Below are 57,671 nucleotides of genomic sequence, written 5' to 3'. Positions count from 1 at the left end.
CGCCCGCGCGGCGTGGTGCGCAGCGTCGATCCGATCCCGTCCCTCAGCGGCGGCGTGCTGCGCTTCAGCAACGTCGAGCAGGAAACGCCGATCCAGGAAATCTGGGCCTACGCCGTGAGCGAGGGCAGCGAGCCGGACGGCACGGTCAAGCAGACCTACACGATCGACAGCCAGGCGCTGCCTGACTACACCAATCTGGATGCCCTGCGCCGCTACATCGACGGTCGCTACCCCGAGGCCGAACGCAGCACGGTGATGGCGCTGCCCAAGGGGGCCGGCTCACGCCGCCGCGATGCCGGTACCCTGCCCGCGCAGCCGCGCCCGATCGTGCACGTGCTCATTCCTTCCGGGGTAGGCGATGCGCCGCCCGACCAGCCGCTGATCCGCAGCTGGGCCTACAGCTGGGAGAACATGCACGACGGCCTGGACGGCGTTGCCATCGATCTTCCCGCGCTGGATCTGGCGGCCACGCATGAAGGCCTGATTCCGCTCAACATCCGCATCAAGGACCCGATCTGGCCGGCGCGCGACATGATCGACGTGTCGGTCTCGGTGCAGCCGGGACAGAAGCGCACCCTGTGGCTGGACCTGCGCGACCGCATCCTCACCCCTGACAGCCTGTGGTTGAGCATCGCCTCGGCCGCCCCCGGCTTCGATGCCCGGGCGCTCGATGGCGCGCAGATCCGGCTGGTGTTCAAGCCGCGCGCCGAAGCGCTGAAGGAGCACGTGGCCGACCGCTTCAACCAGGTGCGCGACAACTGGGGATTCCTGGTGGAGGAGCACACCACCTCCAAGCGACAGCGCCTGTATGCGCGCGTCTACGCCGATCTGAGCGACCTGCTGCGGGTCGATCCGGACCACGCACTGGGGCGGCAGTACTGGAACTACATCAGCTACAACAGCCAGGGCCGGCCGCCCTACTCCGCACCGGCGGTGCCCGCCGGTGTGCCGGCCTGGGCCTTCCATCAGGTGCAGGACCTCGCACAGGTGCGTCGCTTCGTCGACTGGTGGATCGACCATCGCCAGGTGCCCTACGGCGACTTCGGCGGCGGCATCTCCGATGATTCCGATCTCACCCAGCAGTGGCCGGGCCTGGCGCTGATGGGCGTGCAGCCGGACCGCCTCAATGCCTCGCTCACCGCCCTGTCCGATGCGGTGTATCGCAATGGCATGTTCAGCAACGGCCTGAGCACCATCGAAACCGATGAGCTGCATGCCTACGAAGAGGGCATCAACACCAACAGCGCGATGCTGTACCTCAACTGGGGTGATCCGCTGACGCTGGAACGGCTGATGGAGACGGTCAAGGCATTCGACGAGCGGATCATCCTGCCCAATCCGCAGGGACACCTGCTGTTCTCCAGCAACTGGTTCGGCGGCAACAGGATCTACCGCGAACCGAACTGGCAATGGCAGAAGCCTTATTCGTTCCCGGTGCTGCACCCCGCGTTCCTGCTGGGCCAGTACAACGCCGATCCGACCGGGCGCCGGCTGGTGACCGGCCTGGCCGACAGCTACCTCGCCCATGCCGGCACGGACGCGAAAGGACGCTTCACCCTGCCCAACGAGATCCACTGGGCCACCGGCGCCACCCGCGGCGGTGAACTCAACGACGGTTCCGGCGGCGGCGACACGCTGCATACCTTCTGGGCCGCCTGGCGCTGGACCGGCGATGCGAAGTACCTGCAGGCGCTGGACTATCGCGTGGCACGCGGGGGACCGGGCGCGCTGGCCAATCTCGGCGAGAACATCGTCGAGGTGCTGGGACGTCAGCAGGACTGGTATCCGCAGCTGACTGCCGAAGCCGACGCCGGAAAGACCGGTTTCGCCAGCCTGATGGCCTGGCAGGCCAGTGGTGACCTGAAGTACATCGATGCACTGCATGCCGAAGGACTGCAGGCAAAGGTGCTGCGGGCCTACATGAACACCGAGGGCCACTGGTGGTCCGATCGCGTGGAAGCACCCAGCGAGTTCCTGCAGCGCGCCCGGCTGGGGGGCATCGCGCTCAAGCGCAACCAGAGCTGGCCCGGGCATACGGTCAGCTGGCGCTTCGATCGCGACGGTGCCGCCGAACAGGTTGCACTGCTGGTGCATGCGCCCTCGCGCGAGCGCTTCACCATCACCAGCCACAATCTGGGTAACCGCACCATCAGTGCCGACATGACCGGCTGGAACGTTGCCAGCGGCACGTGGCGCATCCGTGCCGGCGTGGATGCCGATGGAGATGGACGCATCGATGGCACGCCGACGGAGCGCACGGTGCGGCTGGAAACCAGCCGCGCGGTGCCGATGCAGTTCCGTCCCGGGCGCACGGAACTGTTCGAGTTCGAGCGCGTCGTCGCCGGCAGCCCGGTGGAAACACGCGCCGACCTGGGCGTCGGCCGCGGTGATGTGCAGGTGGACGGCCAGCGTGTGCGGGTGACCGTGCACAGCCTGGGCCACGTGGCCACCGGCGCGGGCGTGGCGATCCTGGAAGACACCACGGGCCGTGAGATCGCGCGTGCCGATGTGCCCGCGATGGCGGCACCCGATGACCTGGAACCGAAGACCACCCACGTGACACTGATGATCCCCGCCGGTCATCAGGGTGGCCTGCGCGTGCGCGTCGCCCTCGCTGACGGTGGCGAGGAAGTGACCCTGCTCAACAACGTCGTGGACGTGCAGCGTTGAACGGCGCGGCCGGCGCGGCCTATGCCGCGTCGGTCTCCATCCGCTTCACCCGTCGCTGGTACCAGTCATCGCCCAGCGGCTCGAACACCGCGCTGCGCTCCATCACGCCCTGGTAGACGTGCAGCGACACGGCCACATCGGCATCGCTGGCATTGCGCAGCGTGTGGTATTCGTGAGGGGGAATCAGGCTGCCGGCGCTGCCGCGCTGGCCATACAGCGTAGGCTGCGCAGCAAAGCGGTGGCGAGTGCCCTTCCGCTCCAGCAGCGCATACGGCGTGACCAGCAGTTCGCCCTGCCAGACGCCTTCCACGCACCACATCGCATCGTGATCGTGCAGCGGCGTACCCTGCCCCGGGCCCCAGCACATGGCGATGACGCTGTACCCCAGGGTCCGGCTGCGGTGCAGTTCACGACGTGCGTAGTGACCACGCACCGGTCGCCGTACACACGGCGGCAGCTGTATCGAAGGATCGGTGATGGCATCACGCAGCACGCGCTGCAGGCCCTCGGTGATCGCGTGCGGATCCGCCAGCGCTACCGCACCATCAATGGCGGCAAGCAGGCGCTCCCGGCCGGCGAACGGCAGTGGCGTGAACGTGTCTCCCATGACCCGACTCTAGCCGAGCGGAGTTAACAGAATGTTTGTGCTGCGGTGTCATCACTGCGTGCCGCGCTGCACGAAAGGCACTTTTCCGTAGAGCGCGCGCTCGCCTGCGCGCGGATCGTCAACCGCGCGACTGGTGCGATCGAACAGCATTGTCCGCCGTTGCGGCAGCGTATAAGGGGCCCATTGCGACAATCCGGCGTGATTGGGGTCGCCGCTGCGGGCGAAGGCGATCAAGGCCTCGCTCATGGTCGCCGCGAGCGCACGCGCATCATCGCCCCCCCCGGTGCGCGCGCCCGGCAGCCCTGCGTTGTCGAAGACCAGCGGGATGTCCAGCGTATGGAAAGCACGCAGGCGCCCCTCCTCCACCGGCGACCCCCAATCCAGCTGGTACGCCCAGGTCGGTGCTGCGCCCGCGGGCTGGCGCGCCCGCGCTTCCAGTTCCTCCACCGCTCCGCGCCAGCTGCGGCCAGCCGTGGTTGCAGCAAAAAACACTTCGGACGGCGTGTAGTGCGGATACAGGCGGCGATACTCGGCGATCACGGTCTCCGGCCGCAGATCGACGAACTGCTGTCGTTCGAGCTGTGCCGGCAGTGTTTCCCAGGTCAGGGCGAAGTTGGCGGGATCGTTGCCGAGGAACGCGCGGGTCTCGTCGCGGGTGTTGCCGATCACCATCGGAATCGCCGCCGACTGCTGCGGCGCCTGTGGCCAGAACGGATGCACCGGCAGCACCACATCGTCCAGCACCGGGCCGAAGTACAGCGACGTGCTTTCCACGCGCGAGGGATCACGCGCACGGGTGGCTTCCAGCAGCACGTCGACCGGCAGGTCCAGCAGTGCCTGCACGTCTCGTGCAGCGACGGCCTGCATCGCGATCGCAGCCCGCTGCGCGGCCGCGCGCGGTCCGGCAGCGGTGACCTGCTGGCCACTCATCGTCCACGCGCGCTGGAACAGCCCTCGGGCCGCAGGCATCGCCATCAGCGTGGCGATCTTGGCGCCCCCGCCGGACTGCCCGAACACCGTGATGTTCGCCGCGTCGCCACCGAAGACCGCCGCGTGCTGCCGCACCCACTGCAGCGCCTGTACCAGGTCGAGCTGGCCGACGTTGCCCGAGGCGGCGTAGCGCGGATCGCCCAACGCCCCCAGGTAGAGATAGCCGAACGTGTTGAGGCGATGATTGAGGGTGACCACCACCACATCGCCGCGGCGACACAGCGCAGCGCCGTCGTACAGCGGATCACTGCCGGACCCGTTGTTGAATCCACCGCCGTGCACGTACACCAGCACCGGCCTGCGTCCGCCGTCGCCGAGCGCGGGTGTCCACACATTGAGGAACAGGCAGTCCTCGCTGCCGGGCCCTTCACTGCCGCCCTGCGGTGCGGCCGGACCGTACTCCAGTGCATCGGCGATGCCGCGCCAGGCAGCTTCATGCCGCGGCGGCTGGAAGCGGTGGCGAGCGGTATCGGCACCATAGCGAAGCCCACGGAACACCAGTACCCCGTGCTCGCGCTGGCCACGCACACGTCCGCCACGGACCCGGGCCAATGGCAGGCGGTCGTCGCGGACACCCGGCACGCTGGCCAGCGTTGGCAATGCGGTGAAGGCAGCCGTAGCGGACGCGGTGGCCAGCGCCCAGCGGGCGCTGTCGCGCAGGAACCGCCGACGCTGCAGGTCGGCCGGCGCATCGTTCATCGCGCGTCCTCCGCAGGGCCCAGCCAGCGTTGCGCGAGCAGCGGCCAGAGTGCCAGCGTCGACCGCGCGGGGATGTCCATGCCAAAGCCGTGGCCGCCATGGGCGAAGACGTGCAGTTCGTGCTCGACACCCGCACCCGCCAGTGCCTGCGCCATGAGTTCACTGTTGTGCACCGACACCACGGCGTCGTCGGCGGCGTGGACCAGCAGCGTCGGCGGCATGTCGCCACGTACGCGCTGCTGCATCGAATAGTCTGCCTGCAGCGAGGTCCCCGGATGCTCACCCAGCAGGCGGGCGCGCGAGCCGCTGTGCGCATGCGCGCCCATGTCGATCACCGGGTAGACCAGCACGGCACGGCTCGGGCGGGCGCTCAGCCGGTCGAGGTCATCCCGTGCGGGATGGACGGCGATGTCGAAGCCGGTGGCCAGCCGCGCCGCGACGTGGCCGCCCGCCGAGAAGCCCATCACCGCCACGTCGTTCGCGTCCAGCCCGCGCCGTCGCGCCTGGTCGCGCACCACCCGCAGCGCGCGCTGCGCGTCGGCGAGCGCGGCCTGGCGGTCGCGCCCCGGCTGCGGCAGGCGGTAGCGCAGGACGAACAGGGTGTAGCCGGCGCCGTCCACCCAGAACGGAACCAGCGCGCTGCCCTCCTTGTCGATCACCACCCGCTGGTAGCCGCCGCCGGGGATCACCAGCAGGGCCCGGCCGTTCGGCCGGGCGGGTGTGTACACCTGCAGAGAGGGCGCGTCGATCTGGTCGGCGTAGCGGTCCGGGCGTGCAGGGTCCGCACTGCGCTCGACCACCCGCGTCGGACGTGCGGGGCCGGGTTCGCCCGGCACTGCGCCTGCCGGCCACAACGGCAGCTGCTCGCCGGGCAACGCCTGGGCCACACGCTCGCCTTCGCGCAACGACGTGTCGACCGCGCAGGCGGGCGCCGCCGGCAGCAGCAGGGACAGGCACAGCAACACGATGGGCAGACGCATGACTGACGGGGCTCCAACAGGACAGGACAGGGCGCTGGCGGCGTCGGCAAAGACGGCGTGATGCGCTGCCGCTTGCGTGATGACACCGGTTTACCATATACACGTCCTGCAGACGCTGTCGATAGGCAGCGCAACAACGCCAGAGGGAGACGTTCTTGAGCAACGAACACGGCACACATGGGCACACGCCGCCGGCCGATGCGGCCGCGATTGCCCAGGCCTTCACCACCGCACGCCTTGCGGGCCAGGCACTGGAGGCGTTCCCGGGCGACATCCCGGCGGACCTGGTCGCGGCCTACCAGGTCCAGGACCTGGCCATCGCCCGCTGGAACCAGCCGGTGGTCGGCTGGAAGGTCGGCTACATCGCTGCCGAACGCCGCGATGCGTCCGGGGACGAACGGCTGCTGGGCCCGATCTTCAAGCCTCAGCTCAAAAATGCTACCGGTGGAACAACGGATGTTCCGGTGTTCGTCGGCGGTTTCGCCGCGATCGAGGCCGAGTACGTGCTGGAACTGCTGGAGGATGCCCCCGCCGACCAGCTGCACTGGTCGCCGGAACAGGCTGAAGCGTTGCCGGCCCGCCTGTACCTGGGTGTCGAAGTTGCCAGCAGCCCGCTGGCAACGATCAACGAGCTGGGCCCGCGCGTGGTGGTATCCGACTTCGGCAACAACAACGGCCTCGTGCTGGGGCCGGAGATCGGCAACTGGACGTCCCTCGATGAGTCGGCGTTGCGCGCCGAGACCCTGATCGAGGGTGAAGTGGTCGGGGTCGGCGGCGCGAGCCGCCTGCCCGGTGGCCTGCGCGCAGCGTACGCGTTCGCGTTGTCCCGTTCCGCGCTTCGCGGCCGGCCCCTGCGGCGTGGCGACCTGATCGCCACCGGCAATGCGACCGGCATCCACGACATCCAGGCAGGACAAACGGCGCTGGTGCGCTTCGCCGGCTTCGGCGAGATTGCCTGCAGGGCCGTGCCGGCCGGGTAAGCCGCGGCACGATCCAGTGAACACGCGCGGGAGGGCGCAGATGATCACACGACGACATTTCCTGGCCGGTGGCGCCACTGCACTTGCCACTCCCCTGCTCGCCGCCTGTGGCCGCGGGCCGGGCCCTGACGCAGCCGGCGGCCAACTGCTGACGGCGACCGATGTGCACGTGGCCGATTACCCCACCGTGACGGCGGTGAAGTGGATCGGCGAGACCCTGCAGCGTGAGACCCAGGGACGCCTGCGTCTGCGCCAGTACCACTCGGGCCAGCTCGGCCGCGAATCCGAAGCGATCGACATGGCCCGCTTCGGCGCCATCGACATCACCCGTGTCTATGCGGGCGCGCTGAACAACGCGTTTCCGCTGACCCAGGCGCTGTGCCTGCCCTACGTGTTCGAATCGGTGGCGCACCAGCGGGCAGCGCTTGATGGCGGCGTGGCCGATGCCGTGCTGCGCGGCTTCGAACGCCGCGACCTGGTCGGCCTGGCCATCTACGATTCCGGTGCGCGCTGCTTCTACAACACCCGGCATCCGATCACGCAGCCCGGTGACCTGCACGGACTGAAGCTGCGCGTCGCATCATCGGACATCTTCATCCAGCTGATGCGGCTGCTCGGCGCCAACCCGACGCCGATGTCGCTGGGCGATACGTTCTCCGGCATGGAGACGCACATGATCGACGGTGCCGAGAACAACATGCGCAGCTTCCACTCCAGCCGTCACTTCGAGGCTGCGCACTACTGGTCGCAGAGCGATCACTCCTATGCACCGGACGTGCTGCTGATGTCACGCGCCAGTTTCGAGCGGCTGCAGCCGGATGACCGCCAGCTGCTGCTGGAGACCGCACGTGCGTCGGTGAAGGTGATGCGCGACCAGTGGGATGCCTCCGAGGATGCGGCACGACGCGCGGTGCTGGCGTACGGCGTGAAGGCCAACGAGGTCGACATGCCGGCGTTCCGCGCCGCCGCGCAGCCCCTGCTGCAGCAGTACCTGCAGCACGCGGAAATCGCCGCGCTGGTCGATCGCATCCGCGGTGCAGCCTGAGGACACAGCCATGACCGAAACGACGACATTTTCCCCACCCGGCCCCGGGCAGCGCCTGCTGGACCGCATCGCCGACATTGCCATCTACACCGCCGTGGCGGCCCTGCTGGGGCTGGTGGTGGTGCAGGGCTGGCAGGTCTTCGCGCGCTATGTGATCAACGATTCCCCGAGCTGGACCGAGCCGGTGACCCTGCTGCTGCTCAGCACCGCGATGAGCCTGGGCGCGGCCTGTGGCGTGCACACCAACCGCCACTTCGGCTTCTTCCTGCTGCATGCCTACATGGCGCCGGCGCTGCGCCGCGCTGTGGACGTGCTGGTGCAGCTGGTAGTGGCCGTGCTGGGCGCGTTCATTGCAGTGTGGTCGGCCGAGCTTCTTCTCGACGGCCTGGACATCAAGACCGCCGGTGCCGAGCTTCCGCAGAGCATCAACTACCTGCCGCTGGCGCTGGGCGGCGTGCTGATGGTGGTGTTCGCGCTGAACCGTGCGTGGAAGGCCACGCAGTCCACGCCGGCAGACGCTGCCGCCGATGACGCTGAAGGAGATCGTTGATCCATGGGTATCGCCATTCTGTTCTCGGTGTTCGCAGTGTTCCTGCTGCTGGGCGTGCCGGTGGCCTACGCGCTGGCTGCGGCCGCCCTTGCCACCCTGCTCTACCTGGACATCCCGTCCATCGTTCTGGTCCAGCAGATTTCGGCAGGTACCGGGTCTGCATCGCTGATCGCCATTCCACTGTTCATCTTCGCTGGCGAGATCATGATGCGCGGCGGCATCTCCGAGCGCCTGATCGCGCTGGCGTCCTCGCTGGTGGGGCGCCTGCGTGGCGGCCTGGGCCAGGTTTCGATCCTGTCCTCGCTGTTCTTCGGCGGCGTCTCCGGCTCGGCCATCGCGGATGTCTCGGCGGTGGGTGGCACGATGATTCCGCAGATGGTCAAGCGCGGCTATGACCGCGATTTCGCCGTCAATGTCAGCATCACCGCCGCCCTGGTCGCGCTGCTGGTTCCGCCCTCGCACAACCTGATCCTGTTCTCGGCCGCAGCCGGTGGCGGCCTCTCGATCGCCGATCTGTTCGCGGCCGGCATCGTTCCGGCACTTCTGATGACGCTGGCATTGATGATCACCGGCTACGTCGTCGCGCGCCGCCGCGGCTATGGCGTGGAGGTGTTCCCGGGCTGGCGCGCGGTGCTGCTGCGGATGATCTCCGCCCTGCCCGGCCTCGGTCTGGTCGCGCTGATCTTCGTCGGCATCCGCGCTGGCATCTTCACCGCGGTGGAAAGCGCGGCGATCGCCGTGGTGTACGCACTGCTGGTGACCACGGTGCTGTACCGGCAACTGCGCTGGCGCGAGTTCTTCGCCACGGTCGTCCACGCCGCACGCAGCACCGGCGTGATCCTGTTCGTGATCGCCACCGCTGCGGTATTCGGCTGGCTGCTGGCCTACCTGCAGGTGCCGGCGGCGGCGGTGGATTTCCTGCAGTCCTTCGCGCACAGCCAGTTCATGGTGCTGCTGATGATCGTGGTGATGCTGTTGCTGCTGGGAACCTTCATGGACCTGGCACCGATGATCCTGATCTGCACGCCGATCTTCCTGCCGGTGGCGCGCGCGTACGGCATCGATCCGATCCACTTCGGGCTGGTGCTGGTGCTGACCGGCGGCCTGGGCCTGGTGACACCGCCGGTGGGCTCGGTGCTGTTCATCGGTACCGCCATCGGCAAGATCAGCGTGGGCCAGAGCATGCGTACCATCTGGCCGTTCTGGTTCGCTGCGCTGGGCGTGCTGCTGGTGGTCACCTTCTTCCCTGCCCTGTCGCTGTGGCTGCCGGCCACGCTGCGCAGCTGAGCCGGAGACCACTGCCATGCACCGTCCGCTTCGCCGCATCCCTGCCGTGGCCCTGACCAGCCTGCTTCTGGCCGCGCTTCCGGCGCTGGCCTCCGGCCCGGCCTCACCGACCTGGGCACGTGGGCTGGAGAACCAGCGCCAGGCCGATCTCGGCGACGGCACCTACCTGAACCCGGTGCTGGCCGGCGACCGCCCCGATCCGTCGGTACTGAAGGACGGACAGGACTACTACCTGACCCTGTCCTCCTTCGACGCCTATCCCGGCCTGCCGATCTGGCATTCGCGGGACCTGGTCAACTGGCAGCCGCTGGGTCATGCCATCACCCGCAACGTGGGTGCGATCTGGGCACCGGACATCGTCAAGCACCAGGGTCGCTACTTCATCTACTTCCCGGCCCGGACCGGCGAACACCGCAGCAACTTCGTGGTGTGGGCCGATGACATCCGCGGGCCGTGGAGCGATCCGATCGACATCGGCCTGGGCGGCTACATCGACCCCGGCCATGCGGTGGGCGAGGACGGCAAGCGCTACCTGTTCCTCAGCGGAGGCGACTATGTGCAGCTGGCCGATGACGGGCTGAGCGTGGTCGGCACACCGAAGCATGTCTACGACGGCTGGCGCTATCCGCAGAGCTGGGATGTGGAAGCCTATGCGCAGGAAGGACCGAAGATCCACTTCCGCGAGGGCTGGTACTACATGACCACCGCCGTGGGAGGCACCGCCGGCCCACCCACCGGGCACATGGTGATCACTGCGCGCTCGCGTTCCATCCATGGGCCCTGGCAGAACGCACCGAACAATCCGATCACGCGCACGCAGTCGGCGGCCGAGCCGTGGTGGTCACGCGGCCATGCGACGGTGGTCGAAGGCACCGACGGTCGCTGGTGGATGATGTACCACGGGTATGAGAACGGCTTCTGGACCCTGGGCCGGCAGACCCTGCTGGACCCGATCGAGTGGACCGACGATGGCTGGTTCGTGGCCAGGGGCGGTGACCTCGGCCAACCGCTGCGCAAGCCTTCCGGAAGCGCCCTGGCACCGCACGGCATGGCGCTTTCGGATGATTTCCGCGGCGGCAGGCTCGGGCCACAGTGGGCGTTCTTCAACCCGGGCAGTGACGAGTACCGGCGCCTGCGCTTCAGCGGCGATGGGCTGGTGATGCAGGGCAAGGGCAGTGCGCCGCGCGATGCGTCTCCGCTGACCACCATCGCCGGCGATCCGGCCTACCAGTTCGAGGTGGAGCTGGAGGTAGCGCCGGGCGCAGTCGGGGGCGCGCTGCTGTTCTACAGCGACCGTCTTTATGTGGGCGTGGGCAGCAACGGCGAGCAGTTCATCATGCACCGTTACGGCGAGGAACGCCCTGCCCGGCTTGCGCCCAGCGAGCGCGGCGGGCGGCTCTGGCTGCGCGTCACCAACAACCGCCATATCGTCACCTTCCATACCAGCAGCGACGGCCGGACCTGGCAGAAGTACCCGGTTCAGATGGAAACCTCGGGTTACCATCACAATGTGGCTGGTAAGTTTCTCGCCCTGAAGCCGGCGCTGTACGCTGCCGGTGACGGTGCGGTGACCTTCCGCAGCTTCCGCTACCGCGCGCTGGACTGAGTGCGCGGCCGGAAATCCCCCGACTTACCTGGTCCATTACATGTCAGTGCGCAACAAGAACGATGCCGCCACGCCGGCATTGGCCAAAGGCAAGGCAGCCACGATCAACGACATCGCGCGACTGTCCGGAGTGTCCAAGAAAACGGTTTCAAGGATCATCAACAACTCACCGCTGGTGCGCAAGGACACGCGCGACAAGGTAGAGGCCCTGATGCGCGAGGTGGGCTATACGCCCGATCCGCTGGCGCGCGGCCTGGCCTTCCGTCGATCCTTCCTGATCGGCATGGTCTACGACAACCCCACCGCGCAGTACATCGTGGACATGCAGTACGGTGCACTCGACGCGCTGCGCGGTTCCAGCTTCGAGCTGGTCGTGCACCCCTGCGACAGCCGCAGCCCGGGCTACATCGACGGCGTGCGCCGCTTCGTGCAGCAGCAGAAGCTGCATGGGGTGATCCTGGTGCCGCGTGCCTCCGAGGACCAGGCGCTGGCGGACATGCTGGATGAGATCGGCTGCCGCTTCACCCGCGTGGCCGCGCTGCCGCTGGACGAGAGTTCGCAGATGGTGGTCACCCACGATCGTGACGGCGCCGCCGAAGCGGCCGACTACCTGCTCTCGCTGGGCCACCGCGACATCGCCCTGGTGACCGGGCCCAGTGCCTATCGTTCGGCGCACGAGCGTACCGCCGGCTTCATCGATGCGCTGTCGCAGCGTGGCATCGAGCTGCCCAAGGACCGCATCATCGAGGCGGGCTACACCTTTGAATCGGGCGTGGCCGCCGCCGAGAAGCTGCTGCTGGGCAAGCGCCGGCCGACCGCGATCTTCACCGGGAACGATGAAATGGCGGCGGGCATCTACAAGGTGGCGCTGCGTGCAGGCATCAACATCCCGCGCCAGCTGTCCATCATCGGCTACGACGACAGCCCGCTGGCCTCGCGCCTTTGGCCGTCGCTGACCTCGGTACGGCGCCATACCCGCGATACCGGCCGCACCGCTGCGGCGATGCTGATCCAGCCCGACGGCCAGCCGGCGCTGCAGATCGCCAGCGTGCGCCCGCACCTGATCGTACGCGACTCCTGCCAGCCGCCGGAGGACTGATCCGGCGGGGATCAGTCCGGTAGCCCGCAGGCCTGCCTGCGACTCCGTCGAAGCCGCCTCACCTTGCCGCGACCGTTGAGCGCTATCGTGCGGCGCAAAATGACACCGGTTACCAACGTCGCTAGAATCCCCCTGAACCGTGCCGGGGCCGAATGATCGGCCCGCCCCCTGCTCTGGAGATGCCATGTACTGCAAGACCCACTACGCCACCCATCCCGACGCCATCAAGGGCGCCAGCAACGACCAGCTGCGCGAGCTGTACCTGCTCGACGGCCTGTTCAACCCCGGCCAGGTGACGCTGAAGTACACCCACTACGAGCGCTTCGTACTCGGTGGCGCGGCGCCCCTGGATGCGCCGCTGGCGCTGCCGGTGCAGACCGAACCGGCGTCGGCCGCCGGCCATCCGTTCCTGGAGCGTCGCGAGCTGGGCGTGATCAACGTCGGCAGCGGTACCGGTACGGTCACCGTCGACGGCACCGTCTACACGCTGGGCCCGAAGGATGGCCTGTACGTGGCGATGGGCAGCAAGGACGTCGTGTTCGCCTCGCAGGACGCCGCCAACCCCGCTCAGTTCTACCTGGCCTCGACCCCGGCCCATGCGCGCTTTGAAACCAAGCAGCTGTCGATCAAGGACGCGGTAGCGCTGGACCGCGGCGCGCTGGAGACCAGCAACGAGCGCACCATCTACCAGTACATCGTGCCGGCCACCTGCCAGTCCTCGCAGCTGCTGCTGGGCCTGACCGTGCTCAAGCCCGGCAGCGTGTGGAACACCATGCCGCCGCACCTGCATGACCGCCGCAGCGAGGTCTATTTCTACTTCGACCTGGGCGACAACGACCGCGTGTACCACTTCATGGGCGAACCGGACGCGCAGCGCCACATCGTCATCCAGAACAACGAAGCCGTGGTATCGCCGCCGTGGTCGATCCACATGGGTGCCGGTACCAGCAATTACGCCTTCATCTGGGCGATGGGCGGCGAGAACCTGGATTACACCGACATGCACGTGCTGGACATCTGCCAGCTCAAGTAAGTCCTGCCTGGCCGCCGCGCACGCGTGCCGGTGGCCGTTCGCCTGCATCACGCACACCTCTACCAAGGAACGCACACGCAATGGCCAATCCCTTCAGCCTGGAAGGCAAAGTCGCTCTGGTAACCGGTGGTAATACCGGTCTGGGCCAAGGTATCGCGGTTGCGCTGGCCACCGCCGGCGCCGATGTCGCCGTGGCCGGCATCGCGCCGCCCACCGAAACCATCGAGAAGATCACCGCGCTCGGCCGACGCTGCCTGGCGGTGGAAGCCAACCTGATCAGCATCGAGCCGGTCGAGCGCGTGGTGCGCGAAACCATCGAGGGACTGGGTGGCCTGGATATCCTGGTCAACAATGCCGGCCTGATCCGCCGCGCCGACGCGGTGGAGTTCAGCGAACAGGACTGGGATGACGTGATGAACGTCAACATCAAGTCGGCGTTCTTCATCTCGCAGGCGGCGGGCCGTCATTTCATCGCCCAGGGCAGCGGCAAGATCATCAACATCGCCTCGATGCTGTCGTTCCAGGGCGGCATCCGGGTGCCGTCGTACACCGCCAGCAAGAGTGGCATCGCCGGCATCACCCGCCTGCTGGCCAACGAATGGGCCGGCAAGGGCGTCAACATCAACGCGATCGCGCCGGGCTACATGGCCACGGACAACACGGCGGCCCTACGTGCCGATGCCGACCGCAACAAGGCGATCCTGGATCGCATTCCGGCCGGCCGTTGGGGCACACCGGAGGATCTGGCCGGCGCGGCGGTGTTCCTGGCATCCAGCGCATCGGATTACATCAACGGCGCCGTGCTGCCGGTCGATGGTGGCTGGTTGGCGCGCTGAGGCACACCGGTCTGTAGAGCCGAGCCCATGCTCGGCTGTCGCGCTCTGATCGAAAAACAGCCGAGCATGGCTCGGCTCTACAGGAGTGCCGCGATGCGAAGGCTGTTGCTGTTGTTGCTGCTGTCGTGCACCACCGCGCAGGCGGCGCCGGTGCGGGTGTTCATCGCAGGTGACTCCACCGCGGCCGAGTACGGTCCCGAGCGCGCGCCGCAGGCGGGCTGGGGCCAGGCCCTGCAGAGCTACCTCGATCCGGCGCGGTTCGAAGTGCGCAACCACGCCCGGGGAGGCCGCAGCACGCGCAGCTTCATCGATGAAGGCCGCCTGGATGCGATCGCCAGCGAGCTGCGCCGCGGCGACGTGCTGCTGATCCAGTTCGGCCATAACGACGCCAAGTTCGAAGATCCCACGCGCTATACCGATCCGGACAGCGACTATCCGCGCCTGCTGATGCGTTACGTGCAGGTGGCGCGCGACAAGGGCGCCACGCCGGTGCTGGTCACGCCGGTGGCGCGGCTGCTGTATGACTTCGGTTCGCTGCTGGACACACATGCGCGTTACACGCGGGCGATGCAGCAGCTGGCCGCGCGCGAGCGCGTTGCCCTGATCGAACTCAACGACCGCAGCACGCGCTGGATACGCGCGCTGGGCGAGCAGGGCGCACGCCCCTACTTCCTGTTCGTGCCCGAGCAGGGCAAGGCCGACGGCACCCACTTCAGTGTGGCCGGCGCCAACGCCGTCGCCTGCCTGGTGCTGCGCGAGTGGAGGGTGCTGCAGCCGGGGCTGGAAGACGCACTCGTGCGCGACATCGACTGTGACGTGAGCGCGGCGGCGGGGCAGGGCGGGCAACCGGCGCAGCCCTCGCGCGTGGTCCATGAGCATGACATCGCCATCCGCCAGCCCGGCCCGCATGGTGGCGCCGGGCCGACCACGGCCTATCCGTTCTTCGCCGGAGAGAAGAACCTGCCGTTCGTGCTGCGCAAGCGCGTGCTGCACAAGGGTGCAGGCATCGGCCTGCATCCGCAGCACAAGGACGAGATCTACTACATCGTCAGCGGGAAGGGCAGCTACGTGCTGGACGGAACGCAGTACGACGTCAGCGCAGGCGATGCCCTGCTGACGCGCAAAGGCAGTTCGCATGCACTGCAGCAGCTGGGTGACGAGGATCTGGTGCTGCTGCTGGCATACCCGCGCTGACCCGTGGAGCCGGGCGCGGAGCCGGCCCTACGGATGCGCCTGCCGCATCACACGTCGCCGCCGTCGGCCCAGCCTTCGCCGGTTCCCTTCTGGAACACGCGGTCGTCGGCCTGCACGTCACCGGCCGGCAGGTGCTGCTGCTCGGCCAGCGAGGCATAGATCGGGGTGAAGTCCGGCGACGTCGCCTGCATCAGCTGCTCGAAGCTGTCGATGACGAAGTAGGTCTTCTGGAAGGTATCGATGCGGTAGCGCGTGCGCATGATGCGCTGCAGGTCGAAGCCGATGCGGTTGGGCGCGGCCGATTCCAGCGAGTACAGCGATTCGCCCTTTGACGAGACGATACCGGCGCCGTAGATGCGCAGGCCATCCGGGGTATCGATCAGGCCGAACTCCACCGTGTACCAGTACAGGCGCGTGAGGTTCTGCAGCGCCTCCGGACCGATGGCGTGGGCTTTGACACCGCCACGGCCGTAGGCCTCCATGTAATCGGCAAACACCGGATTCATCAGCAGCGGCACATGGCCGAACAGATCGTGGAACAGGTCCGGCTCGGCGATGTAGTCGATCTGGTCGGGGCGACGGATCCACCACGTGACCGGGAAGCGGCGGTTGGCCAGGTGGTCGAAGAAGTCCAGCTCCGGCAGCAGCCCCTCCACGCCCACCAGCGTCCAGCCGGTGGCTGCGCCGAGTACTTCATTCAGCTGGTCGAAGCGCGGAATCATGTGCGCGCTCATGCCCATCTCGTCCTGCGCGTCCAGGAACTCCCGGCACGCACGGCCAACCAGCAGCTCGCGCTGACGCTGGTACAGCGTGCTCCACGTCGCGTGGTCATCGGCGCTGTAGGTGTCCCACGGCTGCTCGACGAGCGCGGTGGTGTACACCGGCACGTAGCCCTTGTCGGTCTGCTGGTGTTCGACGCGGCGGGGCTGGGCGGGATCCATGGGACGCTCCTTGAAGGGATGTCCACGATGCTAGGGCAGGGCGGGCGCAACAGGGTTGCAAAAGTTGCGCGGAATGACCTTGCTGGCGCAATATCCTTGCGTACTCACCATGTTGCGGGGCAACAATGGCCGGAGAAGTCCAGTTCGATCGCACGGATATACGCCTGCTGGCCGAAATCCAGCGGGATGGTCGCGCCACCAATGCCGAGCTCGCGGCCCGGGTGAACCTCTCCCCCTCCGCCTGCCTGCGCCGCCTGCAGCGGCTGGAGAGCGAGGGTGTGATCGTCGGCTATGGCGCGCGCCTGGAACCCCGGCAGCTGCGGCTGGGCCTGCAGGCGTTCGTGCGGGTGCAACTGGAAAAGCACGACCAGGCGGCCATCGCGCATTTCGTGGACAGCGTGCAGGGCTGGGATGAAGTGGTGGCCTGCCATGCGCTCACCGGCGACATGGATTACCTGTTGCACGTCTACGTGCGCGACCTCGAGCACTTCTCGCGCTTCCTGCTGGACCGCCTGCTCAATGCCGGTGGCGTGGCCGATGCCAATTCCAGCTTCGTGCTGCGCACGGTGAAGGGCTTCCAGGCGTTGCCACTGTCGCAGCTGGAACCCTGAGCACCGCTCAGCGCGGGCGAGGGCTCAGCACTTGTCCTTGCGCCCCATCAGCCGGCCCAGCCGCGAGGTCTCCTCGCACTTCGGCGCGGCTACCGGCGGCGGTGCCAGCGCGGCGGCGCGCGCCTTCTGCAGCTGCTGGATCTTCGCGCGGATCTGCGGCATCGCGGCCATCGCCGCCTTTTCCCCCTCCAGGATCGCGGTCCCGCGCTGGCTGAAATCAGCCGCACCGATATCCAGCACGCGCGGGCGGATCACGATGTCGGCGCGGGCCAGTTCCTGCTCGCCCAGGCGCTGGCCCATGATCGCGATCGACTGGTTGACGATGCCGAGCATGTCAGTCGGTGCCTTGCCACTGGCCTTGCTGGAGATGTCCACGGCGATCACGAAGTCGGCGCCGAGCTGGCGCGCGGCATCGACCGGCACCGGGCTCACCACGCCGCCATCGACGTAGTTGCGTCCGCCGATCTTCACCGGCTCGAACACGCCGGGGATGCTGCTGGACGCACGGACGGCCTGGCCCACATTGCCGCGCACGAAGATCGCGCGTTCGCCGGTTTCGAGCTGGGTGGCGACGGCGGCGAACGGCTTCTTCAGGCGCTCTGCCGGACGGTTGGCGACCTGCTCGTTGACGTAGTCCTGCAGCTTCTGGCCCTGCACCAGCCCGCCGGAGAACAGGCGCACGTCGCGGATGCTGGCTTCATCCAGCGCGACGGCCCGGCTCTGCATCTGGAACGCATCCATGCCGCTGGCGTACAACGCGCCGACCACACTGCCGGCGCTGGTGCCGGACACCACCACCGGCTCGAAGCCGTTGGCCTCGAGCATCTTGATCACGCCGATGTGGGCAAAGCCCTTGGCCGCGCCGCCGCCCAGCGCGATGCCGATCTTCACCGGCTTGGCCTGCGGCACCACGGTCGGCGCCGGCGGCGGCGCCGGACGCACCGGATCGCCACCGCAACCGGCCAGCAGGCCAAGCAGGGCAACGGACAGCAGCACGCGGGGACGGAACAGGCTCATCGGCAATGCGCTCGCGGCGCCGGATTCAGGGAAGGGCGCCAGCATACCGAAGCCACGGCGGGCCGGGCAGGGCAGGACGACGCCCTATTCATGGACCGCCATGGGTAGCGCCGGGCATGGCCTGGCGGGCAGTTCAGGGCCGCTGCGCTCGCCGGGCATGGCCCGGCGCTACGCGCGGGTGATCAGAACCGGTTGTCGCCGTCGAGGATGCGGCCGATGCCGCCCAGCACCGAGCCTTCGCCGCGGTTCTGCCCACCGCCCTGCGGCGCGGCCATCCACATCCGGCCGGCCAGGCGCGAGAACGGCAGCGATTGCAGCCAGACCTTGCCCGGTCCGGTCAGGGTTGCCAGGAACACACCCTCGCCACCAAACACCATGCTCTTGATGCCACTGACCCGGCGCACGTCCATGTCCACCGTCGGGTGGTAGGCGACCACGCAGCCGGTATCCACGTCCAGCCGCTCGCCGGCGGCCAGTTCGCGCTCGACCACACAGCCTCCGGCGTGGATGAACACCCAGCCATCGCCTTCCAGCTTCTGCATGATGAAGCCTTCGCCGCCGAACAGGCCGGTCATGATCTTGCGCTGGAACTGCACGCCGATCTGCACACCGCGCGCCCCGGCCAGGAAGCTGTCCTTCTGGCAGACCAGGCGGCCGCCGTGCTGGTCCAGCTTCATGGCCAGCACGGTGCCGGGGTAGGGCGCGGCGAAAGCGACCTTGGCCTTGCCCTGCCCGGTATGCGTATAGAGCGTGGCGAACAGGCTCTCGCCGGTCAGCACGCGTTTGCCGGCCGACATCAGCTTGTCCATGATGCCGCCGCCCTGGCCGCTGTGCGTGCCGTCGCCGAACACCGTATCCATCTGCACCGAGGCGTCCTTGAACATCAGCGCGCCGGCTTCGGCGATGGCGCTCTCGCCGGGATCCAGCTCGATCTCCACGAACTGCATCTCATGGCCGACGATGCGGAAGTCGATGTCGTCGGCCCGGCCCCGCGCAGGCCCGCCCGGCACGGGTGGCGGCGTGTTGGGCATGCCCGGGGCGGGCGCCTGCAGCTCGGGCACCTCGGCGATGGCGGTCCAGCCGCTCATGCCCTGGCACCAGGCCAGCGCGCGGGGGTTGGCCTGCGCGTAGCGGCGCGCGGCGTCGTCATCGAGCGGCCCGATGCGGTCGGCCTGGGCGGAGGAATGGAAGTACCACTGGGTCATGGCGGTGCGCCGGGTCGGGGTGGGAAAGCCCGAGTCTAGCGACCCTCCCCGGTGGCCCGCGACCGCGCCATGAACAGCGGCCATTTGCGACGCAGGTGCTGTATTGCAACAATTATCTGGTAGCGCCGTTTTACCACCCCTCCAAACACAGCCTACCGCCATGTCCCCGACCCGCACTTCCCGCGGCCGTATTCCGGTCGCGCGCCCCCTCGTTGCCGCTCTCTCCGCCCTGCTGCCGCTGGTTGCAGCCGCCCAGGAAACCCCCGCCGCCAAGGATCCGGTCGCGCTCGATACCCTGCAGGTGACGGCCCAGCGCCGCGTCGAGAATGCCAAGGACGTGCCGGTCGCGATCACCGCGATCCAGGGCGAGAAGCTTGATGTGCTCGGCTCGGCCGGCGACGACATCCGCTTCCTGGCCGCGCGCGTACCCAGCCTCAACATCGAATCGTCCTATGGCCGTGCCTTCCCGCGCTTCTACATGCGCGGCCTCGGCAACACCGACTTCGACCTCAATGCCTCGCAGCCGGTCTCGCTGGTGTACGACGACGTGGTGCAGGAAAGCCCGCTGCTGAAGGGCTTCCCGTTGTTCGACCTGGCCAACGTGGAAGTGCTGCGTGGGCCGCAGGGCACCCTGTTCGGCCGCAACACGCCGGCCGGCGTGGTCAAGTTCGATTCGGCGCGTCCGTCGCAGGATGCCGATGGCTACGTCCGCGTCGGCTACGGCAGCTACAACAGCTGGAACGTGCAGGGCGCCTACGGCGGCCCGCTGACCGACCGCTGGTCGGCACGCGTTTCGGCGATCTACCAGCGCCGCGACGACTGGGTCGACAACACCCGCGTCGGCGCGCCCAACAGTGGTTTTGAAGGCTATGACGAGGCCGCCGGCCGCGTGCAGTTCCTGTACGAGGGCGACGATTTCGAGGCCCTGTTCAACCTGCACAAGCGCAAGCTCAACGGCACCGCCCGCCTGTTCCGCGCCAACATCATCGAGAAGGGCAGCAACGCGCTGGTCGAGAACTTCGACCGCGACAAGGTGGCCAACGACGGCGTGAACTTCTCCGACCTGGAAACCTGGGGCGGCAGCGCGCGCCTGCAGTGGAACCTCGGCTCGGTGACCCTGCACTCCATCACCGGCTACGAGACTGCCGAATCGCTCAACCGCGGCGATATCGACGGTGGCTACGGTGCTTCATTCCTCGGCGCCGGCAATTATGGCCCGGGCTTCATTCCGTTCCCGTCCGAATCGGCCGATGGCCTGCCGCACCACCGCCAGTGGACCCAGGAATTCCGCGTGGAATCCAATGAGTGGGGCCGCTTCGACTGGCAGGCCGGTGTCTTCTACTTCGATGAAGACGTCACCATCGACAGCTTCAACTACGACTCGCTGACGCCGGGCAATCCGCAGACCGGCCATGCCGTGCAGAGCCAGCGCAACAAGGCGTGGGCGGTGTTCGCATCGGGCGACTTCGATGTCACCGACCGCTTCAAGCTGCGCGCCGGCGTGCGCTACACGCAGGACAAGAAGGACTTCACCGCGCGCGTGCTGCAGGCCGTGCAGGGTGGCACCCCGGTGAGCGGGCCGTACCTGGCCAACACCGACGTCGATGACGTCAGCTGGGATGTCAGCGGTGTGTACAAGCTGACCGACAACGTCAATGCGTATGCGCGCGTGGCCAAGGGCTTCCGCGCGCCGTCGATCCAGGGCCGTCTGGCCTTCGGTGGCGTGTCGCAGGCCGATTCCGAGAAGGTGATCTCGTACGAAGCCGGCATCAAGGCCGACCTGTTCGATCGCCGCGCCCGCCTGGGCTTCAGCGTGTTCCGCTACGACGTCGACGGCCAGCAGCTGATCGCGGTCGGCGGCAGCAACAATACCGCCACCCTGCTCAACGCCGACAAGACCATCGGCCAGGGTGTGGAGCTGGACCTGGAAGCCTACCTGGCCGACAACGTCCTGCTGACCCTGGGCAGCAGCTACAACGACACCGAGATCAAGGACGGAAACCTGGCCGTGGCGATCTGCGGCGGTGGCTGCACCATCACCGACCCGACCACGGTGATCAACGGCGGCACCTACGCCCTGGTCAACGGCAATCCGTTGCCGCAGGCGCCGAAGTGGATCCACAACATGACCCTGCGCGTGGGCTTCCCGCTCACCGATGGCAGCGAGCTGTACGCCTACACCGACTGGGCCTACCGCAGCCCGGTGAACTTCTTCATCTACGAGTCGCCGGAGTTCCGCAGCCGCAGTTCGCTGGAAGGCGGCCTGCGCCTGGGCTACAACTGGGAGTACGGCCAGTACGACGTGGCGGTGTTCGGCCGCAACCTCACCAACCAGACCCGCGTGGTCGGTGCGATCGACTTCAACAACCTGACCGGCTTCCTCAACGAGCCGCGGACCTGGGGCGTGGAGTTCACCGCGAAGTTCTGATGCGGTCGCTGTAGCGAGGCACTGCAGAAGGGCCGGCGCAATGCCGGCCCTTCTGCGTTCGGTGTCCGCCGGGCGTGGCCCGGTCCCACCTGTGCGCCGCGAGCGCTTACAGCGCGCTCTGCGGGCGTACCTTCAGCACTGCCTCTTCGGCGGTGCAGTTGCGGCTGGAGTGCAGGCCGGCCTTGCGCGCGGCGGCGATCTCGCTGCGTGCCGCCAGCAGGTCGCGCTGGAACGCGGCATTGTCATGCAGCCTGGCAACGGCGGCAGCCCCCATGAAACGGCCTTCGAGGATGTCGCTCTGCCAGTGCACGTTGCACACCAGGCGGCTCTCGCCATAGTTGCGGCCACGGGCCTGGATGGCATCGGCACGATCCGGCGCGATCTCCGACAGGATCAGGGCCCATGCCCAGCCGATCGAGGTGTGGCCGGACGGATAGGAACCGTTGCTGCGCAGCCCCGCTTCATCATCCGGCGTGCAGGTCGGCTCGCCATTGACCATGAACGGGCGCGGGCGCTGGTAGTGGTTCTTGGCGACCTTGGTGGCAGCACTGGCGTCGATCCGGCTGCGCTCCAGCAGGCGGTACAGCGCGGGCGTCTTCACCGCGTCCACATCGATGTCGACCGCGCAGGAGAACTGGTTGGCACCTTCCGGAAAGGCCAGTTCGGCATCCAGCGTGGCTTGGGCGAAGCGTGGGCTGCCGCGCAGTGCACGCGCTTCGCGGCTGACCTGTTCATCCAGGGCGAAGCCCGCCGAGCCCGCGGCGGGTGGCGCCGGAACCAAGGCCAGGCTGGCCGGTACGGCGCGCGCGTCCAGATAGCCCACGGCCTTGGTGGTGACGTTGGCTTCGACGGCGGTCGGCCGGGCAGCAGACGCGGCACAGCCGGCCAGCGCCAGCACGATGGCCAGGCCAAGCAGGGGACGGGCAGGGCGGAAGATCACAGACATGGTCAGGCTCAGCAGAGGAAACACCACGCCATGATCGCAGCCCGCAGCCGGCGTCGCAGTGGCCGTCGGTCATACGGCCAGACCCGGCATGGTCATCAAAACGGGGCAAAAGCGTCATCGCGCTCCGCCATTCTCCCGAATCCGGGCGCAGCGCACGGACTTTCACGCGCCGGGGCATCGAGCATCGGCGCAACGATGGCATGCGTGCCATTCCATTCCAGCCGGGTCGGGGGGATCCGCTGACAGAGGGAGAGAAGCGATGCGCAGCACCGCAACAGGAAGTACCGTCCTGGTCCTGCTCGCCACCATGGCCGTCACGCCGGCCACCGCCGCCGATGTGGTCGGCGTGGCCTTCGTGCACGGCACCGGCGCGCAGACCAACGCCACCCAGGACTACTGGCAACCGGCGATCATCGACACCGTCCGCCAGGGGCTGCCGAACAGCAGCAACTATGTGGTCATCAACTGCGATTTCACGCAGTACATGTGGAAGCCGGAAGCCGCCGGCTGCCTGGCCGACCAGCTCACCGGATTCATCAACAGCCGCGGCATCACCCAGCTGGTGGTCATCACCCATTCCAACGGCGGCAACGTGATGCGCTGGATCCTCTCCAACCCGACCTACGACAGCCGCTACCCGAACATCATCCGCACGGTGCGCAAGGTCAACGCGCTGGCACCCTCATCGGCGGGTACGCCGCTGGCCGATGCCGTGCTCAACGGCAACACCTTCGAAACCTCGCTGGGCTGGCTGCTCGGTTACAAGAACGATGCCGTGCGCCAGCAGCAGGTCGCCAGCATGGCCACTTACAACGCGCAGAACCTGTACGGGACGGCCGGTCGGCCGGCACTGCCCAAGCCGTTCCGCGCGGTGGTCGGCAGCGATGTCGAATCGGCCGTGTGGGACAGCAACAGCTACTGCGGCGGCTACGCGGCCAACGTCGGCCTGGAGTTCACCCAGAACTGGCTGTCCTCGTGCTCGGACGGTTTCCTGGAGTGCAGCAGCCAGAAGGCGGCGGGCAGTACCTGGTTCACCGACACCGCGCGCACGCAGGGCTCCGAGCCGTTGAGCCACAACCAGAGCCGCCGCGAGTGCTTCGGCCTGGGCGCCATCCTGCGCAACGACCTGGCCCAGTGAGGACGACGACGATGACGATGATTTCCCTTCCGCTGACCACCGCCGTGCTGGCAGCCCTGGCCACAGCCTCCGTCACGGTGCACGCTGCGCAGCCGCTGCGCGCCCTCCCCGGCGACCAGGTGGTAGCCGCGCTGGTGGCCGCACCGCTGCCGCCTGACGACAGCGAACACGCGCCCCTGGCGTTTGCCTGGGCACTGGACCCGGCGCAGACCCTGCAGGCCTCCACGCCCTACGCCTCGGTCAGCCGCAGCTACTGGCAGCAGGTCGATGGCGCGCAGCTGCAACGTGGCCTGGAGCTGCCGCTGACCGCCCCCGATGCGGTGATCCAGCTGAGCCCGGCAGCCGGTGCGCGCGCGGTTCCGGCGCAGTCACTGCAGGTCCGGGATCCGGCCGGCCGCAGCAGCGTCGCCCGCGCCGTCGACGCGCGGCAGCTGCAGGACGCCGGCATGCCCGTGGGCGAAGGCAGCAGCATGCTGCGCACCGGCACGGGCAGTGCTGCGGGAAATTACCGCCTGCAGAGCGCGCAGGCGCAGGGCCGCTACGTCGTACAGGTGCTTGAACCCAACAGCCCGTTGCGGCTGGAGGTGCAGGCCAGCCAGGCGCAGGTTCTGGCCGGCGGCAGCATACAGCTGCGGGCACGCCTGCTTGAAGACGGAGCCAGTCCCGCCCAGCTGCAGGCGCGTCGCGGGGGACTGGGCGGCGAAGCCTTGCTGGTCGCACCCGATGGCCGCAGCTGGCCGCAGCGGTTGCTGCGTACGACTGACGGCAGCCTGCACGCGCAGGTACGGATTCCCGCCGAGGCCAGCAACACGCAGGGCCTGTGGGAACTGCAGGTGTTCGCCCAGGCCGATGGCGTACTGCGCGACGGCAAGGTCGCCTTCGCCGTAGCCCGGCCGACCGCCCGCTTCGTCGGGCGGGCCACACCGGACCAGGCCAGCCGGCGCGTGGCGCTGCCGTTGCAGGTCGCCGCCGCCGGGCGCTACGAAGCGCGCGGCACCCTGCACGCCACGGGCCCGGATGGCCAACTGCGTCCGGTCGCGCAGGCGCACGCCGCCGCATGGTTCGACGGTCCCGGTCGCGGCCAGCTGGTGCTGCCGTTCGACCAGGCAGCGCTGCCGGCCGGCTTCGGTGCCCCCTTCGAACTGCGCGAGCTGCAGTTGCATGACCAGAGCCGGATGGCACCGATCGAGTCACGCGCAGTCGCGTTGCGGTTCTGAGGCATGACGTGGCGGGCCGGAATGCCGGCCCGTCACCCTGCGCCGCCTGCAGCGCCAAGCCCACGCCGGCACTGCGCAGGCGTACTGCTCACCCCGCGTACGCCGTCAGCCGGCCGTCCTGTTCGACCACCCGGATCGGCCCGCCGAACACCGCCGACAGAGGCTCGTCACACAGCAGCGTGGCCCGACTGCCGTCAGCCAGCACGCGGCCGTCGCGCAGCAGCACCACCCGCTCGATCTCGGGAATGACCTCTTCGATGTGATGGGTCACCAGCACCAGGGTGATGCCCTGCTGCGCCAGTGCCCGCATGGTCGCGATCAGCTGCTGGCGGGCGACCAGATCCAGGCCGGTGGAGGGTTCGTCCAGCAGCAGCGCCTGCGGCCGGTTCACCAGCGCGCGCGCGATCAGCACCCGGCGCGTCTCGCCGGCAGAGAGCTCTGCATAGGCGCGCTCGCGCAGGGCCAGCGCACCGGTCATCGCCAGTGTCTCGCCGGCGCGGGCACGCATCTCGGCGGTCACCTCACGGAAAGCCGGCACCACGCAGCTGGCGAAGAAACCGGACAGCACGGCCTGCTCGACGGTGAGCCCCGGCATCTCGGACAGCGTGCTGCTGAGGTCACCGGTGACGATGCCCAGCTGCGAGCGCAGCCGGTCCACCTGCCAGCGGTTCTGGCCCAGCACCTTCACCGCGACCGCGCCGTCGCCCTGCGCCAGCGGGTAGAGCTCGCGGGTGATCAGCTTGATGAAGGTCGATTTGCCGCAGCCATTCGGGCCGAGCAGGGCGGTGTGCTGGCCCTGCGCGATGCGCAGGCTCAGCCCATGCAGGACCTTCACCTGGCCGCGCATCACGCTGGCGCGGTCCAGTTCGATCAACGGCGGCCGCTCCCCGGCGGACGGGACGGCGACAACGGCGCGGGCGCGCGGATCCAGGCTCGACAACTCAGGTCCCCAACTGTGAACGGTGCCACGGAAGCGGTGCTGGCGCACCGCGGTCAGAGGTGCAGTTTGCAACGCAAGCGGCCATGATGTCTGCCATCCCCGTGCGATCCGGAGAGCCTCCATGTCCGATGCCCTGATATCCCTGTTGACCGGTGGCGTGCTCGGCCTGGGAGGGTGGGCCATGCTGGCGGTGCTGCTGGTCTTCACCCAGATCACCATCTTCTCGGTGACGCTCTACCTGCATCGCAGCCAGGCCCATCGCGGCGTCGATTTCCATCCGGCACTGGCCCACGTGTTCCGCTTCTGGCTGTGGCTGACCACCTCGATGATCACCCGCGAGTGGGTGGCCATCCATCGCAAGCACCACGCCAAGGTGGAGACCGAGGACGACCCGCACAGCCCGGTCACGCGCGGCATCGGCACGGTGTTCTGGCGGGGAGTGGAGCTGTATCGGGAAGCACGCGGCATGCGCGCGGATATCGAGCAGTACGGACGCGGCACGCCCGACGATGCCATCGAGCGCCACCTGTATACCCCGCATGCGACCCTCGGCCCGGTGCTGCTGCTGGCCATCAACAGCGTACTGTTCGGCCTGCCGGGCGTAGCACTGTGGGCGATCCAGATGGCGTGGATTCCGTTCTGGGCGGCCGGCGTGGTCAATGGCCTGGGGCACTGGTGGGGTTACCGCAACTACGAATCGGCCGACACCTCCACCAACCTGACACCGTGGGGCGTCTGGATCGGTGGCGAGGAACTGCACAACAACCACCATGCCTTCCCCAGTTCGGCACGCTTTGCCATGCGGCGCTGGGAAGTCGACATCGGCTGGTGCGCGATCCGCCTGCTGCAGGCCCTGCGCCTGGCCAGGGTGCTGCGCGTCGCACCGGCGATGGATGTGCGCCCGAACATCGCCGTGCCCGACGCCGAGACCCTGAAGGCACTGCTGTCGCATCGCTTCCAGGCGATGACCGATTACCAGCGCAACGTCTTCATGCCGGCCTTGCGCGAGGAAGCCGCCCAGGCGGGCGCCAAGCTGCGCCGGCTGCTGCCGCGGCGGCTGCGCCGCGGCCTGGTCAACGATGGGCGCTGGCTGAAGCCGGACAACCGTGCCCAGCTCAGCGAATGGGTGGCGCAACGCCCGCGCATCCGTGTGCTGGTCGAATACCGCGCGCGGCTGGCTGCGCTGCTGGAGGCGCGGGGGCACGATGCCGCCGAGCGCCTGCGACACCTGCAGGCGTGGTGCCGCGAGGCCGAGGGGAGCGGAATCGCCGCGCTGCAGGCCTATGCCGAACGGCTGAAGGGCTACACGCTGGTGGGCGCATGAGGGCAGGGGCGCTGCTGCTGGCCGCGCTGCTGCCGGCCGCCGCCCCGGCCCAGGTCAGTGACACCCGCAGCTACCTGCAGAAGATGGACAGCGACGGCGACGGCCGGGTCAGCGAGACCGAGTACGTGCAGTGGATGCTGTATGCCTTCGACCGCATGGACCGCAATGGCGATGGCGTGCTGACTGCCGATGAACTGCCCGGTGGCAAGGGCAGGGCGATCACCCGCGAGCAGCAGCGGCAGGTCATCGTGCAGCGCTTCCACAAGCAGGATGCCAACGGTGACGGGTTTCTCGACGCCCGTGAGCTGTCCGCGCCCCCGCGTTGAGCGGGCGTAGAATCGGGGCATGCCTGAACTGCCCGAAGTCGAAACCACCCGCCGCGGCCTGGCCCCGCATCTGCAGGACCGCCGCGTCCACGGCGTGATCCTGCGCCGCGCCGACCTGCGCTGGCCGATTCCGCCGGAGATTGCGCAGCTGCTGCCGGGACAGCGCATCGAAGGCATCCGCCGGCGCGCGAAGTACCTGCTGCTGGACACGGCCATCGGCAGCGCCGTACTGCATCTGGGCATGTCCGGCAGCCTGCGTGTACTGCCCGGAGATACCCCACTGCGGCCACATGACCACGTGGATATCAGCCTGGACAACGGGCGCCTGCTGCGCTTCAACGATCCGCGCCGCTTCGGCAGCCTGCTCTGGCAACCGGCCGGGCAGGTCCATCCGCTGCTGCAGGGGCTGGGGCCTGAACCGCTGGACGAGGCCTTCCATGGCGATTACCTGTTCGCCCGCAGCCGCGGCCGCAGCGCCCCGGTCAAGACCTTCCTCATGGACCAGGCGGTGGTCGTGGGCGTCGGTAACATCTATGCCGCCGAGAGCCTGTTCAAGGCCGGCATCAGCCCGCTGCGCGAGGCCGGCAAGGTCTCACGCGAGCGCTACCAGCGGCTGGCCACCGCGGTGAAGGAAACGCTGGGCTACGCGATCACCCGCGGTGGCACCACACTGCGTGATTTCATCAGCCCCGATGGCGCACCGGGCTACTTTGAGCAGGAACTGCTGGTCTATGGCCGCGACGGGCTGCCCTGTCCGACCTGCGGACGCCTGCTCAAGCACGCCATGATCGGCCAGCGTGCCAGCGTGTGGTGCAGCCACTGCCAGCGCTGAGGCGGTCCAGCCAGCGGCAGCTGAATGGGAGGTTGCGCTCTCCGCTGCCCGTTAACGTTTGTCTGCCTATGATGGCCGACCCTTCCCTGTGCCTGACGCGCCTGCATGCAACGACGCGACTTCATCCGCAACGCCTCCCTGGCCTTGGCAGCCTTCGGCCTGCCGTCCCTGCCCGCCTGCGCCGCCAGCAGGAACGGCCAGGTCGGCCTGCGCCGCCTCGGCCAGCCGCAGCCGTTCAGCTTCGCCACCCTGAAGGGGCAGGCACGCGCACTGGCACAGGCCCCCTACCAGAGCCACAAGCGGGTGCTGCCGGGCCGGCTTGAAGCGCTGGACTGGGACCAGTACCAGTCCATCAGCTATCGCCAGGACCACGCGCTGTGGGCCGATCAGCCGGGCAAGTTCCAGGCCAAGTTCTTCCACCTGGGCCTGTACTTCCATTCGCCGGTGCGCATGTTCGACGTGGTCGACGGCCAGGCGCAGGAACTGGCGTATGACGGTGCAGCGTTCAACTACGGCAAGAGCGGGATCCGCAACGGCGAACTGCCGGCGGACCTGGGCTTCGCCGGCTTCCGCCTGAACACCCGCAAGGATACCGACCGCGATTTCGCCGCGTTCCTTGGCGCCAGCTACTTCCGCGCGGTCGGCAAGGAAGGCCAGTACGGGCAGTCCGCACGCGGCCTGGCGATCGATACCGGCATGGGCAGGCCGGAGGAGTTTCCCGACTTCATCGCCTATTACCTCGAGCAGCCTGCCGCCGATTCGGACACCATCATCGTCTATGCGTTGCTGGACTCGCCCAGCGTAGCCGGCGCCTACCGCTTCGCCATCACCAACGGCGATGTGCTGCTGATGGACATCGACAGTGCGCTCTATCCGCGCAAGGCGATCGAGCGCCTGGGCATCGCGCCGTGCACCAGCATGTACCAGGTGGGTGAGAACGACCGCCGCATGGACTGGGACTGGCGCCCGGAGATCCACGATACCGATGGCCTGTCGATGTGGACCGGGGCCGGTGAGTGGATCTGGCGGCCGCTGTGCAACCCGCGCAACCTGCGCTTCAACATGTTCGTCGACCGCAATCCGCGTGGCTTCGGCCTTCTGCAGCGCGACCGCAACTTCGATCACTACCAGGACGACGGCGTCTTCTATGAGAAGCGCCCCTGCCTGTGGATCGAGCCGAAGGGCGAATGGGGCGAGGGCTCGGTGCAGCTGGTGGAGATCCCCACGGTCGATGAGACCTTCGACAACATCGTCGCCTTCTGGAATCCGAAGGAGAAGCCGCAGCCGGGACAGGAGCTGCTGGTCGGCTACCGCCTGTACTGGGGCGCCGAGCCGCCGGCACGACCACCGCTGGCGCATTGCGTGGCCAGCCGCACGGGGCTGGGCGGTGTGGTCGGCAAGAAGCGCGAGTACTTCTCGTGGCGCTTCGCCGTGGACTTCGAAGGCGGCGAACTGGCAAAGCTGATCGACAAGGCCGAGGTCGAGGCAGTGGTGGAAACCAGCCGGGGCCGTGTCGAGATCGTATCGGCGCGTCCGCTGCGCGAGATCGGCGGTTACCGCGCGATGTTCGACCTGGTGCCGCCGGAGGGCAGCACCGAACAGATCGACATCCGCCTGTACCTGCGCAGCGGTGGCAAGCCGCTGACCGAAACCTGGCTGTACCAGTACACGCCGCCGCCGGCCGGTGCACCGGAGCGGACGCTGTACTGAGTGGGTGTCGGTTTGCAGGGCTTGCAGCCCCCCATCCGCAGACACTGGAGCAACGTCAGAAGCTGGCTTCCTGTGGATGGGCAGTTTCCCGGGGTGAGTTGGATACGTCGATGGGGTCAGATCCCTTTTCCCGAAGGGAAACGGATCTGACCCCACAGTTTCATTCGACGTTGACGTTGCTTCTGCAGGTGAGCGCAGCCCTGCCAAACACCGCCTACAGCGGCAAGGGTGCCTGCATCGGCTCGATGCGGCCTTCACCGCGGGTGATCTTCTTGAACTCGGCCCGGCTCACCGACACATAGCGGTCGTTGCCGCCGATCTCCACCTGCGGGCCGTCCTGCACGGCATGCCCATGCTCATCCACACGGACGGTCATGATCGCCTTCTTGCCGCTGTGGCAGATGGTCTTGATCTCCTGCATCTCGTCGGCCCATGCCAGCAGGTACTGGCTGCCTTCGAACAGTTCACCGCGGAAATCGGTGCGCAACCCGTAGCACAGCACCGGGATGCGCAGCTGGTCGACCACTTCGCTGAGCTGCCAGACCTGCGCGCGAGTCAGGAACTGTGCTTCGTCCACCAGCAGGCAGCCCATCGGCCCGTTCGATGCCAGGTCCTGTTCGGCCCAGCGCTGCAGGTCGGTGTCGCGGTCGAACGCCATGCCTTTGGCGCGCAGCCCGATGCGCGAGGCCACCACGCCTGCGCCCGCGCGATCATCCAGGCGCGGGGTCAGGATCGCCACCCGCATGCCGCGCTCGCGGTAATTGTGCGCGCTCTGCAGCAGGGTGGTGGTCTTGCCGGCGTTCATCGCCGAGTAGTAGAAGTAGAGCTTGGCCATCGGCCAATTGTACGCATCCGCTGCGCAGCCGGCCGCAGGCTACTTCGCTGCCGGTGGCACGTTCGGCAGCTGCTCCAGTTCGCCCACTTCGACGGAGGCATCCAGTGGGCGGGCCCAGAACGCATCCTGGTTGCACCAGTACCGCTGGGGATCCCACCAGGCCTTGTCGTAGACCAGCTGCGCCGGCACCTGAGGGGTAACCAGGCCGGGCATAGCGTCGGGCCCCGAACGCGACGCCACCATCAGCCCGGGCGAGATATGGCCCGTACGCGAGCCGGTGATCTGGCCAAGGCCCTGGCGCAGCTTCCTCTCCATGCGCGGCTTGGCCTGGGCATCGCCGAAGCGTGCATACACGGCCTGGCCCCGGTGCACGGCCTGTGCGCGTTCGGTCTCGTCCAGCTGCTCCCAGTAGAGTTCGCGCTGGCGCAGGAAATCGTGGTACATCCGCTCGGCGGCCAGATCCATCCAGGCATAGGCCAACGGCCGGTCGACGGCGGTCCCGACGCCCTGCCAGTACATCCGTGCCACCATCGACTGCGAGAACTTGTCGGCATACAGCGCGGCAGTGCGGAAGCTGCGCAGCGCCTGCGCGTACTTGCCCTCGCGATACAGCCCCAGGGCATGACCCCGCCATCGCAGGTCAGGATGGGCCTCAAAGAAGCCGTTGGTGAGTACATCGCGGGGAATGGGCTTGGCCGGTTGCAACCTGCACTCCAGCGCCGGCGCGGCGGCCACCGCCAAGCCTGGCGCAGCCATCGCGAGTATGACCAGGCAGAACAAGCGCGTGTGCGTGTTCATGACATCACTCCATTGATGCGTCTGCCCACTGATAGCACCGGACGGCGCCCATCGCAAGCCGGGCCGGGCGATGGCGACTCTGTGGTGGTGCCCGGCCGCCCGGTACAATCCGCCCATCATGCACGGTCTCAATCCTCCCCAAGCCGCCGCCGTCCTGCACATCGAAGGCCCGTTGCTGGTGCTGGCCGGTGCCGGCAGCGGCAAGACGCGCGTGATCGTGGAGAAGATCGCCCACCTAATCGGCTGCGGCCGCTACCCGGCCCGCCGCATCGCCGCGATCACCTTCACCAACAAGTCGGCCAAGGAGATGCGCGAACGTGTGGCCAAGCGTCTGCGCGAGCAGGACGCCGACGAGGTGACCATCTGCACCTTCCACGCCCTGGGCCTGAAGTTCCTGCAGATCGAGCATGCGGCGGTGGGCCTGAAGCGCGGCTTCTCGATCTTCGATGCCGACGACGCCGCCGCGCAGATCAAGGACCTGATGCATGGCGCCAAGCCCGACGATATCGAGGACATGAAGAACCTTGTGTCGCGGGCGAAGAATGCCGGTCTCTCGCCCGAGCAGGCGATGGCTGCCGCGCGCAGCAACCGCGAGAAGGAAGCAGCCAGCGTCTACGAGCGCTACCAGCTGCGCCTGACCGCGTTCAACGCGGTCGACTTCGACGACCTGATCCGCCTGCCGGTGCAGATCCTGGAGGAGAACCCGGAGATCGCCCTGGCCTGGCGCGAACGCATCGGCTACCTGCTGGTGGACGAATGCCAGGACACCAACGACGCGCAGTACCGCCTGCTCAAGCAGCTGGCCGGGGACAAGGGCAACTTCACCTGCGTAGGTGACGATGACCAGTCCATCTACGCCTGGCGTGGCGCCAACCCCGAGAACCTGCAGCAGATGGGGCGCGACTACCCCACGCTGGAGATCATCAAGCTGGAGCAGAACTACCGCTGCTCCAACCGCGTGCTGCGCGCGGCCAATGCGTTGATCGCCAACAACCCGCACGAGCACCTGAAGAAACTGTGGAGCGATCAGGCCGACGGTGAGCGCATCCGCGTATGGGAATGCCGCAACAGCGAGCACGAGGCAGAGAAGGTGGCCGCCGAGATCGCCTTCGTGGCGCAGTCGCGCAACGTGCCGTGGAGTGACTTCTGCATCCTGTTCCGCGGCAACTTCCAGTCGCGGCCGCTGGAGAAGGCGATGCAGCTGCTGCGTATTCCCTATCACCTGACCGGCGGCACCATGTTCCTGGAGCGCCAGGAAGTGAAGGACACGCTGGCCTGGCTGCGGCTGCTGGTGAACCCGGACGACGACACCGCATTCATGCGTGCCGTGCAGGCGCCCAAGCGCGACGTGGGTGCCGGAACGCTGGCCAGGCTGGCCGAACTGGCATCGGAAAAAGACATGCCGATGGCCCAGGCGGCCGAGGCGATCGGCGCGCTGTCGCAGCTGCCGCCGCGCGCTGCCAACAGCCTGGCGCGTTTCACCGACATCCTGCGCGACCTGCGCGCACAGATGCGGCAGGTCAGCTCCGGTGACATGATCCGCAAGGTCGCCAAGGAATCGGGCCTGCTCAGCGAGCTGCGCCAGCAGGCCAAGGAAGAGGCCAGCTACCAGCGCCGCGCCAACAACATCGAGGAACTTGCGCAGTGGTTTGAAGGCGGTCCGCGCGGTGCCACCGCCGCCGATCTGGCCGGCCAGCTGGCACTGTTGTCGCGCAGCGACAAGGATGAGGGCGGCAACCAGGTGCGGATGATGACCCTGCATGCCTCCAAGGGCCTGGAGTTCCCGTATGTCTTCATCGTCGGCTGCGAGGACGGCGTGCTGCCGCACCAGGTCAGCCTCGACGAAGGCAACCTGCAGGAGGAGCGGCGGCTGCTGTACGTGGGTATCACCCGCGCCAAGATCCAGCTGTGGATGAGCTACAGCAAGCTCACCCGCAAGTTCGGCGAGCATGTGCGGCTCAAGCCCAGCCGCTTCTTCGACGAGATCCCGGCCGAGGAGATCCAGCGCGACGGCGCCGACCCGGTGGCCGATGCCGCGCGCAAGAAGGAGCGGGCAACGGCGGGACTGGCGGCGATCGAGGCCCTGTTCGACTGACCGGGGTCGGATCCCTTCCCGCAGGGAAGGGCTCTGACCCCAGCACATCGCCCTACAATCGGGCCTCTCCACCCACAGGTCTGCGCATGCATCCCATCGAAAGCGAACGCCTGCGGCTCCGCCGCATCGAGCCTGATCGTGATGCGGCGCCGATGCTGGCGCTGCTCAACGATCCTGGTTTCGTGCGCTTCATTGGTGACCGCAACGTTCACAGCGAAGCGCAGGCCCGCGAGTACATCGCCCTGCGCGTGCTGCACAGCTATGCGTTGAACGGGTTCGGCATGTATGCCATCGAGCGTCTGTCCGATGGCGCCTGGCTGGGCAATGCCGGGCTGGTCCGGCGCGACGGCCTGCCGGGACCGGACATCGGCTATGCACTGTTGTCGGAGTACACGGGGCACGGCTACGCGGGGGAAGCAGCGCGGGCGGTCTTCACCCACGCGCGCGGCGCCCTTGGCCTGCAGGACCTCTATGGCATCACCGACCTGGACAACGTCGTGTCCGGGAAAATCCTGCTGGGCCTGGGCATGTGCGAACAGGGGGTCATCCAGTTGCCGGGCATCGCCACGCCCAGCCGTCTGTATGCCACGCCGGGAGCGGCGCCGGTCGGCTAGTCCGCCTGTACCGCATCGACAGCGTTGGGCCAGGCCCGGCGGGCCGCCTCAGCCGCGCAGGTCCGCCAGCTGCGCCTGCAGTTCGGCCACTGCCGCCTCCAGCTGGGCCACCCGTTCGGCCAGGCCCGGGTCGGCCGGCTCGCTGCCACCGGCACCGCCTGCGTACCGTGCCGCCAGTGCCGCCGCGTCCACCTCGCCGCACAGCAGGTGCATATAGCGGTCCTCGCGCTGGCCGCTGGCGCGCGGCAGCACGATGAGCAGCGCGCGCTGCTGCAGGCGCTCGATGGCGTGGCGGGCTTCGTCCACATCGGCGAAGCGGTACAGGCGTTCGCTGCGCGTGATCAGTTCACCCAGCGTCTGCGGCCCACGCAGCAGCAGCATTGCCAGCAGCACGGTCTGCTGCCGGGTCAGATCCAGCGCGGCCTGCAGGCGATGCTCGTAGCGGTCTGCACGCGAGGAGAAGTGCTGGCGCGCCAGGCCCATCGACTCCAGCTGGCGCAGCGCGTGCTGGACACTGCCGGCGTCGATGTTCATCACCGGCTCGCGCGCGGTCTTCTGGTTGGCGGCCGACTGGGCGGCGTTGACCGTCAGCGGGTAGGTGTCCGGCGTGGTCGCCTCCTTCTCCACCAGGCAGCCCAGCAGGCGGGCCTGCACGGGGTCGAGCAGGGGACGGTCGGGGGTCTGGATGGCATCGGTCATGGCGGCCTCCGGGAAGGCATCGGGTCAACCGCCAAGCATAGCCGTCCCGATGGCGCCTTTGCCGGTAAAATGAGCCAATATCTGTTGCCGGTGAATGCCATGCGTCGTCCTGTTTCCCTGTCCCTCACCCTGCTCGCCACGGCGCTGCTGGGTCTGTCCGCCTGCAAGCGCGTCGAGACCCCGGCCACCGACGCGGCCGCTCCGGTGGCCCCGGCTGCCAAGACCGGGGCGGCCGGCGAAGCGACCGCCAACGACAACCTCAACGCGGTGCTGTGGATGCAGCGCGCGCAGGAGTACCGCGCGATCACCGAGCAGACCTACCGTGCCGCCGCCGACCGCCTGGACGGCGCGCTGAAGGAAGCCCACTGGGACGCGCTGGTGCCGGAAGAGCGCGGCAACGAGGCCAAGGGCCTGAAGCCCGCGGTGGTGCTGGACGTGGACGAAACCGTGCTGGACAACTCGCCCTACCAGGCGCGCCTGGTTCGCGATGGCAAGGAATACGACGAGCTGAGCTGGGACCAGTGGGTCGCGGAGAAGAAGGCCAAGGCGATTCCCGGCGTAGTCGATTTCGCCAAGGCGGCCAATGCCCGCGGCGTGACCCTTCTGTACATCTCCAACCGCGCCGTGCACCTGAAGGAAGCGACCCTGGCCAACCTGCGCGAGCAGGGCCTGCCGGTCGCCGATGACAGCGTGTTCCTGGGCCTGGGCACCGTGGTCGAAGGCTGCGAGCAGGCCGGCAGCGAGAAGAACTGCCGCCGGCGCCTGGCCGGGCAGAAGTACCGCGTGCTGATGCAGTTCGGCGACCAGCTGGGCGACTTCGTGGAAGTGACCGCCAACACCAATGAAGGCCGTGACGCACTGCTGCAGCAGTACCACGACTGGTTCGGCGAGCGCTGGTGGATGCTGCCGAACCCGACCTACGGCGGCTTCGAGCCGGCGCAGTTCAACAATGACTACAGCCAGTCGCGCCAGGCACGCCATGAGGCCAAGCGCGCTGCCCTGGACTACGCGCCGTGAGCCGCGCACCGCTGCCGCTGCGCGACGATGAGCGCCTGATCTTCGCGCTGGATGTCCCTGACCGCGTACAGGCACTGGAGTGGGTCGACCGCCTCGGCGAGAGCGTGGCCTTCTACAAGATCGGCATGGAACTGCTGGCGTCCGGTGACTACTTCCAGGTGCTGGATGAGCTGGCGCGCCGCGACAAGCGCGTGTTCGTCGATCTGAAGTTCTTCGACATCCCCGCTACCGCGGCGGCGGTGATCCGGCGGCTGTCGCAGTGGCCGGTCAGTTACGCCACCATCCACGGCTGGCATCCGGCAATGATGGAAGCCTGCGCCGCGGCCAGCACCGGCGACATGCGCCTGCTGGCGGTCACCGTGCTGACCTCGATGGGGCGTCCGGACCTGGCGCAGATGGGGATCGACCGCGAGCCGGTGGACGTGGTGGTCGAGCGCGCGCTGGCCGCGCAGGCCGCCGGTATCGACGGAGTGATCGCATCAGGCCAGGAAGCCGCGCCGATCCGTGCCGCGAGCGGTGCCGGCTTCTCGATCGTCTGCCCGGGCATCCGCCCCGGGGGTCCGGTCGGCGACGACCAGAAGCGTACCGTCGGCGTCGCCCAGGCGTTTGCCGATGGCGCCGACGCCATCGTGGTCGGTCGACCGATCCGCCTGGCGGCCGATCCGCAGGCAGCGGCGCGGTCGATCCAGCAGGAAATCGCGTCGGCTTTGGCTGCACGCTGAGTCCCGCACCAACAGCGATCACGGTGACATCATGAACGCCATCGCGCTGCATGCGGGATGGCGTTCGCAATTGTGGCTCCCGTAATGACGCGACCGTCCCCACACCGATGAACTGTGAGCCCGCTCGCAGTGCGCGGGGGTGGTCGCCCTTCCAATCGATGCACCGGCGTGGACCGCGGCTTCGCCGGTTCCAATCATCGATAGAGGGAGTACAAGGATATGTATCGCAGCACCTCTTTGCTGTTCGGTGGCCTGCTGGCCGCTGCCATCTTTCCTGCCACCGCAGCAGCGCCAGCGACCGGGTCGCCCCACATCATCGGCGGCGCCCCGGCCGTGCCCGGCGAGTATCCGTTCATGGTCAGCCTGCAGGGCCTGGAGCTGGGGGACAGTGACTTCGACCGCCACATCTGCGGCGGCACGGTGATCTCGCCGTCCTGGATCCTGACCGCCGCGCACTGCGTACAGGGCAACTCGCCCGCGCGGCTGGCGGTGCTGGCCGGCAGCACCACGCTGGCCACCGCGCCATCGCCTCGAGCGTCCAACATCAGGGCGATCCACGTGCACCCGGCCTTCAACAGCGGCAACACCCTGGAGCACGACGTGGCCCTGATCCACCTCAGCGCGCCGCTGGCCGACGTGCAGCCGGTTGCCCTGCGCCTGCGTCCGGACGCCAGCTATCTCAAGCCGGGTCGTGATTTCACCGTGATCGGCTGGGGTGACACCGGCATCGATGATGACGTGATCTACCCGACCGAGCTGCAGGCGGTGCGGACGCCCTTCGTGCCCTTCACGCAATGCCAGCAGGCATACGCCGGTGAGCTGGCCCGCGGCAAGGTGATCTGTGCCGGTCGCGAGGGCATCGACAGCTGCCAGGGCGATTCGGGCGGGCCCCTGCTGTTGCGCCTGCGGGAGGGCTGGACCCAGTTCGGCATCGTCAGCTGGGGCGAAGGCTGTGCCCTGGCTGGCTACCCGGGGGTTTATGCCCGAATCGCCGAAAAACATGCCGTGGATTTCATCGAATCGGTGTGGCAACGCGATTGATTCAATAAAATCAATAACTTGAATAACATTACATCATGTGTTGCCTTAAGTTGTGCGGCGGCGTAGGATCGCGCCATCCGGTCTTCGGACCGGACCTGCGCCACAACACTGTCCTCCGGCCTCGAGCCGGCTTGAGGAGCCTGTGATCCCCGTGATCCGGGCTCTTTTTTTATCCCGGTGGCGGCGCTGGGGTCAGATCCCTTCTGCCGCAGCAGAGGGGATCTGACCCCCTTGGCTGGAAACCGTGACGTCCCGGCTTGCCGCTGTCACCTTGCAGGCCGCAAGATGCGGACCGGTCCGGGGAGTCCGAAGGCATGAGCACGGTAGTGCGAACGAAGTCTGCACGAGGGTGGGGGCTGGCGGCCATGGTGCTGCTGGCCGTGGCCGCGTGCCGCGAGCCAGGCAGTGATCCGGCCCGACCGGCAGCCGAACCGGTGGCCGCCGTGCAGGCGATGGCGCAGCGTCTGGCCGAGGACGATCTGCTCGGCTACGCGAAGCTGTCGGTGCCCCCCAGCCAGTACCAGCGGCTGCAGCAGGCCTGGGCGGACGGACACAGCCAATGGCCGCTGACCGAACTGCCGCTGGGTGACCAGCTGCTGCCGATGCTGGCCGCCCTGCGCAGGCCCGGCGCCAGCGCCGAACTGCAGCGCAGTTTCGACCGCCAGCTGGCCGGGCAGTCCGGCGCGGTGCGCCAGGCCGCGCAGTCGATGGGCAACTTCGGGGTGCAGTACCTGCGCCATCAGAAGGGATACACGCCCAGCCAGCAGGCCCACTACATCGCCCTGGTGGAGGCCCTGTCCGGCTGGGCGCAGGGCGCACCGATCAGCGATCGCGCACGGGCGCGCAGCAGCATCGCCGCGCTCGTCGGCGCCGCCACCCAGGTCGGCTTCGAGGATGATGCCGGCCTGCAGGCTGCGGGGATGGAGGGCAGCCTGCAGCAGCTGGCGCCGTTCATCCACACGCTCAAGGCCGTGCTGGCCAGCTACGGGCTGGGGGTGGACGAAGCCCTGCGCAGCATCCGCGGCGAAGTGCTGTCACTGGAGGGCGACAACGCGCTGGTCCGCCTGCAGTACGACCTGGCCGGGCGCGAGCTGACCCTGCAGCTGCCGCTGAGCCGGCGCGAAGGTCACTGGTACCTGACCCGCACTCTGGCCGATACCGACGCGATACTGCGCCAGGCCGACGCGGCCCGTGCGGCAGCCGCGCCCGCCCCGGCCGAACCCGCCGATGCAGGCGAAGAAGCGGCAATGCCGCCGCCTAAGCCATAATGGCGCCGATGTCGAAACAGAACCCGCTGCCGTTCCCCGGCGAAGAATCCCAGTCGACGCCCGCCGAAACGGCGCTGGCGTCCCCCTCGACCAGTACCGGCCCGAATCCGGTGCCGCCGCCCGTGCACGCCCGTCCTCCTGGCCGCCGCCCGCTGTGGGCACGGTTGCTCGGCCGCCTGGTCGAGCCGTGGCTGTCGCTGAAGATCGAACCTGAGGATCCGGGCCAGTACAACGATGGCCGTCCGGTGATGTACGTGCTGGAAGACTACGGGCTGTCCAACGCGCTGATCCTGGACAAGGCGTGCCGCCAGGCGGGCCTGCCGTCACCGCTGGTGCCGCTGGCCGGCGACCCGACCGGTCGCAAACGCGCCTACCTGGCACTGTCGCGGCGCAGTTCCAGCAACTCGCTGATTCCGGAACAGCGTGGCGCCAAGACCCATTCCGATTCGCTGGCCAAGGTCCTGCAGGCGCATCGCGTGCATGAGGATCTGGACGTGCACCTGGTGCCCGTGTCGATCTTCGTCGGCCGCGCGCCGGACAAGCAGAGCGGGTGGTTTGCCGTACTGTTCTCGGAGAACTGGGCCCTGGTCGGCCGTTTCCGCCGCCTGCTGGCGGTCCTGCTCAACGGCCGCAGCACCATCGTCCGCTTCGCTCCGCCGATTTCGCTGCGCTCCACCGTCAACGAGGGCCTGGAGCCCGAGCGTACGGTGCGCAAGCTGCAACGCGTGCTGCGCACCCATTTCCGCCGTATCCGCGAATCGGTGATCGGCCCGGACCTTTCCACCCGCCGCCTGCTGGTGGACCAGGTACTGGCCGCCGAGCCGGTACGCGAAGCGATCGCCGCGCAGGCCAAGCGCGATAATTCCAAGCCGGCCGATGCCTGGAAGAAGGCGCATGCCTACGCCTGGGAAATCGCTGCGGACTATTCCAGCCCGGTGGTGCGCTCGGCCAGCTTCATGCTCAGCCATGTCTGGAACCGGATCTATGCCGGTGTGCTGGTTCACCATCTGGACAAGTTCAAGGCGGCCGCGCCGGGCCATGAAGTGGTGTACGTGCCCAGCCACCGCAGCCACATGGACTATCTGCTGCTGTCCTACCTGCTGTACGACCGCGGCATCGTGCCGCCACACATCGTGGCTGGCATCAACCTCAACCTGCCGGTGGTCGGCACGCTGCTGCGCAAGGGCGGCGCGTTCTTCATCCGCCGCTCGATCCGCGGCAACGCGCTGTACTCGGCGGTGCTCAGTGAGTACGTCGCGCAGCTGGTGGCCGGTGGCTATTCCATCGAGTACTTCGTCGAGGGCGGCCGTTCGCGTACCGGCCGCCTGCTGCAGCCCAAGGGCGGCATGATCTCGATGACCCTGCGTGCCTTCCTGCGCCAGCCGCGCAAGCCGGTGCTGTTCCAGCCTGTCTACATCGGCTACGAGAAGCTGATGGAAGGCGGCAGCTACCTGGACGAACTCTCCGGCCGACCGAAGGAAAAGGAATCGATCTGGCAGCTGCTGTGGGGCATCCCCAAGGTGCTCAAGCAGAACTACGGGCAGGTGGTGGTCAACTTCGGCGAGCCGATCGCGCTGAACGACGTGCTGGCCGAGAAGGCGCCGGAGTGGAAGGGTGAGGCGGTGCCGGAAGACGAGAAGCCGGCATGGCTGTCGACCACTGTCGATACACTGGCCGAGCGCATCCAGGAACGCATCAATGGCGCGGCGGACGTCAACCCGATCAATCTGCTGGCATTGGCCCTGCTGTCCACGCCCAAGCATGCAATGGGCGAGGCGGACCTGATCGCGCAGATCGAACTGTGCAAGACCCTGCTGGTCGAGATGCCGTATTCGGACCGGGTGACGGTGACTCCGCATTCGCCGGAGCGGATCATCGCCCACGCCGAGGAGATCAACGTCCTCACCCGCATCAAGCACCCGCTGGGCGACGTGCTCAGTGTGAGCGGCGACACCGCGGTGCTGCTGAGCTACTTCCGCAACAACGTGCTGCACCTGTTCACCGCCTCCTCGTGGGTGGCGTGCTGTTTCCAGAACAACCGCCGCATGAGCCGCACCGGCCTGGTCCAGCTGGGCCGCACCGTCTACCCGTTCCTGCAGGCCGAGCTGTTTCTGCCGTGGACCGAGGACGAGTTCGCCCAGCGCATCGACCAGACCATCGACGTGTTCGTGCGTGAGGGACTGCTGCAGAACGTCAACGAGGACGATGGCGGCATTCTTGCCCGCAACACCGGGCAGACCGACGAAGTGTTCCGCCTGCGTGCGATCGGGCACTCCCTGCAGCAGGCCTTCGAGCGCTACTACATCGCCATTTCGGTGCTGGTGAAGAACGGGCCGGGCACGCTCGGCGCCGCCGAACTGGAAAGCCTGTGCCAGCAGGCCGCACAGCGCCTGAGCCTGCTCTACGCGCCGGCGGCACCGGAGTTCTTCGACAAGGCCCTGTTCCGCAGCTTCATCCAGAAGCTGCGCGAACTGCGCCTGGTATGGCCCGACGAGAACAGCAAGCTGCTGTTCGACCAGCGCCTGGATGCCTGGGCCAAGGACGCCAAGTTCATCCTCGGTCGCGAACTGCGCCACACCATCGAGCGGGTCAGCCCGGAAGCCGCACGCCCGGACGAGCCTGCGCCGCAGGATTGAAGGTCGCGCCGGGTCCTACGGTGGGTGTGGACCTTGGTCCACACACCTTCCAGTCGTGCCAACCCAGGTAGGCACCTACCAGGGCAGAGGCCAACCAAGGTGGGCACCCACCTGAACCCGGCTCACGCCGGCTCGTCGGGAATCTGCAGGCTTTCCAGCCGGGTGATGCAGTCCTTCAGCTGCAGCTTGCGCCGCTTCAGGCGTTTGGACTCGAGCTCGTCCTCGCCATTGGCCGCCATGCGGGTGATCTGTTCATCCAGCAGGCGGTGCTCGGCGCGCAGGGCGGCGAGGCGTTCGGCGATCTCGGCGGGGCTGTAGGTGTCCACAGCCTCCGAGCATACACAGCGATGATGACCACCGGGAGAGGGCCGGACCGTTCCCCGGCCGGGGCCGCTCCAAGCCGGTAGAATGGCAGGCATGAGTGCCGTGATCTCCCTTCCCGACCCCCTGCCGCGCACGCCCCGCGATCCGCGCGCGGCCGAGCGCGAGCAGCACAAGCTGGCCAAGCGCCTGCGCCGCCAGGTGGGCGAGGCGATCGCCGACTTCGGCATGATCGAGGCCGGCGACAGGATCATGGTCTGCCTGTCCGGCGGCAAGGACAGCTATACCCTGCTGGACATGCTGGTGCAGCTGCAGAAGAAGGCACCGGTGCCGTTCGAACTGGTGGCGGTGAACCTGGACCAGAAGCAGCCGGGCTTCCCCGAGCATGTGCTGCCGGAGTACCTGGCCGGGCTCGGCGTGCCGTACCACATCATCGAGCAGGACACCTATTCGGTGGTCAGCCGGGTGATTCCGGAAGGCAAGACGATGTGTTCGCTGTGCTCGCGCCTGCGCCGCGGCGCGCTGTACCACCATGCCGAGACCCATGGCTTCACCAAGATCGCGCTCGGCCACCACCGCGACGACATGGTGGCCACGTTCTTCATGAACCTGTTCCACCACGCCAAGCTGTCGGGCATGCCGCCGAAGCTGCGCAGCGATGACGGCCGGCACGTGGTGATCCGGCCGCTGGCCTACGTGCGCGAAAGCGACATCGTCGCGTACGCGCAGGCACGCCGGTTCCCGATCATCCCCTGCAACCTGTGCGGCAGCCAGGAAAACCTGCAGCGCCGCCAGGTCGGCCTGATGCTCAAGCAGTGGGACAGGGACCACCCCGGCCGCATCGAGCAGATCGCGCGCGCCATGGGCCAGGTCCGGCCCTCGCAGCTGGCCGACACGTCCCTGTTCGACTTCATGGCGCTGGGCCGTCGCGATGACGCACCGCTGCCCGATGCCCATGCCTGGCTGGCCGGTACCCCGGTCGACGCCGACGCAGATCCCGAGACGCCCACCGCATAAGGTCGGTCGCCCTTTCTCTTTGCCATCCGGAAATCCATGTTCTTTCGCAACCTGACGTTCTTCCGTTTCCCGACCGCCACTGATTTTTCTGAAATCGACACGCTGCTGCCGCACGCCGTGCTCAAGCCGGTCGGCGCGCTGGAGATGAATTCGCGCGGCTTCATTTCACCGTTCGGCCGCGAGGAGAAGGAACTGCTCTCGCACCGCATCGCCGAGCACCTGTGGCTGACGGTTGGCGGCGAGGACAAGATCCTGCCGGCAGCCGTGGTCAACGACCTGCTCGAGCGCAAACTGGAGGAGATCGAGGAGAAGGAAGGCCGGCGCCCCGGCGGCCGCGAGCGCAAGCGCATGAAGGACGACCTGCTGCATGAACTGCTGCCGCGCGCCTTCGTGAAGTCCTCGCGCAACGACGCCTTCATCGACCTGCAGCACGGCTACGTCGCGGTGGATACGTCCAGCCGCAAGACCGGCGAGTACTTCATGTCCGACATCCGTGGCCTGCTCGGCAGCTTCCCGGCAATGCCGCTGAACGCCGAAGTCGCGCCGCGTTCGATCCTGACCGGCTGGATCGCCGGCGAACCGCTGCCGACCGGGCTCAGCCTGGGCGAGGAGTGCGAGATGAAGGATCCGGTGGAGGGCGGTGCGGTGGTCAAGTGCCAGCACCAGGAACTGCGCTGCGACGAGATCGACAAGCACCTGGACGCCGGCAAGCAGGTGACCAAGCTGGCGCTGATCTTCGAAGACAACCTGTCCTTCGTCATCGGCGACGACCTGATCGTGCGCAAGCTGAAGTTCCTCGACGGCGCCCTGGACCAGCTCGAGCATGCCGACGAGGAGGGCCGTCGCGCCGAGTTCGACGCACGGTTCGCCCTGCAGAGCGCCGAGATCCGCCGCCTGTTCCTGCTGCTGGAAGAGGCGTTCAAGCTCAGCAAGGCTGACTGAACAGGCACCGCGTGGGCCGCCGGTCATCCGGCGGCCCGAAGCGGCGCTATGCTGGCTGCATGAGCCGCCTGCTGCGCCGCCTGATCTCGCCCACACCGCCCGCCACCGTGCAGCGCGATACCGTTCGCCTGCGCCTGGAGGATGCCGAGATCGACGTGCTGCGCGTACGCGATCCGCGCGCGCGCCGCATCAAGCTCAGCGTCGACGAACGCGGCGCGCGCCTGACCCTGCCGCCGCGCGCCAGCCTGGTGATGGGCGAGCGTTTCCTGGAGCAGCATCGCGACTGGTTGGCACTACAGCTGCGGCAGTACCAGGGCCAGGGCCTGCCCGCACCGCTGCAGCCCGGCGTGGACGGGGTGCTGCCCCTGCGCGGGGAGCTGCTGCCGCTGCGCTGGCAGGAAGGCCGCTACGCACGCCTGGACATCGACGAGCACGGCGCCTGCCTGCAGTGGCCGACCCGTGCCGGTGACGCGACCCTGCGCCGTCTGCTGCGCGAGTTCTTCGAGGCGCAGACCCGCGCCGACGTGGGCCGTTGGCTGCCGCGCTACCTGCCCGGCCTGCCACGGGCACCCAGCCGCCTGCGCTTGAAGGTGATGTCCTCGCAGTGGGGTTCGCTGGCTCCCGATGGCAGCATGGCCCTGGATCTTGCGCTGGTCCTGGGGCGTCAGCAGGCATTCGAGTATGTGCTGGTGCATGAGCTCTGCCACCTCATCCAGCCCAACCACTCGCCGGCGTTCTGGCAGGAGGTCGAGCAACGGTTCCCGGCCTGGCGTGAACAGCGCGACTACTTCCAGCAGGAAGGGCGACGCCTGAAGGCGATGCTGAGGCAGCTGCTGTAAGCCATCACCCTGCCGGTCCGGCCGTACAATGCGGCCATGCCCGGCATGCTCAAGACTGTGTTTCTTTCCATCGTTGCCCTGGTTGGCGCGCTGCTCGCGCTTGCCCTGGTCACCAGTGCCGGTGGCTGGCTGCCTGCGCTGCTCGGCCTGCATCCCGGCAGCGAAGCGCAGCTGGGCTGGGACCTGGCGTTCACCGTGCTCGGCGGCATCGCCGCGATCGCCTTCGCCACCTACTACGCGCCCTGCTGGCCGCGCGCGCACGGCACCTCGATCTGGTCGCTGCTGGTGCTGGGCGCAGGCTACGGCCTGTGGACGCTCGGCGAGGATTTCCCACGCTGGTTCGTCATCGGCCTGCTGGTATCACTGCCGGTGCAGCTGCTGCTGGGATGGGGGTTCGGACGCCGGCCCTCACGCATCGCAACACGGGCTTAACAATCTCCCCCTAGGCTCGGTGCCCGCCGAACGTCGGCAACGCGGCGCAGGGGCCTGTACCCACGGAACCCGGGAACAGGCGCGGCGTAAGACACCACAGGGAACCGGGGAATCATCCGATGCGTTACCAGACCCGGGAGGCCGCCGCCGCGGCCTCCCAAGCGAAGCTGTTGTCCCGCGCCGTGCATGCGGTGCTGATCGGCGGCCTGGCCGTGCTGCCCGTCGAAGCGATGGCCGAGGAGGCGATCGAAGGCGATACCCGCCAACAGCTGCAGCAGCTGGACACGGTCACCGTGACCGGCAGCTATGCACGGAGCCTGGAGCGCGCCGTCGACCTGAAGCGCGCCAACATCGGCTTCTCCGACTCGATCGTCGCCACCGACGTGGCCGATTTTCCCGAGCAGAATCTCGCCGAAGCGCTGCAGCGCATGCCGGGCGTCACCATCGAACGCAACAAGGGCCTGGGCAGCAGGGTCAGCGTGCGCGGCCTGCCCAGCGAGTTCACCCTGGTCTCGATCAACAACCTGGCGACGGCCTCCGGCAGTGGCGGACGCGACGTGCAGTTCGACATCTTCGCCTCGGACGTGGTGCAGACGGTGACCGTGCAGAAGTCGCCGACCGCCGCCGATGAGGAAGGCGGCATCGCCGGCTCGGTCTACATCGAAACGGCCAAGCCATTCGACTTCCCCGAGCCGAAGTTCAGTGCGTCGGCCGAAGCTTCGCACAACTCGATCAACGGCAAGATCGATCCGAAGATCTCCTTCCTCGCCAGTGACACCTGGGGCGACTGGGGCGGCCTGGTGTCGTTCTCCAAGGCCAAGCGCAGCAACCGCACCGACTCCAACTCAGGCATCAACTTCCGTCCCATGGGCCGCTTCCTGGAGGCGTCGGGTACGCGCGGTTCGCAGGCCGCCGCGGTGCTGGCGCGCGATGCCGGCATCGTCGTCAGCAACCGGATGGACAAGGATGAAACCAGCCGGATTGTCTTCCAGGACAAGGTCGGCGACCGCGTCTACCTCAACGAGCAGGACCAGTGGGGCGCCACCGCCTCGCTGCAGTTCAAGCCCAGCGACACGTTCTCGCTCAGCTTCGACGCCATGCTCGGCAGCTACGACACACACGAGGACGAGTACGATGCCGCAGCGTACTCGGCCTCCAGCCGCAGCACGCTGGACACCATCCACGACTACGACCGTGACACGCTGTCGGCCTACGGCATCACCGTGCTGAAGGACGTGTCCTACACCGCCACCCAGCACGAAATCCTGAGCAAGGAACGCAACGCCAATACCGACTACCGTCAGTTCAGCAGCACGCTGGACTGGAAGGTGGGCAACTGGGACATCGACGCGCTGGTCGGCTACTCCGGCGCGCGCAAGGACTCGGACTACGCCAACCTCAAGCACGTGGCCTACGCGCCGTCGCGCACGCGCTGGACCCGCAACGGTGGCGAGACCGTGCCGAGCACAACTGGCGGTTTCGACATGTACAACGCCGTGGACAAGTACCTGTTCGAAGCGTACGAGACCGAGCTGGAGAAGGTGAAGGATGACAAGTACGCCGCGCAGCTCGACCTGAGGCGGCAGATGAACCTGGCCTTCTTCCCGGCACTGAGCGGCGTGCAGTTCGGCACGCGCTACACCGACAAGACCAAGGAACGCGCGTTCGGCAGCGGCAAGATCCAGGGCCCGACCGCCGGCAGCGCCGCCTGGGTCAATACGCGCACGCTGGCCGACAGCAACCCGGTGTGGATCAGCCAGCTGGCACCGGGTGGTGCGTATCGCCCGAGCGACCTGGACTGGCAGCAGGTTTCCAACGCCTATGCGCGCGCTACGTTCCGCTACCCGGGCTATGAAACCCCGATCGATCCGGGCCAGTACTACGAGGTGAAGGAGAAGACCCTGGCGCTGTATGCCATGGCCGATCTCTACTTCGATATCGGACAGGTACCGGTGTACGCCAACCTCGGCGTGCGTTCGATCGACACCGACGTCGATTCGTCAGGCTTCCATCCGGTGCAGAACGCCGATGGCAGCAACGGCTACACGCCGACGCCGATTTCGAGCAGCGGCGACTACAGCAGGATCCTGCCCAGCTTCAACATGACCGCCGAGATCGCCGACGGCCTGGTGCTGCGCGGTGCTGCCTCGGAAACACTGATGCGTCCGTCGCTGACCGACATTGCCTACCGCCGCACCGTCAGCTGGAGCAGCTTCCGCTTCATGGACGGCAACCCGGCACTGAAGCCGACCACCGCCAGGCAGTGGGAAGTGGGCCTGGAAAAGTACCTGCAGAACGGTGGCCTGCTGGCCGCGTCGTACTTCTCCAAGAAGATCGACGGCGTGGTGCGGCAGTCGTTGACCGGCATCGTGCCGAACGTGGAGAAGCTCAACGCCAACGGTTCGCTGGACGGCTACTACGACTTCGAGGTCTACCAGCCGGTCAACGCCGACGGTTCCTACAAGGTCACCGGCGTGGAGCTGGTCGCGCAGCTGCCGCTGTCGATGCTGCACCCGGCACTGGAGGGCTGGGGCATCAATGCCAACTACACCCAGCTGGACAACTCACTCACCGGTGCGTCCGACCTGGACATCCCGACGCCGCCGGAAGGCCTGGCCGAGAAGGCGTACAACCTCACCCTGTACTACGAGAACGACCGCTTCAGCGCGCGCGCCTCGTACAACTACAAGGACAAGTACGTCGAGTACATCCACCTGAACATGTATCCGGTCTACCGCGATGCCTATGGCCAGCTCGATGCCTCGATCGGGTTCCGCCTCACCGACACCTGGAAGCTGAACCTGGAGGCGATCAATCTGCTCGACGAGAAGACCACCGGCTACACCATCGACAAGGCCTTCCCGACCCAGTACGAGTTCTCCGGCCGTCGCATCACCTTCGGCATCCGCGCGGACTTCTGAGCCCGCCGCTGCAGGGCCGTGGCCAATGCCCCGGCCCTACAGATCGAGCGACGGCAGGGTCTGCTTCACCGCATTGATGCCCTGCCACGGATCGGCCTTCAGGCGCTTGGCCCGCGCCAGCGCCTTGTCGAGCGGGAAGGCGTCGGCCGCCTTGATCTGCGCAAGCTCTTCCCAGCGCAGCGGCACCGCCACGCCCGCACTTTCGCGGGCGCGCAGCGACCAGGAGCAGACGCTGGTCGCGCCACGCGTATTGCGCAACCAATCGATGAAGATCACACCGCCGCGCTTGGCCTTGCTCATCGTCGCCACATAGCGTTCGGGCGCCTGCTGTGCCATCGCCTGCGCGAAGGCCTCGCAGAATGCCTTCGCCTGTTCCCAGTCGGCGGCGGGCTGCAGGGGGACCACCACATGCACGCCCTTGCCGCCGGACAGCCGCACGAAACTGCGCAGGCCGATCTCCTGCAACCGGTCGCGCACGTCGCGCGCGCCGGCCTTGACCTCGTTCCAGCCGACGCCCTCACCGGGGTCCAGATCGAATACCAGCCGATCCGGATGTTCGGGATCGGCGACCGTGGCGCCCCAGGGATGCAGCTCGAGCGTGTTCATCTGCACCAGCTGCAGCAGGCCGCGCACATCGTCGATGTAGACGTAGTCCTCGCGACCGCTCTTCTGCTGCAGGGGGACCGCATGCACGGCGTCGCCCAGGCCCGGGCCGTGGTGCTTCTGGAAGAAGCAGGCCTTGCCCGCGCCATCAGGGCAGCGCAGCAGCGAAAGGGGCCTGCCCACGATCCCGGGCAGGATCCAGCGCGCCATCTGCCGGTAGTAGTCGACCACGTCGCCCTTGCGGATCTTCTTCTTCGCGAAGACCACACGCTCAGGGTGGCTGATGGCAACCGCGTCGTCGCTGCTCGTGGTCTTTGCAGGCATCGCCAGATCCTCGCCGCTCTTGTCGCTGCGCAGCCGCTTGAAGCTGGCCTGTCGCAGCAGCCCCTCCTTGCCCCAGCCACGGAAGGCCACTTCGGCCACCCTCACTGGCTTCACCCAGTGCACGCTGGCGGCGCGGAACGGGACGTGCGCGGGCAGCGCCACCGCAGCGTCCTCCACCGCCAACGGCTTCAGCGTCCGCGCCAGCGCGCGCAGGCTGTCATCGTCGAAGCCGGTGCCGACGCGACCCACGTAGCGCAGGCCGTCCTTGTCGGGAGTTGCCAGCAGCAACGATCCGAACCCCACGCGCGAGCCCTTCGGCGCGGTATGGCCGACGATCAGGAACTCATCGGTGTCCTCATGCTTGACCTTCACCCAGCTGCGCGCACGCACGTTGACGTAGGGCGCGTCCACCTGCTTGCTGACGATGCCCTCATACCCGGCCTTACCACTGGCGGCGAAGACCTGCGGCCCATGGCCGAGCACGTGATCGCTGAACGCCAGCGTTCCGGGCGTGTCGCCGATCAACGCCTTGAGCAGCGTCTTGCGCTCAAGCAGCGGTGCCGCGCTGATGTCCACTCCCGCCACGCCGGGCAGGTCGAAGAGAAGGTAGCGTAGCGGCGCCTTCGAGCTGCCATCGATGACCCGCTGCAGGGCGGCGAAATCGCTGCGCCCCTTCTCGTCGAGCACTACCAGTTCACCGTCCAGGCGCGCGTCATCAACCGGCAGCGCCTGCACGGCCTGCACGACTTCAGGGAAGTCCCCGGTCCAGTCCAGCCCGTTGCGCGAGCGGAGCTTCACTTCACCGCCGTGCAGATCGGCCAGCAGGCGATAGCCATCCCACTTGATCTCATGCAGCCAGCGATCGCCATCGGGCGCGGCATCGCGGTGGTCGGTCAGTTGTGGTTTGAATGCACGCGGATACGGGCGGTCGCGGGCGCCCTGCAGTTTCAGCGCGCGCGCGTGCCAGCGCGACTCCGCCTTGCGTGTCTTCCTGTCCGTCATCTTCTTCGCGCTCCCGGGGTGTTCACGCAATGGCGCGTGCAGCAGGTCGTCGGCCTCTGCGTCGCGGGCCTCGCTGTCCTCGCGCTTGATCAACAGCCACTGCACCTGGCGTCCCTTCATCGCGGTCCGCACCAGTTTCCATCCCCCGGCCAGCCGCTGACCATGCAGGACGAAATCGATCTTGCCCGCTGCCAGCGCCTGCAGTGGATCACCCGCGCATGCCCAGGTGCCGTGGTCGAAGACCTCCACGTGACCAGCACCGTAGTGGCCCTCGGGAATATCGCCCTGGAAGCCGGCATAGGACAGGGGATGATCTTCCACTTCCACCGCCAGCCGCTTCTCGCCAACGCGCAGCGATGGCCCTTTGGGCACCGCCCAGCTCTTTAGCACGCCGTCCATTTCGAGGCGGAAATCGAAATGGCGCGAACTGGCGTGATGCAGCTGGATGACGAAGATCGGCCGCCGCTTCGGATCACCCGGCGCCGGCTGGTCGTCCGGTTCCGGCGTCTGCCCGTTGCCGCCACCGAGCCGACGCTTGCGCCGGTACTGATGCAGCGACATGGATCACCCCGCCTTGCGCCGTGGCGCTGCCTTCTTCGCTGCCTTCTTCGCGGTCTTCCTGCCTGTCTTGCCGGCCGCCTTCTTCGCCGGCGCCTTGCGCGCGGCCGTCTTGCCCGCGGGGGTTCGCTTGTTCGCATCCAGGCTCTTCTGCAACAGGGCCATGAAATCGACCACGTTGGTGGTGGCGTCCTCGCGCGGTGCAGGCTCTTCGTCCACCCGGGTGGTGCCCCCTTTGGCCTTGATCCGTTTGTTGAGCACCTGCTGCAGGCGCTCGCGGAACTCGTCGTGATACTGCGACGGATCCCAGTCGCCAGCCATCGACTCGATCAGCTGCTCGGCCATCGCCGTTTCCTTGCCGGTGATGCGGTACTCGGACAGGGTGCCGGTGGGCAGCTTGAGGTCCTCCGGATCGACAAGCTCCTGCGGATAGCGGAGGATCATCAGCACCAGGGCGTGCTCGTGCGGCATCACCGCGCAAAGATACTCGCGGGTACGCACGACCACCCGTGCAATGCCGACCTTGCCGGTGCTGCGCAGCGTCTCGCGCAGCAGTACATAGCCCTTCTCGGCCTTCTTGCCCGGCACCAGCAGATAGGGCTTTTCGTAGTAGCGCGGATCGATCTGCGCCGCGTCCACGAAGGTCTCCACCTCTACGGTCTCATGGTTTTCGGGCGCCGCCGAACGGATGTCGGCTTCCTCCAGCACGACGTAACTGCCCTTGTCGTACTCGTAGGCTTTGACGATGTCCTTCCACGGAACTTCCTCACCGGTATCGGCGTTGACCCGTTCGAAGCGGATCGGTTTGCGGTCGCGCGAATCGAGCATGCGGAACTGCAGATCGACCTTGCGTTCGCCGGACATCAGCGACACCGGCACGTTGAGCAGGCCGAAGGAGAGTGTTCCGGTCCAGATCGGGCGGGCCATGCGCGCACCTGTGCTTGAGCAGGACCGTCAGCTTCCGGTGCCGGGTGTAAACCACCCGTGTCGATGCCGTGCACGCCGGGTCGGCGCGCAGCGTCACGGCCAGGTCACTGCAGCAGGGGTCTTACCGCCGCTGCCGGAATATGATCCAGCGCGCGCCATGCGTCTTCCACCACCGGCCGCGCCTGCGACCAGCCCAGCCGCGACTGTCCTCGCATCTGTTCCCAATGCTCGGCCAGCTCCTCGCAGGTATCGGCCGCATCCCCACGCGGCCAGTCCGCCGCATGTGTGGTCAGTGCGAAGGCATACACCGGGCACAGGTCACGCCAGTTGCGATGACCGTGACCACGACGTTCCTCGTAATCGCTGAGCATGTACTGGAGGTAATCCTGGGCCACGGCCTGCGGATCTTCGTGGCGACGCGTCCGGCGCTGCGCGGTGCGCTGGCCGAGCGGATCGAGCAGGGCGTTGAACACGGACGGGGCGGGGCGTTCCAGGCGGGGCATGACCGGCTCCTGCAGCGGGTCGGGTGGGCAGGAATACCGGCGGCAGCGTTATCCAGCCGTGACAGAGATGTTCATGACGCAGGGTTCGCGGTGCCTTTACCTCAGTGGCGGTGTAGTGGTCCTCCCCGTGCGCAGGTACCTGATCATGAGCCGAGAGACCTCCCGAGACCCGCTCCGCGAGAACCGTGCGCCAATTCCCGGCGAGCAGCGCGGCAAGCACGACAACGATGATGCCGACTTCCGTGGCACGGGCGCGCCCTTCTTCGACGCCGCACAGTCCGGCGAGCATCTGCCGGTGAAGCGCGAGGCTGAACAGGCCGCGCTGGACCGCAAGGACGGCGGCGACCGCCATCGGGGAGGGCAGGAGAGCCCGCTCAAGCGACGCGAACGCAAGCAGCACGCCAGCGACAACCAGGACGAGGCGCTGGAGGAAACGTTCCCGGCCAGCGACCCGACGTCACCGTTCGTGCCGGCCAAGGCGCCCGACTGACGTCCCGCAGGCGCCGCCGGTCAGGTCAGCGCCATGACCACTGCAGGCCGACACTGGCACGGCGGCCCGGGCCGGGCTCGTAGTAGCGGCCATTGCCATCGTTGACGATGACCGAGCCGATGTAGGCCTGGTCAAGCACGTTCTCCAGCCGGGCGAAGGCACGCAGCTCGCCTCCGGGCAGCCGCCACTGGCGGCCCCCTTCCAGATGCAGCAGGGCGTAACCCGGCGCGCGTTCGTCGGCGAGGTCATTCACCACGGTATCGCTGCTCGCGGTGGCCTCCACCGCCCACTGCCAGTCCGCAGGCGTCCACTGCAGGCGGGCGAAGGCCTGCTGGCGTGGAACACCCGGCAGGCGGCTACCGGCATCCACGCGGGTATCGGGCACACGGCAGCCGCTGCCGGCACAGGTCAGATAGGGCGACCGCACCTGTGCCTGCAGCCAGGTCCAGGCCAGCTGCAGTTCCAGCTGCTCGGCCAGCGGCTGCCGGTACTGCAGTTCGATGCCCTGGCGCCGCGTACGGCCGATGTTGCGGTAGGTGCTGCGGCCACCGATATTGCTGGCAACGGCCAGCTCGTCGTCGGTATCTGCACGGAACAGGCTTGCATCCAGCTGCATTCCATCCTGTGCATGCCATTTGCTGCCGATCTCCAGCGTGAGGCTGCGCGCCGCCGCCAGATCCAGCGCCAGCCCGGCCTGGCCGTCGGCGCGATAGCCCAGTTCATTGAAGGTCGGTGTCTCGAAGCCACGGCCCACGGCGGCATGCAGGCGCCACTGCGGGTGGGCTTCAAAGCTGATGCCGGCCACGGGTGTGGTGGCCCGGTAGCGGCGGTGGCCGCTGTCGTCCGGATTGCGGTCGGTGATGTAGCGGTCGTCCGATTCGAAGCGCACGGCACTGTGCCGCACGCCGGCCAGCAGCGACCAGCGCGGACTCCACTGCCACCAGGCCTGGGCGAACTGGTCTACGTTCTGCACGATGTCGATCTGGTCGCGGCGCAGGCGCCCGCGCACGCCCAGCGTGCTGCCGACGAAGTTCTCGTAGCCGGTGCGCTGCTGGCGCTGGCGGTCCGCACTGAGCCCGGCGACCAGGTCCAGCGGTCGGCCGGCCACCTCGCCCTGCCAGCTCCAGCGCGCGTCCAGGCCGCCATAACCACTGTCCAGGTCGATCACACCGCCGGCATGCAACGGGTTGGCCTGGGCCGTCGGCGGGATCGCCAGATACTGGGTGACCGAGCGCTGGCCGGCATAGCCCATCAGCTGCCACCGCTGCGCGCCGGCCTCGCGGCTCCAGCGCAGGCCGGCCTGCTGCTGGCGCACTGATTTGCGGGTGTTGTACTGATGAGCGACGGCGGTGGCCTGGCGCGGGTCGGCCGCGACCTGCGCGCGGGTCAGACCCAGCGGATCCTGCGCATCGGGCGCATCCAGCGCGTTGAGCAGCAGCTCCAGCCGCCCGCCTGCCAGTTCGCCGCCGACGCGGGCGTTGAGCGATTCGCGCCGGGCACGGCTGTGGTCGCGCCAGCCATCGGTACGGAAGTGGTTGGCCGCGATGTTGTAGTCCAGCACCTGACCCGCGCCGCGCAGCTGCGCACCCACGCTCAGGGTCGTGTCCGCGCCCGCGCTGAGCCGCAGCCGCCACGGGTCGCCCGCCCGGCCCTGCGCGCTCCACACCTGCAGCACGCCACCGGAGGAATTGCCGTACAGCGCCGAGAACGGTCCACGCAGCACCTCCACGCGTTCGGCACCCAGCAGGCTGGCGTGCGACAGCTGGCCCTGCCCATCGGGCATGGTTGCCGGCACACCGTCGATCAGCACGCGTACCCCGCGTACGCCGAACGTCGAGCGGGCGCCAAAGCCCCGGATCGACAGCTGGGTGTCCTGCGCGAAGTTCTGCCGGTCGCGGGCCAGCAGGCCCGGCACCCCGCCCAATGCTTCGGACAGCTGCGCCCCGGTGCCGGCGCGGTCAGCATCGATCCAGACCGTGTCCTGGCTGGCGGGCAGGGCGAACGGATCGATCCCCTGCACACGGGCTGCCTGCACCTGCACCGGGGGCAGGGCGGTCGTGGACGGCTCCGCCATCGCGACCAGCGGCGACAGCAGCAGGGCGGACAGGGGCAGGCGATTGCGGCGTGGGGCAGGATTCATGATTCAGGTTGATGGATCGGTCGGCAACGCACGCCATGGTACGGGTCCGCGGATGACGATGGTGGCGGCCAGCCCCGGCAGGCTTTGTTACGATGGGCCGGTTTCGGCCGAAATGCCGCAAGCCGCGTGGCGCAATTCCTCCCCCCTTTCCGTCTACCGAACGAGTACCGCCGTGTCCTTCTTTGCAAACGTGGAACTGGTCCCAGGCGACCCGATCCTGGGCCTGACCGAGGCATACAACGCCGACAGCCGCCCGACCAAGGTCAACCTGGGTGTGGGCATCTACTACGACGAGAGCGGCCGCATTCCGCTGCTGCGCGCTGTCAAGCAGATCGAGCAGCAGCTCGCCGCCGAAGCCAAACCGCGCGGCTACCTGCCGATCGACGGCCTTCCGGCGTACACGCAGGCGACGCGTGAGCTGGTGTTCGGCAAGGATTCGCCGCTGCTGGCCGCAGGCCGCGTCACCACCGCACAGACCGTCGGTGGCAGCGGTGCGCTGCGCGTCGGCGCCGACGTGCTCAAGAAGCTGCTGCCGCACGCCACCGTCGCGCTGAGCAACCCGAGCTGGGAAAACCACCGCGCGGTGTTCAGTGCCGCCGGCTTCGAGGTAGTGGATTACACCTATTTCGATCCCGCGACCCACGGTGTCGACTTCGACGGCATGCTGGCCGACCTGCAGAAGCTGCAGCCGGGCAGCGTGGTGCTGCTGCACGCCTGCTGCCACAACCCGACCGGTGCCGACCTCACGGTCACGCAGTGGACGCAGGTCGCGCAGCTGCTCAAGGACCGCCAGCTGTTCCCCTTCATCGACATGGCCTACCAGGGCTTCGACAAGGGCATCGAGCAGGATGGCGCCGCCGTGCGCATCATCGCCGAAGCCGGTATCGACAGCTTCATCGTCGCCAACTCGTACTCCAAGTCGTTCTCGCTGTACGGCGAGCGCGTGGGTGCACTGTCGATGGTGGCGCCGACCGCCGCCGACGCCAAGGCCGTGCAGTCGCAGGTCAAGCGCGTGATCCGCACCATCTACTCCAGCCCCTCCACCCACGGTGCAGCGCTGGTGGCCGGTGTACTGACCAACCCGGAACTGCGTGCGATGTGGGAGCAGGAGCTGACCGAGATGCGCGAACGCATCCACGCGCTGCGTCAGGGCCTGGTCGAGAAGCTGGCGGCCGCCGGCGCCCCGCAGTTCGGTTTCATCAACGAGCAGGCGGGCATGTTCTCCTACTCCGGCCTGAGCCGCGAGCAGGTCGAGCGCCTGCGCGACGAGTTCGGCATCTACGCCGTCGGCACTGGCCGCATCTGTGTGGCTGCGCTGAACCAGAACAACCTGGAGTATGTCGCCAAGGCCGTGGCCACCGTGGCCAAGGGCTGAACCCACGCTCCAGTGGCTTGAAGACAAAGGCGCCGGAAGGCGCCTTTGTTTTTGCAGCGTGTCCTGCATCGCCTCCCCTTCCCACGAGCCTCGACAAAAGGAAGGCGCTACGAGCGCATCTGGAAACGATTACGCCTTCCCGCGCTCACGCACGCAGCGGCCAGACGGGCGACAATAGGCGTTTTCCCGCTGCCGAGACCTGTCCGCCCATGTCCCGTACCTCGTTGACCCGCTTCCTGATCCAGGAACAGCACGCCGGCCGCATCAATGCCGACCTGCGTCAGCTGATCGCGGTCGTCGCCCGCGCCTGCACCAGCATCTCCATCGCCGTCAGCAAGGGTGCCCTCGGCGGCGTGCTCGGCGACGCCGGTACCGGCAACGTGCAGGGCGAGGCGCAGAAGAAGCTGGATGTCATCAGCAACGAGATCCTGCTCGAAGCCAACGCCTGGGGTGGCCACCTCGCCGCCTGCGCCTCGGAGGAAATGGACCACAGCCAGCCGGTGCCGGACATCTACCCGCGTGGCGATTTCCTGCTGCTGTTCGATCCCCTCGATGGCAGCTCCAACATCGACGTCAACGTCTCCGTCGGCACCATCTTCTCGGTGCTGCGCTGCCCGACCAACGTCGAACTGCCGGGCGATGACGCGTTCCTGCAGCCGGGCAGCAAGCAGATCGCGGCCGGCTACTGCATCTACGGGCCGAGCACCCAGCTGGTGCTTACCGTGGGCCACGGAACGCATGCCTTCACCCTGGATCGCGAGAAGGGCGAGTTCGTGCTGACCACCGAGAACATGCAGATTCCGGCGGCCACCCAGGAATTCGCCATCAACATGTCCAACCAGCGCCACTGGGAAGCACCGATGCAGGCCTATGTCGGCGATCTGCTGGCCGGCAAGGAAGGTGCGCGTGGCAAGAACTTCAACATGCGCTGGATCGCCAGCATGGTGGCCGATGTGCATCGCATCCTGACGCGCGGTGGCATCTTCATCTATCCGTGGGACCGGAAGGATCCGTCCAAGGCCGGCAAGCTGCGCCTGATGTACGAAGCCAACCCGATGGGCCTGCTGGTCGAGCAGGCCGGCGGTGCCGCCTGGACCGGCCGCGAGCGCATTCTCGACATCCAGCCCGACCAGCTGCACCAGCGCGTGCCGGTGTTTCTCGGCTCGCGCGAGGAAGTGGCCGAGGCGGTGCGCTACCACCACCAGCACGACGCCGCACAGGCCTGAGCGGCGCACTGCGGACGCGCTCATGGCAGTTCGATGACATGACCGTGGGGTGACACCGACGGCGGCAAACGGCACCATCAAGCCCTTGCCGCCGAAGGAATGCACGCATGCACGA

At 67.7% G+C, this 57,671-nt stretch carries 50 protein-coding genes (2 of these 50 cut by a window edge); 34 read left to right on the top strand and 16 right to left on the bottom strand.

Going from position 1 to position 57,671, the window contains the following annotated elements:
• Positions 1-2,670: the 3' portion of a LamG-like jellyroll fold domain-containing protein gene (locus ABE543_RS08615; protein ID WP_346475585.1), read on the top strand. It extends 1,131 nt beyond the left edge of the window; 2,670 of the gene's 3,801 nt are visible here — the last part of the coding sequence; its start codon lies off the left edge, out of view; it ends in the stop codon at positions 2,668-2,670.
• 19 nt (positions 2,671-2,689) lie between these two features.
• On the opposite strand, the gene ABE543_RS08610 is transcribed toward ABE543_RS08615, so the two are convergent.
• Genes ABE543_RS08610 through ABE543_RS08600 form a run of 3 tightly spaced genes read right to left on the bottom strand, consistent with a single transcriptional unit; the run spans position 2,690 to position 5,946 of the window.
• Complete coding sequence (locus tag ABE543_RS08610; RefSeq protein WP_053516003.1) at positions 2,690-3,277, bottom strand: cysteine dioxygenase family protein; 588 nt, start codon at positions 3,275-3,277, stop codon at positions 2,690-2,692.
• A gap of 51 nt (positions 3,278-3,328) precedes the next feature.
• Positions 3,329-4,966, bottom strand: a complete 1,638-nt coding sequence (locus ABE543_RS08605; protein WP_128987659.1) for a carboxylesterase family protein — start codon at positions 4,964-4,966, stop codon at positions 3,329-3,331.
• Entirely contained in the window at positions 4,963-5,946 is a 984-nt protein-coding gene (locus ABE543_RS08600; RefSeq protein WP_340044168.1) for an alpha/beta hydrolase, read from the bottom strand. Before ABE543_RS08600 ends, ABE543_RS08605 begins: the two co-directional genes overlap by 4 nt.
• 155 nt (positions 5,947-6,101) lie before the next feature.
• Between ABE543_RS08600 and ABE543_RS08595 the strand changes: the two genes are divergently transcribed.
• The 9 genes from ABE543_RS08595 to ABE543_RS08555 all read left to right on the top strand — a co-directional run bounded on the left by ABE543_RS08595 (position 6,102) and on the right by ABE543_RS08555 (position 15,576).
• Complete coding sequence (locus ABE543_RS08595) at positions 6,102-6,926, top strand: 2-keto-4-pentenoate hydratase (protein WP_053516007.1); 825 nt, start codon at positions 6,102-6,104, stop codon at positions 6,924-6,926.
• 40 nt (positions 6,927-6,966) lie between these two features.
• On the top strand, positions 6,967-7,971 hold the full coding sequence (locus ABE543_RS08590) for a TRAP transporter substrate-binding protein (protein WP_065182105.1): 1,005 nt from the start codon (positions 6,967-6,969) through the stop codon (positions 7,969-7,971).
• A gap of 10 nt (positions 7,972-7,981) precedes the next feature.
• On the top strand, positions 7,982-8,521 hold the full coding sequence (locus ABE543_RS08585; protein ID WP_164151498.1) for a TRAP transporter small permease: 540 nt from the start codon (positions 7,982-7,984) through the stop codon (positions 8,519-8,521).
• Between the two features lie 3 nt (positions 8,522-8,524).
• Positions 8,525-9,808 carry a TRAP transporter large permease gene (locus ABE543_RS08580; protein ID WP_065174099.1) on the top strand — a complete coding sequence of 428 codons (1,284 nt, stop codon included), beginning with the start codon at positions 8,525-8,527 and terminating at the stop codon, positions 9,806-9,808.
• Between the two features lie 16 nt (positions 9,809-9,824).
• Complete coding sequence (locus tag ABE543_RS08575) at positions 9,825-11,414, top strand: family 43 glycosylhydrolase (RefSeq protein ID WP_111187074.1); 1,590 nt, start codon at positions 9,825-9,827, stop codon at positions 11,412-11,414.
• Positions 11,415-11,454: 40 nt separating this feature from the next.
• Complete coding sequence (locus tag ABE543_RS08570; protein WP_053516017.1) at positions 11,455-12,513, top strand: LacI family DNA-binding transcriptional regulator; 1,059 nt, start codon at positions 11,455-11,457, stop codon at positions 12,511-12,513.
• Between the two features lie 184 nt (positions 12,514-12,697).
• Positions 12,698-13,546, top strand: coding sequence for a 5-dehydro-4-deoxy-D-glucuronate isomerase (kduI, locus tag ABE543_RS08565; protein ID WP_053516019.1), 849 nt, complete (start codon positions 12,698-12,700; stop codon positions 13,544-13,546).
• A gap of 80 nt (positions 13,547-13,626) precedes the next feature.
• Positions 13,627-14,382 carry a 2-dehydro-3-deoxy-D-gluconate 5-dehydrogenase KduD gene (kduD, locus tag ABE543_RS08560; protein WP_053516021.1) on the top strand — a complete coding sequence of 252 codons (756 nt, stop codon included), beginning with the start codon at positions 13,627-13,629 and terminating at the stop codon, positions 14,380-14,382.
• Between the two features lie 93 nt (positions 14,383-14,475).
• A complete protein-coding gene (locus ABE543_RS08555) occupies positions 14,476-15,576 on the top strand; it encodes a GDSL-type esterase/lipase family protein (RefSeq protein ID WP_346475584.1) in 1,101 nt (366 codons plus the stop codon).
• A 47-nt stretch (positions 15,577-15,623) separates the two neighbouring features.
• Here the strand turns inward: ABE543_RS08555 and phhA are convergent, their stop codons facing one another.
• A complete protein-coding gene (gene phhA / locus ABE543_RS08550; RefSeq protein WP_053516024.1) occupies positions 15,624-16,517 on the bottom strand; it encodes a phenylalanine 4-monooxygenase in 894 nt (297 codons plus the stop codon).
• A 125-nt stretch (positions 16,518-16,642) separates the two neighbouring features.
• Between phhA and ABE543_RS08545 the strand changes: the two genes are divergently transcribed.
• Positions 16,643-17,128 carry an Lrp/AsnC family transcriptional regulator gene (locus tag ABE543_RS08545; RefSeq protein ID WP_053516027.1) on the top strand — a complete coding sequence of 162 codons (486 nt, stop codon included), beginning with the start codon at positions 16,643-16,645 and terminating at the stop codon, positions 17,126-17,128.
• Between the two features lie 24 nt (positions 17,129-17,152).
• On the opposite strand, the gene ABE543_RS08540 is transcribed toward ABE543_RS08545, so the two are convergent.
• Together ABE543_RS08540 and ABE543_RS08535 are read right to left on the bottom strand one after the other, a co-directional pair.
• Positions 17,153-18,145 (bottom strand): patatin-like phospholipase family protein, encoded by a 993-nt coding sequence (locus tag ABE543_RS08540; protein WP_065174096.1) that lies wholly within the window; start codon positions 18,143-18,145, stop codon positions 17,153-17,155.
• 182 nt (positions 18,146-18,327) lie between these two features.
• Positions 18,328-19,350 (bottom strand): TIGR00266 family protein, encoded by a 1,023-nt coding sequence (locus tag ABE543_RS08535; protein ID WP_346475583.1) that lies wholly within the window; start codon positions 19,348-19,350, stop codon positions 18,328-18,330.
• Between the two features lie 160 nt (positions 19,351-19,510).
• On the opposite strand from ABE543_RS08535, the gene ABE543_RS08530 reads away from it, so the two are divergent.
• On the top strand, positions 19,511-21,778 hold the full coding sequence (locus ABE543_RS08530) for a TonB-dependent receptor (protein ID WP_053516033.1): 2,268 nt from the start codon (positions 19,511-19,513) through the stop codon (positions 21,776-21,778).
• Between the two features lie 106 nt (positions 21,779-21,884).
• On the opposite strand, the gene ABE543_RS08525 is transcribed toward ABE543_RS08530, so the two are convergent.
• Positions 21,885-22,724, bottom strand: a complete 840-nt coding sequence (locus ABE543_RS08525; protein ID WP_322523030.1) for a phosphatase PAP2 family protein — start codon at positions 22,722-22,724, stop codon at positions 21,885-21,887.
• 259 nt (positions 22,725-22,983) lie between these two features.
• Here ABE543_RS08525 and ABE543_RS08520 point away from each other — a divergent pair, with 259 nt between their 5' ends.
• The gene (locus ABE543_RS08520; RefSeq protein WP_053516037.1) at positions 22,984-23,862 is read left to right on the top strand and encodes a hypothetical protein; all 879 of its coding nucleotides are present in this window, start codon (positions 22,984-22,986) and stop codon (positions 23,860-23,862) included.
• Between the two features lie 11 nt (positions 23,863-23,873).
• Positions 23,874-25,079 (top strand): DUF4785 domain-containing protein, encoded by a 1,206-nt coding sequence (locus tag ABE543_RS08515; protein WP_346475582.1) that lies wholly within the window; start codon positions 23,874-23,876, stop codon positions 25,077-25,079.
• Between the two features lie 88 nt (positions 25,080-25,167).
• Here the strand turns inward: ABE543_RS08515 and ABE543_RS08510 are convergent, their stop codons facing one another.
• Positions 25,168-26,010, bottom strand: coding sequence for an ATP-binding cassette domain-containing protein (locus ABE543_RS08510; protein ID WP_315973559.1), 843 nt, complete (start codon positions 26,008-26,010; stop codon positions 25,168-25,170).
• A 130-nt stretch (positions 26,011-26,140) separates the two neighbouring features.
• On the opposite strand from ABE543_RS08510, the gene ABE543_RS08505 reads away from it, so the two are divergent.
• The 4 genes from ABE543_RS08505 (at position 26,141) to ABE543_RS08490 (ending at position 30,211) form a co-directional block, all read left to right on the top strand.
• Complete coding sequence (locus tag ABE543_RS08505; RefSeq protein WP_053516042.1) at positions 26,141-27,343, top strand: fatty acid desaturase; 1,203 nt, start codon at positions 26,141-26,143, stop codon at positions 27,341-27,343.
• Positions 27,340-27,669, top strand: coding sequence for an EF-hand domain-containing protein (locus ABE543_RS08500; protein WP_065182118.1), 330 nt, complete (start codon positions 27,340-27,342; stop codon positions 27,667-27,669). Before ABE543_RS08505 ends, ABE543_RS08500 begins: the two co-directional genes overlap by 4 nt.
• Before the next feature lie 19 nt (positions 27,670-27,688).
• A complete protein-coding gene (gene mutM, locus ABE543_RS08495) occupies positions 27,689-28,501 on the top strand; it encodes a bifunctional DNA-formamidopyrimidine glycosylase/DNA-(apurinic or apyrimidinic site) lyase (protein ID WP_065174093.1) in 813 nt (270 codons plus the stop codon).
• A gap of 105 nt (positions 28,502-28,606) precedes the next feature.
• A complete protein-coding gene (locus tag ABE543_RS08490) occupies positions 28,607-30,211 on the top strand; it encodes a glucan biosynthesis protein D (protein WP_346475581.1) in 1,605 nt (534 codons plus the stop codon).
• Between the two features lie 214 nt (positions 30,212-30,425).
• Here ABE543_RS08490 and ABE543_RS08485 read toward each other — a convergent pair whose 3' ends face one another.
• A complete protein-coding gene (locus ABE543_RS08485) occupies positions 30,426-31,046 on the bottom strand; it encodes a thymidine kinase (RefSeq protein ID WP_197600182.1) in 621 nt (206 codons plus the stop codon).
• A gap of 39 nt (positions 31,047-31,085) precedes the next feature.
• Positions 31,086-31,844, bottom strand: coding sequence for a sel1 repeat family protein (locus ABE543_RS08480; RefSeq protein ID WP_053516053.1), 759 nt, complete (start codon positions 31,842-31,844; stop codon positions 31,086-31,088).
• 118 nt (positions 31,845-31,962) lie between these two features.
• Between ABE543_RS08480 and ABE543_RS08475 the strand changes: the two genes are divergently transcribed.
• The gene (locus ABE543_RS08475; RefSeq protein ID WP_053516100.1) at positions 31,963-33,939 is read left to right on the top strand and encodes a UvrD-helicase domain-containing protein; all 1,977 of its coding nucleotides are present in this window, start codon (positions 31,963-31,965) and stop codon (positions 33,937-33,939) included.
• An 86-nt stretch (positions 33,940-34,025) separates the two neighbouring features.
• On the top strand, positions 34,026-34,553 hold the full coding sequence (locus ABE543_RS08470) for a GNAT family N-acetyltransferase (protein ID WP_053516055.1): 528 nt from the start codon (positions 34,026-34,028) through the stop codon (positions 34,551-34,553).
• A gap of 48 nt (positions 34,554-34,601) precedes the next feature.
• Here the strand turns inward: ABE543_RS08470 and ABE543_RS08465 are convergent, their stop codons facing one another.
• Positions 34,602-35,252 (bottom strand): DUF480 domain-containing protein, encoded by a 651-nt coding sequence (locus tag ABE543_RS08465; protein WP_346475580.1) that lies wholly within the window; start codon positions 35,250-35,252, stop codon positions 34,602-34,604.
• Positions 35,253-35,342: 90 nt separating this feature from the next.
• On the opposite strand from ABE543_RS08465, the gene ABE543_RS08460 reads away from it, so the two are divergent.
• From ABE543_RS08460 to plsB, 5 genes are all read left to right on the top strand, one after another.
• A complete protein-coding gene (locus ABE543_RS08460; RefSeq protein ID WP_206733952.1) occupies positions 35,343-36,269 on the top strand; it encodes a 5'-nucleotidase, lipoprotein e(P4) family in 927 nt (308 codons plus the stop codon).
• Positions 36,266-36,991 (top strand): orotidine-5'-phosphate decarboxylase, encoded by a 726-nt coding sequence (gene pyrF, locus ABE543_RS08455; RefSeq protein WP_180876196.1) that lies wholly within the window; start codon positions 36,266-36,268, stop codon positions 36,989-36,991. The genes ABE543_RS08460 and pyrF overlap by 4 nt, the downstream gene beginning before the upstream one ends.
• A 219-nt stretch (positions 36,992-37,210) precedes the next feature.
• Complete coding sequence (locus tag ABE543_RS08450) at positions 37,211-38,032, top strand: serine protease (protein WP_346475579.1); 822 nt, start codon at positions 37,211-37,213, stop codon at positions 38,030-38,032.
• A gap of 314 nt (positions 38,033-38,346) precedes the next feature.
• Positions 38,347-39,300 carry a hypothetical protein gene (locus tag ABE543_RS08445; RefSeq protein ID WP_053516063.1) on the top strand — a complete coding sequence of 318 codons (954 nt, stop codon included), beginning with the start codon at positions 38,347-38,349 and terminating at the stop codon, positions 39,298-39,300.
• Entirely contained in the window at positions 39,300-41,936 is a 2,637-nt protein-coding gene (plsB, locus tag ABE543_RS08440) for a glycerol-3-phosphate 1-O-acyltransferase PlsB (RefSeq protein ID WP_065174083.1), read from the top strand. The genes ABE543_RS08445 and plsB overlap by 1 nt, the downstream gene beginning before the upstream one ends.
• A gap of 122 nt (positions 41,937-42,058) precedes the next feature.
• Here the strand turns inward: plsB and ABE543_RS08435 are convergent, their stop codons facing one another.
• Positions 42,059-42,262 carry a DUF465 domain-containing protein gene (locus tag ABE543_RS08435; RefSeq protein WP_053516066.1) on the bottom strand — a complete coding sequence of 68 codons (204 nt, stop codon included), beginning with the start codon at positions 42,260-42,262 and terminating at the stop codon, positions 42,059-42,061.
• A gap of 91 nt (positions 42,263-42,353) precedes the next feature.
• On the opposite strand from ABE543_RS08435, the gene ttcA reads away from it, so the two are divergent.
• The 5 genes from ttcA to ABE543_RS08410 all read left to right on the top strand — a co-directional run bounded on the left by ttcA (position 42,354) and on the right by ABE543_RS08410 (position 48,408).
• Entirely contained in the window at positions 42,354-43,274 is a 921-nt protein-coding gene (gene ttcA, locus ABE543_RS08430) for a tRNA 2-thiocytidine(32) synthetase TtcA (RefSeq protein ID WP_193395685.1), read from the top strand.
• A 36-nt stretch (positions 43,275-43,310) separates the two neighbouring features.
• Entirely contained in the window at positions 43,311-44,216 is a 906-nt protein-coding gene (locus ABE543_RS08425) for a recombination-associated protein RdgC (RefSeq protein ID WP_065174082.1), read from the top strand.
• Positions 44,217-44,275: 59 nt separating this feature from the next.
• Positions 44,276-45,055, top strand: coding sequence for a SprT family zinc-dependent metalloprotease (locus ABE543_RS08420; RefSeq protein ID WP_346475578.1), 780 nt, complete (start codon positions 44,276-44,278; stop codon positions 45,053-45,055).
• A 36-nt stretch (positions 45,056-45,091) separates the two neighbouring features.
• Positions 45,092-45,487, top strand: coding sequence for a hypothetical protein (locus ABE543_RS08415; protein WP_346475577.1), 396 nt, complete (start codon positions 45,092-45,094; stop codon positions 45,485-45,487).
• A gap of 119 nt (positions 45,488-45,606) precedes the next feature.
• On the top strand, positions 45,607-48,408 hold the full coding sequence (locus ABE543_RS08410) for a TonB-dependent receptor (protein ID WP_346475576.1): 2,802 nt from the start codon (positions 45,607-45,609) through the stop codon (positions 48,406-48,408).
• A gap of 36 nt (positions 48,409-48,444) precedes the next feature.
• On the opposite strand, the gene ligD is transcribed toward ABE543_RS08410, so the two are convergent.
• From ligD to ABE543_RS08395, 3 genes are all read right to left on the bottom strand, one after another.
• Complete coding sequence (gene ligD, locus ABE543_RS08405; RefSeq protein ID WP_346475575.1) at positions 48,445-50,898, bottom strand: DNA ligase D; 2,454 nt, start codon at positions 50,896-50,898, stop codon at positions 48,445-48,447.
• A 3-nt stretch (positions 50,899-50,901) separates the two neighbouring features.
• Entirely contained in the window at positions 50,902-51,822 is a 921-nt protein-coding gene (locus tag ABE543_RS08400) for a Ku protein (RefSeq protein WP_346475574.1), read from the bottom strand.
• Positions 51,823-51,926: 104 nt separating this feature from the next.
• Positions 51,927-52,325 (bottom strand): hypothetical protein, encoded by a 399-nt coding sequence (locus ABE543_RS08395; RefSeq protein WP_053516083.1) that lies wholly within the window; start codon positions 52,323-52,325, stop codon positions 51,927-51,929.
• A 145-nt stretch (positions 52,326-52,470) separates the two neighbouring features.
• Between ABE543_RS08395 and ABE543_RS08390 the strand changes: the two genes are divergently transcribed.
• A complete protein-coding gene (locus tag ABE543_RS08390) occupies positions 52,471-52,815 on the top strand; it encodes a hypothetical protein (RefSeq protein WP_065182172.1) in 345 nt (114 codons plus the stop codon).
• 25 nt (positions 52,816-52,840) lie between these two features.
• Here ABE543_RS08390 and ABE543_RS08385 read toward each other — a convergent pair whose 3' ends face one another.
• Positions 52,841-54,955: a TonB-dependent receptor gene (locus ABE543_RS08385; protein WP_346475573.1), complete on the bottom strand. Its 2,115-nt coding sequence runs from the start codon at positions 54,953-54,955 to the stop codon at positions 52,841-52,843.
• Positions 54,956-55,127: 172 nt separating this feature from the next.
• Here ABE543_RS08385 and ABE543_RS08380 point away from each other — a divergent pair, with 172 nt between their 5' ends.
• The 3 genes from ABE543_RS08380 to ABE543_RS08370 form a co-directional block, all read left to right on the top strand.
• A complete protein-coding gene (locus ABE543_RS08380) occupies positions 55,128-56,330 on the top strand; it encodes an amino acid aminotransferase (RefSeq protein ID WP_053516086.1) in 1,203 nt (400 codons plus the stop codon).
• A 209-nt stretch (positions 56,331-56,539) separates the two neighbouring features.
• Positions 56,540-57,556 (top strand): class 1 fructose-bisphosphatase, encoded by a 1,017-nt coding sequence (locus ABE543_RS08375; RefSeq protein ID WP_053516088.1) that lies wholly within the window; start codon positions 56,540-56,542, stop codon positions 57,554-57,556.
• A 107-nt stretch (positions 57,557-57,663) separates the two neighbouring features.
• Positions 57,664-57,671 carry the 5' end (the start) of a 2OG-Fe(II) oxygenase gene (locus ABE543_RS08370; RefSeq protein WP_074902476.1) on the top strand. It continues 703 nt past the right edge of the window, so 8 of the gene's 711 nt are visible here — the first part of the coding sequence; its start codon is at positions 57,664-57,666; its stop codon lies off the right edge, out of view.

The organism is Stenotrophomonas sp. TWI169 (assembly GCF_039674705.1).
Taxonomy (GTDB): domain Bacteria; phylum Pseudomonadota; class Gammaproteobacteria; order Xanthomonadales; family Xanthomonadaceae; genus Stenotrophomonas; species Stenotrophomonas maltophilia_P.
The sequence above is the reverse complement of the archived record's forward strand: the minus strand, read 5'-3'. Positions and strand labels throughout refer to the sequence as shown.

Coding starts and splice junctions, on each gene's coding strand:
- ABE543_RS08535 (WP_346475583.1), bottom strand. CDS start 19,350: ATGACCCAGTGGTACTTCCATTCCTCCGCCCAGGCCGACCGCATCGGG.
- mutM (WP_065174093.1), top strand. CDS start 27,689: ATGCCTGAACTGCCCGAAGTCGAAACCACCCGCCGCGGCCTGGCCCCG.
- kduI (WP_053516019.1), top strand. CDS start 12,698: ATGTACTGCAAGACCCACTACGCCACCCATCCCGACGCCATCAAGGGC.
- ABE543_RS08475 (WP_053516100.1), top strand. CDS start 31,963: ATGCACGGTCTCAATCCTCCCCAAGCCGCCGCCGTCCTGCACATCGAA.
- ABE543_RS08570 (WP_053516017.1), top strand. CDS start 11,455: ATGTCAGTGCGCAACAAGAACGATGCCGCCACGCCGGCATTGGCCAAA.
- ABE543_RS08525 (WP_322523030.1), bottom strand. CDS start 22,724: ATGTCTGTGATCTTCCGCCCTGCCCGTCCCCTGCTTGGCCTGGCCATC.
- ABE543_RS08400 (WP_346475574.1), bottom strand. CDS start 51,822: ATGGCCCGCCCGATCTGGACCGGAACACTCTCCTTCGGCCTGCTCAAC.
- ABE543_RS08600 (WP_340044168.1), bottom strand. CDS start 5,946: ATGCGTCTGCCCATCGTGTTGCTGTGCCTGTCCCTGCTGCTGCCGGCG.
- ABE543_RS08530 (WP_053516033.1), top strand. CDS start 19,511: ATGTCCCCGACCCGCACTTCCCGCGGCCGTATTCCGGTCGCGCGCCCC.
- ABE543_RS08520 (WP_053516037.1), top strand. CDS start 22,984: ATGCGCAGCACCGCAACAGGAAGTACCGTCCTGGTCCTGCTCGCCACC.
- ABE543_RS08605 (WP_128987659.1), bottom strand. CDS start 4,966: ATGAACGATGCGCCGGCCGACCTGCAGCGTCGGCGGTTCCTGCGCGAC.
- ABE543_RS08395 (WP_053516083.1), bottom strand. CDS start 52,325: ATGCCCCGCCTGGAACGCCCCGCCCCGTCCGTGTTCAACGCCCTGCTC.
- ABE543_RS08480 (WP_053516053.1), bottom strand. CDS start 31,844: ATGAACACGCACACGCGCTTGTTCTGCCTGGTCATACTCGCGATGGCT.
- ABE543_RS08575 (WP_111187074.1), top strand. CDS start 9,825: ATGCACCGTCCGCTTCGCCGCATCCCTGCCGTGGCCCTGACCAGCCTG.
- ABE543_RS08485 (WP_197600182.1), bottom strand. CDS start 31,046: ATGGCCAAGCTCTACTTCTACTACTCGGCGATGAACGCCGGCAAGACC.
- ABE543_RS08515 (WP_346475582.1), top strand. CDS start 23,874: ATGACGATGATTTCCCTTCCGCTGACCACCGCCGTGCTGGCAGCCCTG.
- ABE543_RS08585 (WP_164151498.1), top strand. CDS start 7,982: ATGACCGAAACGACGACATTTTCCCCACCCGGCCCCGGGCAGCGCCTG.
- ABE543_RS08590 (WP_065182105.1), top strand. CDS start 6,967: ATGATCACACGACGACATTTCCTGGCCGGTGGCGCCACTGCACTTGCC.
- phhA (WP_053516024.1), bottom strand. CDS start 16,517: ATGGATCCCGCCCAGCCCCGCCGCGTCGAACACCAGCAGACCGACAAG.
- ABE543_RS08490 (WP_346475581.1), top strand. CDS start 28,607: ATGCAACGACGCGACTTCATCCGCAACGCCTCCCTGGCCTTGGCAGCC.
- ABE543_RS08410 (WP_346475576.1), top strand. CDS start 45,607: ATGCGTTACCAGACCCGGGAGGCCGCCGCCGCGGCCTCCCAAGCGAAG.
- ligD (WP_346475575.1), bottom strand. CDS start 50,898: ATGTCGCTGCATCAGTACCGGCGCAAGCGTCGGCTCGGTGGCGGCAAC.
- ABE543_RS08385 (WP_346475573.1), bottom strand. CDS start 54,955: ATGAATCCTGCCCCACGCCGCAATCGCCTGCCCCTGTCCGCCCTGCTG.
- ABE543_RS08500 (WP_065182118.1), top strand. CDS start 27,340: ATGAGGGCAGGGGCGCTGCTGCTGGCCGCGCTGCTGCCGGCCGCCGCC.
- plsB (WP_065174083.1), top strand. CDS start 39,300: ATGGCGCCGATGTCGAAACAGAACCCGCTGCCGTTCCCCGGCGAAGAA.
- ABE543_RS08445 (WP_053516063.1), top strand. CDS start 38,347: ATGAGCACGGTAGTGCGAACGAAGTCTGCACGAGGGTGGGGGCTGGCG.
- ABE543_RS08540 (WP_065174096.1), bottom strand. CDS start 18,145: ATGAGCCTGTTCCGTCCCCGCGTGCTGCTGTCCGTTGCCCTGCTTGGC.
- kduD (WP_053516021.1), top strand. CDS start 13,627: ATGGCCAATCCCTTCAGCCTGGAAGGCAAAGTCGCTCTGGTAACCGGT.
- ttcA (WP_193395685.1), top strand. CDS start 42,354: ATGAGTGCCGTGATCTCCCTTCCCGACCCCCTGCCGCGCACGCCCCGC.
- ABE543_RS08425 (WP_065174082.1), top strand. CDS start 43,311: ATGTTCTTTCGCAACCTGACGTTCTTCCGTTTCCCGACCGCCACTGAT.
- ABE543_RS08450 (WP_346475579.1), top strand. CDS start 37,211: ATGTATCGCAGCACCTCTTTGCTGTTCGGTGGCCTGCTGGCCGCTGCC.
- ABE543_RS08555 (WP_346475584.1), top strand. CDS start 14,476: ATGCGAAGGCTGTTGCTGTTGTTGCTGCTGTCGTGCACCACCGCGCAG.
- ABE543_RS08610 (WP_053516003.1), bottom strand. CDS start 3,277: ATGGGAGACACGTTCACGCCACTGCCGTTCGCCGGCCGGGAGCGCCTG.
- ABE543_RS08505 (WP_053516042.1), top strand. CDS start 26,141: ATGTCCGATGCCCTGATATCCCTGTTGACCGGTGGCGTGCTCGGCCTG.
- ABE543_RS08415 (WP_346475577.1), top strand. CDS start 45,092: ATGCCCGGCATGCTCAAGACTGTGTTTCTTTCCATCGTTGCCCTGGTT.
- ABE543_RS08375 (WP_053516088.1), top strand. CDS start 56,540: ATGTCCCGTACCTCGTTGACCCGCTTCCTGATCCAGGAACAGCACGCC.
- ABE543_RS08470 (WP_053516055.1), top strand. CDS start 34,026: ATGCATCCCATCGAAAGCGAACGCCTGCGGCTCCGCCGCATCGAGCCT.
- ABE543_RS08420 (WP_346475578.1), top strand. CDS start 44,276: ATGAGCCGCCTGCTGCGCCGCCTGATCTCGCCCACACCGCCCGCCACC.
- ABE543_RS08580 (WP_065174099.1), top strand. CDS start 8,525: ATGGGTATCGCCATTCTGTTCTCGGTGTTCGCAGTGTTCCTGCTGCTG.
- ABE543_RS08390 (WP_065182172.1), top strand. CDS start 52,471: ATGAGCCGAGAGACCTCCCGAGACCCGCTCCGCGAGAACCGTGCGCCA.
- ABE543_RS08545 (WP_053516027.1), top strand. CDS start 16,643: ATGGCCGGAGAAGTCCAGTTCGATCGCACGGATATACGCCTGCTGGCC.
- ABE543_RS08465 (WP_346475580.1), bottom strand. CDS start 35,252: ATGACCGATGCCATCCAGACCCCCGACCGTCCCCTGCTCGACCCCGTG.